Annotated in this window: 55 protein-coding genes, 1 tRNA gene and 1 pseudogene (1 of these 57 running past the window's edge); 29 read left to right on the plus strand and 28 right to left on the minus strand. The window is 67.8% G+C overall.

Features of this window, described 5'->3' with window-relative positions; all coding sequences use genetic code 11:
* Positions 1 to 171 (minus strand): annotated as a pseudogene (locus tag F1193_RS17385) (IS256 family transposase); the annotation flags it as partial.
* Between the two features lie 111 nt (positions 172 to 282).
* Between F1193_RS17385 and F1193_RS02995 the strand changes: the two are divergent.
* Entirely contained in the window at positions 283 to 1464 is a 1182-nt protein-coding gene (locus F1193_RS02995; protein ID WP_150096197.1) for a site-specific integrase, read from the plus strand.
* Between the two features lie 93 nt (positions 1465 to 1557).
* Positions 1558 to 2718: a protein NO VEIN domain-containing protein gene (locus F1193_RS03000; RefSeq protein WP_150096198.1), complete on the plus strand. Its 1161-nt coding sequence runs from the start codon at positions 1558 to 1560 to the stop codon at positions 2716 to 2718.
* Between the two features lie 2 nt (positions 2719 to 2720).
* Here the strand turns inward: F1193_RS03000 and F1193_RS03005 are convergent, their stop codons facing one another.
* The 3 genes from F1193_RS03005 to F1193_RS03015 all read right to left on the minus strand — a co-directional run bounded on the left by F1193_RS03005 (position 2721) and on the right by F1193_RS03015 (position 5122).
* Entirely contained in the window at positions 2721 to 4205 is a 1485-nt protein-coding gene (locus F1193_RS03005) for a DNA cytosine methyltransferase (RefSeq protein WP_150096199.1), read from the minus strand.
* A 29-nt stretch (positions 4206 to 4234) separates the two neighbouring features.
* Positions 4235 to 4699: a very short patch repair endonuclease gene (locus F1193_RS03010; RefSeq protein WP_342781785.1), complete on the minus strand. Its 465-nt coding sequence runs from the start codon at positions 4697 to 4699 to the stop codon at positions 4235 to 4237.
* Between the two features lie 168 nt (positions 4700 to 4867).
* Complete coding sequence (locus tag F1193_RS03015; protein ID WP_150096201.1) at positions 4868 to 5122, minus strand: hypothetical protein; 255 nt, start codon at positions 5120 to 5122, stop codon at positions 4868 to 4870.
* A 574-nt stretch (positions 5123 to 5696) separates the two neighbouring features.
* On the opposite strand from F1193_RS03015, the gene F1193_RS03020 reads away from it, so the two are divergent.
* The 5 genes from F1193_RS03020 (at position 5697) to F1193_RS03040 (ending at position 10886) form a co-directional block, all read left to right on the plus strand.
* Positions 5697 to 6410, plus strand: coding sequence for a BRO-N domain-containing protein (locus F1193_RS03020; RefSeq protein ID WP_150096202.1), 714 nt, complete (start codon positions 5697 to 5699; stop codon positions 6408 to 6410).
* 728 nt (positions 6411 to 7138) lie between these two features.
* Entirely contained in the window at positions 7139 to 7654 is a 516-nt protein-coding gene (gene rnhA, locus F1193_RS03025; protein ID WP_150096203.1) for a ribonuclease HI, read from the plus strand.
* Positions 7651 to 9474 (plus strand): hypothetical protein, encoded by a 1824-nt coding sequence (locus tag F1193_RS03030; protein ID WP_150096204.1) that lies wholly within the window; start codon positions 7651 to 7653, stop codon positions 9472 to 9474. Before rnhA ends, F1193_RS03030 begins: the two co-directional genes overlap by 4 nt.
* Before the next feature lie 429 nt (positions 9475 to 9903).
* Positions 9904 to 10161, plus strand: a complete 258-nt coding sequence (locus F1193_RS03035) for a hypothetical protein (RefSeq protein WP_150096205.1) — start codon at positions 9904 to 9906, stop codon at positions 10159 to 10161.
* A 119-nt stretch (positions 10162 to 10280) separates the two neighbouring features.
* Positions 10281 to 10886: a recombinase family protein gene (locus F1193_RS03040; RefSeq protein ID WP_150096206.1), complete on the plus strand. Its 606-nt coding sequence runs from the start codon at positions 10281 to 10283 to the stop codon at positions 10884 to 10886.
* Between the two features lie 340 nt (positions 10887 to 11226).
* On the opposite strand, the gene F1193_RS03045 is transcribed toward F1193_RS03040, so the two are convergent.
* The 5 genes from F1193_RS03045 to F1193_RS03065 all read right to left on the minus strand — a co-directional run bounded on the left by F1193_RS03045 (position 11227) and on the right by F1193_RS03065 (position 14882).
* Positions 11227 to 11691: a hypothetical protein gene (locus F1193_RS03045; protein WP_170263299.1), complete on the minus strand. Its 465-nt coding sequence runs from the start codon at positions 11689 to 11691 to the stop codon at positions 11227 to 11229.
* 255 nt (positions 11692 to 11946) lie between these two features.
* Positions 11947 to 12360: a site-specific integrase gene (locus F1193_RS03050; RefSeq protein ID WP_150096208.1), complete on the minus strand. Its 414-nt coding sequence runs from the start codon at positions 12358 to 12360 to the stop codon at positions 11947 to 11949.
* 226 nt (positions 12361 to 12586) lie between these two features.
* A complete protein-coding gene (locus F1193_RS03055) occupies positions 12587 to 12979 on the minus strand; it encodes a NifB/NifX family molybdenum-iron cluster-binding protein (RefSeq protein WP_150096209.1) in 393 nt (130 codons plus the stop codon).
* A 269-nt stretch (positions 12980 to 13248) separates the two neighbouring features.
* A complete protein-coding gene (locus F1193_RS03060; RefSeq protein ID WP_150096210.1) occupies positions 13249 to 14496 on the minus strand; it encodes an EAL domain-containing response regulator in 1248 nt (415 codons plus the stop codon).
* Positions 14497 to 14660: 164 nt separating this feature from the next.
* Complete coding sequence (locus F1193_RS03065; protein ID WP_150096211.1) at positions 14661 to 14882, minus strand: alkylphosphonate utilization protein; 222 nt, start codon at positions 14880 to 14882, stop codon at positions 14661 to 14663.
* Positions 14883 to 15301: 419 nt separating this feature from the next.
* Between F1193_RS03065 and F1193_RS17235 the strand changes: the two genes are divergently transcribed.
* Complete coding sequence (locus tag F1193_RS17235; RefSeq protein ID WP_210247285.1) at positions 15302 to 18217, plus strand: endo alpha-1,4 polygalactosaminidase; 2916 nt, start codon at positions 15302 to 15304, stop codon at positions 18215 to 18217.
* A gap of 145 nt (positions 18218 to 18362) precedes the next feature.
* Here F1193_RS17235 and F1193_RS03100 read toward each other — a convergent pair.
* A tRNA-Val gene (locus F1193_RS03100) sits at positions 18363 to 18437 on the minus strand.
* Positions 18438 to 18516: 79 nt separating this feature from the next.
* Positions 18517 to 18879, minus strand: a complete 363-nt coding sequence (gene cpdR, locus F1193_RS03105; RefSeq protein WP_126401220.1) for a cell cycle two-component system response regulator CpdR — start codon at positions 18877 to 18879, stop codon at positions 18517 to 18519.
* A gap of 310 nt (positions 18880 to 19189) precedes the next feature.
* On the opposite strand from cpdR, the gene F1193_RS03110 reads away from it, so the two are divergent.
* Complete coding sequence (locus F1193_RS03110; protein WP_150096212.1) at positions 19190 to 20077, plus strand: N-formylglutamate amidohydrolase; 888 nt, start codon at positions 19190 to 19192, stop codon at positions 20075 to 20077.
* Between the two features lie 969 nt (positions 20078 to 21046).
* On the opposite strand, the gene F1193_RS03115 is transcribed toward F1193_RS03110, so the two are convergent.
* Both F1193_RS03115 and F1193_RS03120 read right to left on the minus strand, forming a co-directional pair.
* Positions 21047 to 21895 (minus strand): hypothetical protein, encoded by an 849-nt coding sequence (locus tag F1193_RS03115; RefSeq protein WP_150096213.1) that lies wholly within the window; start codon positions 21893 to 21895, stop codon positions 21047 to 21049.
* A complete protein-coding gene (locus tag F1193_RS03120; RefSeq protein ID WP_150096214.1) occupies positions 21892 to 22107 on the minus strand; it encodes a hypothetical protein in 216 nt (71 codons plus the stop codon). Before F1193_RS03120 ends, F1193_RS03115 begins: the two co-directional genes overlap by 4 nt.
* Before the next feature lie 175 nt (positions 22108 to 22282).
* Here F1193_RS03120 and F1193_RS03125 point away from each other — a divergent pair, with 175 nt between their 5' ends.
* The gene (locus F1193_RS03125; protein ID WP_150096215.1) at positions 22283 to 23353 is read left to right on the plus strand and encodes a DUF2336 domain-containing protein; all 1071 of its coding nucleotides are present in this window, start codon (positions 22283 to 22285) and stop codon (positions 23351 to 23353) included.
* 16 nt (positions 23354 to 23369) lie between these two features.
* Here F1193_RS03125 and F1193_RS03130 read toward each other — a convergent pair whose 3' ends face one another.
* The 3 genes from F1193_RS03130 to F1193_RS03140 are packed head-to-tail and all read right to left on the minus strand — an operon-like array spanning position 23370 to position 26375.
* Positions 23370 to 23720 carry a DUF1491 family protein gene (locus F1193_RS03130; protein WP_150096216.1) on the minus strand — a complete coding sequence of 117 codons (351 nt, stop codon included), beginning with the start codon at positions 23718 to 23720 and terminating at the stop codon, positions 23370 to 23372.
* Positions 23717 to 24550 (minus strand): peptidoglycan-binding domain-containing protein, encoded by an 834-nt coding sequence (locus F1193_RS17390; RefSeq protein ID WP_246164090.1) that lies wholly within the window; start codon positions 24548 to 24550, stop codon positions 23717 to 23719. Before F1193_RS17390 ends, F1193_RS03130 begins: the two co-directional genes overlap by 4 nt.
* The gene (locus F1193_RS03140; protein WP_150096218.1) at positions 24543 to 26375 is read right to left on the minus strand and encodes a PAS domain-containing sensor histidine kinase; all 1833 of its coding nucleotides are present in this window, start codon (positions 26373 to 26375) and stop codon (positions 24543 to 24545) included. Before F1193_RS03140 ends, F1193_RS17390 begins: the two co-directional genes overlap by 8 nt.
* Positions 26376 to 26762: 387 nt before the next feature.
* Between F1193_RS03140 and F1193_RS03145 the strand changes: the two genes are divergently transcribed.
* Positions 26763 to 27176: a DUF5330 domain-containing protein gene (locus F1193_RS03145; protein WP_150096219.1), complete on the plus strand. Its 414-nt coding sequence runs from the start codon at positions 26763 to 26765 to the stop codon at positions 27174 to 27176.
* A gap of 118 nt (positions 27177 to 27294) precedes the next feature.
* A complete protein-coding gene (locus F1193_RS03150) occupies positions 27295 to 27714 on the plus strand; it encodes a SufE family protein (RefSeq protein ID WP_150096355.1) in 420 nt (139 codons plus the stop codon).
* A gap of 245 nt (positions 27715 to 27959) precedes the next feature.
* Here the strand turns inward: F1193_RS03150 and F1193_RS03155 are convergent, their stop codons facing one another.
* From F1193_RS03155 to F1193_RS03165, 3 genes are all read right to left on the minus strand, one after another.
* Positions 27960 to 28736 carry an APH(3') family aminoglycoside O-phosphotransferase gene (locus F1193_RS03155; protein ID WP_150096220.1) on the minus strand — a complete coding sequence of 259 codons (777 nt, stop codon included), beginning with the start codon at positions 28734 to 28736 and terminating at the stop codon, positions 27960 to 27962.
* A 178-nt stretch (positions 28737 to 28914) separates the two neighbouring features.
* Positions 28915 to 29550: a DUF6456 domain-containing protein gene (locus F1193_RS03160; RefSeq protein ID WP_246164092.1), complete on the minus strand. Its 636-nt coding sequence runs from the start codon at positions 29548 to 29550 to the stop codon at positions 28915 to 28917.
* Positions 29547 to 29960: a hypothetical protein gene (locus F1193_RS03165; RefSeq protein ID WP_170263301.1), complete on the minus strand. Its 414-nt coding sequence runs from the start codon at positions 29958 to 29960 to the stop codon at positions 29547 to 29549. The genes F1193_RS03160 and F1193_RS03165 overlap by 4 nt, the downstream gene beginning before the upstream one ends.
* A 431-nt stretch (positions 29961 to 30391) precedes the next feature.
* Here F1193_RS03165 and F1193_RS03170 point away from each other — a divergent pair, with 431 nt between their 5' ends.
* On the plus strand, positions 30392 to 31756 hold the full coding sequence (locus tag F1193_RS03170) for an esterase-like activity of phytase family protein (RefSeq protein WP_150096222.1): 1365 nt from the start codon (positions 30392 to 30394) through the stop codon (positions 31754 to 31756).
* A 367-nt stretch (positions 31757 to 32123) separates the two neighbouring features.
* On the opposite strand, the gene F1193_RS03175 is transcribed toward F1193_RS03170, so the two are convergent.
* Complete coding sequence (locus F1193_RS03175) at positions 32124 to 32735, minus strand: hypothetical protein (RefSeq protein WP_150096223.1); 612 nt, start codon at positions 32733 to 32735, stop codon at positions 32124 to 32126.
* 637 nt (positions 32736 to 33372) lie between these two features.
* Here F1193_RS03175 and F1193_RS03180 point away from each other — a divergent pair.
* The 12 genes from F1193_RS03180 (at position 33373) to F1193_RS03235 (ending at position 42997) form a co-directional block, all read left to right on the plus strand.
* On the plus strand, positions 33373 to 33630 hold the full coding sequence (locus tag F1193_RS03180; protein ID WP_126401232.1) for a DUF4212 domain-containing protein: 258 nt from the start codon (positions 33373 to 33375) through the stop codon (positions 33628 to 33630).
* Positions 33631 to 33646: 16 nt separating this feature from the next.
* Positions 33647 to 35626, plus strand: a complete 1980-nt coding sequence (locus F1193_RS03185; RefSeq protein WP_150096224.1) for a sodium:solute symporter family protein — start codon at positions 33647 to 33649, stop codon at positions 35624 to 35626.
* Positions 35627 to 36024: 398 nt separating this feature from the next.
* Positions 36025 to 36339, plus strand: coding sequence for a YggT family protein (locus F1193_RS03190; RefSeq protein WP_150096225.1), 315 nt, complete (start codon positions 36025 to 36027; stop codon positions 36337 to 36339).
* Positions 36340 to 36349: 10 nt separating this feature from the next.
* Complete coding sequence (locus F1193_RS03195; protein ID WP_150096226.1) at positions 36350 to 36673, plus strand: hypothetical protein; 324 nt, start codon at positions 36350 to 36352, stop codon at positions 36671 to 36673.
* Positions 36674 to 36977: 304 nt separating this feature from the next.
* The gene (locus F1193_RS03200) at positions 36978 to 37349 is read left to right on the plus strand and encodes a hypothetical protein (RefSeq protein WP_150096227.1); all 372 of its coding nucleotides are present in this window, start codon (positions 36978 to 36980) and stop codon (positions 37347 to 37349) included.
* 249 nt (positions 37350 to 37598) lie between these two features.
* Complete coding sequence (locus F1193_RS03205) at positions 37599 to 37985, plus strand: hypothetical protein (protein WP_150096228.1); 387 nt, start codon at positions 37599 to 37601, stop codon at positions 37983 to 37985.
* Entirely contained in the window at positions 37972 to 38217 is a 246-nt protein-coding gene (locus tag F1193_RS03210; RefSeq protein WP_150096229.1) for a hypothetical protein, read from the plus strand. The genes F1193_RS03205 and F1193_RS03210 overlap by 14 nt, the downstream gene beginning before the upstream one ends.
* The gene (locus F1193_RS03215) at positions 38217 to 38606 is read left to right on the plus strand and encodes a magnetosome protein MamC family protein (protein WP_150096230.1); all 390 of its coding nucleotides are present in this window, start codon (positions 38217 to 38219) and stop codon (positions 38604 to 38606) included. The genes F1193_RS03210 and F1193_RS03215 overlap by 1 nt, the downstream gene beginning before the upstream one ends.
* 14 nt (positions 38607 to 38620) lie before the next feature.
* Positions 38621 to 39253: a hypothetical protein gene (locus F1193_RS03220; protein ID WP_150096231.1), complete on the plus strand. Its 633-nt coding sequence runs from the start codon at positions 38621 to 38623 to the stop codon at positions 39251 to 39253.
* Between the two features lie 30 nt (positions 39254 to 39283).
* The gene (locus tag F1193_RS03225; protein WP_150096232.1) at positions 39284 to 41365 is read left to right on the plus strand and encodes a heavy metal translocating P-type ATPase; all 2082 of its coding nucleotides are present in this window, start codon (positions 39284 to 39286) and stop codon (positions 41363 to 41365) included.
* Complete coding sequence (locus tag F1193_RS03230; protein WP_150096233.1) at positions 41362 to 41733, plus strand: hypothetical protein; 372 nt, start codon at positions 41362 to 41364, stop codon at positions 41731 to 41733. The genes F1193_RS03225 and F1193_RS03230 overlap by 4 nt, the downstream gene beginning before the upstream one ends.
* An 82-nt stretch (positions 41734 to 41815) precedes the next feature.
* Positions 41816 to 42997: an adenosylcobinamide amidohydrolase gene (locus F1193_RS03235; protein ID WP_170263304.1), complete on the plus strand. Its 1182-nt coding sequence runs from the start codon at positions 41816 to 41818 to the stop codon at positions 42995 to 42997.
* A 278-nt stretch (positions 42998 to 43275) separates the two neighbouring features.
* Here F1193_RS03235 and F1193_RS03240 read toward each other — a convergent pair whose 3' ends face one another.
* The 5 genes from F1193_RS03240 to F1193_RS03260 all read right to left on the minus strand — a co-directional run bounded on the left by F1193_RS03240 (position 43276) and on the right by F1193_RS03260 (position 49594).
* Entirely contained in the window at positions 43276 to 44022 is a 747-nt protein-coding gene (locus F1193_RS03240; RefSeq protein WP_150096235.1) for a calcium-binding protein, read from the minus strand.
* Between the two features lie 80 nt (positions 44023 to 44102).
* On the minus strand, positions 44103 to 46766 hold the full coding sequence (locus F1193_RS03245; protein WP_170263306.1) for a TonB-dependent receptor: 2664 nt from the start codon (positions 46764 to 46766) through the stop codon (positions 44103 to 44105).
* A 259-nt stretch (positions 46767 to 47025) separates the two neighbouring features.
* Positions 47026 to 47964 carry a FecR family protein gene (locus F1193_RS03250; protein ID WP_150096237.1) on the minus strand — a complete coding sequence of 313 codons (939 nt, stop codon included), beginning with the start codon at positions 47962 to 47964 and terminating at the stop codon, positions 47026 to 47028.
* Positions 47965 to 48080: 116 nt separating this feature from the next.
* Positions 48081 to 48617, minus strand: a complete 537-nt coding sequence (locus F1193_RS03255) for an RNA polymerase sigma factor (protein WP_150096238.1) — start codon at positions 48615 to 48617, stop codon at positions 48081 to 48083.
* A gap of 311 nt (positions 48618 to 48928) precedes the next feature.
* Positions 48929 to 49594, minus strand: coding sequence for a haloacid dehalogenase type II (locus F1193_RS03260; protein ID WP_150096239.1), 666 nt, complete (start codon positions 49592 to 49594; stop codon positions 48929 to 48931).
* A gap of 313 nt (positions 49595 to 49907) precedes the next feature.
* Here F1193_RS03260 and F1193_RS03265 point away from each other — a divergent pair, with 313 nt between their 5' ends.
* Positions 49908 to 50132, plus strand: a complete 225-nt coding sequence (locus tag F1193_RS03265) for a hypothetical protein (protein WP_150096240.1) — start codon at positions 49908 to 49910, stop codon at positions 50130 to 50132.
* 63 nt (positions 50133 to 50195) lie between these two features.
* Here the strand turns inward: F1193_RS03265 and F1193_RS03270 are convergent, their stop codons facing one another.
* On the minus strand, positions 50196 to 50615 hold the full coding sequence (locus tag F1193_RS03270) for a Ros/MucR family transcriptional regulator (RefSeq protein WP_150096241.1): 420 nt from the start codon (positions 50613 to 50615) through the stop codon (positions 50196 to 50198).
* Positions 50616 to 51026: 411 nt separating this feature from the next.
* On the opposite strand from F1193_RS03270, the gene msrB reads away from it, so the two are divergent.
* The gene (gene msrB, locus F1193_RS03275) at positions 51027 to 51458 is read left to right on the plus strand and encodes a peptide-methionine (R)-S-oxide reductase MsrB (protein ID WP_150096357.1); all 432 of its coding nucleotides are present in this window, start codon (positions 51027 to 51029) and stop codon (positions 51456 to 51458) included.
* Positions 51448 to 53577, plus strand: coding sequence for a S9 family peptidase (locus F1193_RS03280; RefSeq protein WP_150096242.1), 2130 nt, complete (start codon positions 51448 to 51450; stop codon positions 53575 to 53577). Before msrB ends, F1193_RS03280 begins: the two co-directional genes overlap by 11 nt.
* On the opposite strand, the gene F1193_RS03285 is transcribed toward F1193_RS03280, so the two are convergent.
* Together F1193_RS03285 and F1193_RS17015 are read right to left on the minus strand one after the other, a co-directional pair.
* The gene (locus tag F1193_RS03285; RefSeq protein WP_150096243.1) at positions 53565 to 55145 is read right to left on the minus strand and encodes a hypothetical protein; all 1581 of its coding nucleotides are present in this window, start codon (positions 55143 to 55145) and stop codon (positions 53565 to 53567) included. The two genes, F1193_RS03280 and F1193_RS03285, sit on opposite strands and share 13 nt — an antisense overlap.
* Positions 55146 to 55261: 116 nt before the next feature.
* Positions 55262 to 55405: a hypothetical protein gene (locus F1193_RS17015; protein WP_170263309.1), complete on the minus strand. Its 144-nt coding sequence runs from the start codon at positions 55403 to 55405 to the stop codon at positions 55262 to 55264.
* On the opposite strand from F1193_RS17015, the gene F1193_RS03290 reads away from it, so the two are divergent.
* Positions 55404 to 55979, plus strand: partial view of a superoxide dismutase gene (locus tag F1193_RS03290; RefSeq protein ID WP_150096244.1) — the 5' portion only. The gene runs 27 nt beyond the window's last position; 576 of the gene's 603 nt are visible here — the first part of the coding sequence; it begins with the start codon at positions 55404 to 55406; its stop codon lies off the right edge, out of view. The two genes, F1193_RS17015 and F1193_RS03290, sit on opposite strands and share 2 nt — an antisense overlap.

The raw sequence follows: 55979 nt of genomic DNA on the forward strand, positions 1-55979 counted from the left end.
GTCGCGGCCGTCGGGCAGCTTCTCGTCCTTCACCCCGGCCAGGAAGGCCGCGACCTCGGCCTCGATCGCCTGGGCCAAAAGCTGCCGCGCACCGGCGCGCAGCACCTCGGTCAGGGGATCGTCGATCTCGCCGGGCTGACGCAGCCGAACGACAGTGGTCGTCTCGCTCATGGCGTATCGCTCTCCTCTGGAGGGATTGGGCAGGCTGGTTCCCCGCCCCGATACGCCGCCTCTCTCACCCCGTCATCACCCAGATTCCCTTATAGCTCCTTCGGCAGGATGGTGGATGCCTTTCTCACAAAGCAGGGCGTCATCACCGACAAGGAAAGCCGATGGCGCCTGATCGAGGCCCTTTCCCGCGACCTCACCGAAGCCGCTGAAAAGCTCGCCCGGAACGCCGGTGGCGACTACTCGCCCGACAAGTACGCCGAGCGCTTCCCGCCGTGGGAAGGGCCTGATGTAAAGCCCACCACCGACCACACCATCAGCGGATTGGCGCAGGCATGGTTCGACGCGGCGATTGCGCGGGGGGTGCGGCAGAGGGGCGCAAAACGGTTTCGATCGGTCGTGCTCCAGTTCAAGGACGACATCGGGCATGACGATCTTCGACGGGTTACCCCGGCTGTTGTGCAGCGCTGGGGCAACGATCGAAGCGCCGCCGGGAAAGACTCGAAGACGATCAACGACACCGACTTTGCTGCGCTCCGCGCGGTGTTCGCTTGGGGCAAGCGGGCCGGATGGCTCGACACCAATCCCGCCGAGGGCGCCCGGATTGAGGGGCGAGGAAAGACGCGCGTTCGGGAAAGGCATTTCTCCGACGCTGAAGCTGCGGCCCTGTTGCGGTCCGCCCTCGCCACGACCGGAACGCGCCGGGAAGACCCGAAGACCACGGCCGCAAAGCGTTGGGTGCCATGGCTGTGCGCCTACTCCGGGGCTCGGGTCATGGAGATGATCCAAGTTCGGAAGCAGGATGTTCGGGAAGATGCCGGTGGGTGGGTGATCCGGCTCACGCCAGAAGCCGGCGGGATCAAGACAGACGAGTTCCGTGACGTGCCGGTGCATCAGCACCTGATCGAGCTTGGCTTCCTCGACTTCGTGAAGGGGTCGCAGCCTGGGCACCTGTTCTGCAGCGTCGGCAAGGATGGCACGGTCGTGGGGTCATCCGAGGGCATCTACAGCCGCATTCGCAAAGCTGTCCGCGAGGTCGTGACCGACCCGAACGTTCAGCCGAACCACGCATGGCGTTACACGTTCAAGACCAGGGGCGTTGAAGCCGGCATCGAGGAAATCAAGCTTGACGCCATCTGTGGCCACGCGGCTCTCACCCAAGGCCGCAGGTATTCAGGTGTGACACTCAAGGCTCGCATGGAGGCGATGGCGAAGTTCCCCCGATATGAGGTGGACCCGAGCGGGACCTCAACACAAAGCGAAATCGTATCGTCGTCGAGTTCCACAATCTATTGAGGCCGCCCTTGCTGCCGTCTGGCACATCGTGTTCCTACGTGCAAATGCTTCACCTCAGTTGTAGGGTCACGAGCAAGCGAGTCGCAGCGGAGGTTGCTCCGCTTCTCGCATGAGTTCCTGGCCGATCTAATGAAACTCGCAGTCAAGATTCTCACACGCTCCGATCTGACCTTCTTCGAGCCGCTTTACCGGCGGCTCAACGCTGGAAATCAGAAGGCCATCAACCTCAATGCTGATGTGTTCATCAACCGGCTTTATCCTGGAATTCCCGAGGCTGCGCAGCAGACCAATAACGAAATTCTGGTGAAACTCACGATCTTCGGTCCCGGTGGTGCCGGGGCATATACTCTGTCCAGGGCGATCGTGAAGGGGGCGACATACAAGAACTGGCGGCTCAACGGTGAGTTCGTTCGCGATCCGGAGGGGCAGCCTGGGCGTTTCGATGCGCTTGCCGAAGGAGATGTCGCGGTTCTCGGCTTCGAGGGAGAGCCCGTTCCCAGTGCGCTGAAGATCGTGTTTGTCGCTTCCAGTCTGCCCTCCGATCGCGTCCTGCACAATCTGTTGACTGATTACCTGGGCGGGCGGCGGATGGCCGAGATTGACCCGCCCCGGCTCTCACGGATCGCGGACCAAGCGGATGCCGATCATCAGCTGTGGCAGCTCGCGCCCCAGGAGGAGATCGTCGAAGCACTGGAAGATGCTGCGCAAGGTGGGGCCAAGGGATACGAGCGGTTGCTTCGCCACTCCGAGCGAACGATCTCGATGGCCGAACTCGCAAAGGCACGACGCAGAGCCGAGGCAGTGGGGCAGGAAGGCGAAGCCATTGTTCATGCCGTTCTCTGCAACGAGATGGTCACAGGCACCTTGACGGGCGTGGAATGGACAGCGTCGAAGAACGCAGTGAGTCCATTCGATTTTCATGTCGTGACGGCGACGGGCGAGACATCGCGGATCGATGCGAAGTCAACCACCGGGACCTTCACCGCTCCGATCCACATGTCCCTGGCCGAGGTTCGGGAGGCTGCGCAGGACGCCGGCCCCTACCTCATCTACCGTGTCTACGGGATCACTGACGAGGTGGCGAAGCTTCGGCGCTCGGAGGACCTGCGGTCGTTCGCGAAGGAATTGCTGGCGACGTTGGCCCATCTGCCGAACGGCGTGACGCCCGACGCCTTCAGCATCGACGTCAACCAACTCTCGTGGGGAGCCGAGGAGTCGTTCGACCGCAGAGCCGGATCGCCGGACGAGGAATGATCCTACTCGGCGGCAACCTTCATCTGCTCGGCCACGTTCCGCCTGATCGCAGCCTTCAGCGTGCGCAATATCACCGAAGCAAGCCGGTTCGCCATCAGGGGCGGTACGGCGTTTCCGATCTGCCGGAATGCGGGATTCATGGTTCCGCAGAAGACGAACCCGTCAGGGAAGCTTTGAAGCCGGGCAGCTTCCCGAACACTGATCGTTCGGCCCTGATCGCTGTCGTAGTGGATGTGCGAGTAGGTGTCCTTTCCGATGTGGGCCATCAGCGTACGGCTGGGCTGGTCGGGACGAAGCTTCCACCACCTGTTCGGAAACGTGCCCACAGGATACGGCGGGACCATGCGGCGTTTCAGTTCGTCGAGACCACGGGCCGAGAGCAGTTCGCCACGTCGTCTTCGTCGTTCAACCTCTGCCTCGAACAGGCGGACCGCGGTTGCATGGGCAGCGGGATACTCGTCACCGTGTTTCATCGCTCTGAAGATCATGGTGTCGCGAGGCAGGCACCGAATGACGTGGTCGTAGACGCCCTCGATACTCTCGAACCCCGGCCATGAGCGCATGGAGCGAGCATAGGGCGAGAGGTCTGAAGCGTCAGAGTAAGGCTGCAGCTCCGTGAAGCGGCGTGCTCCCCGGCGCAGCTTGCCTTCCAGGTGAAGTGTGATCGGCGGAAGATCACCGATCGCCTCTGAAGCAGAGACTGCCTGAGGCAGATCGGGCGTGCCGACATCCTCCGGCACGAATGCGTCGGCCGAGAACATGTCGATCAGCTTGAAGGCGACGGCCCGAGTACCGGCGTACCCTGACGGGAGATCGGCCCAGTGTGTCGGCTTGGGGAACCTCACGCGCTGACCAAGTCGGCGATGATAGGCGAGAAGGAAGACGCGGTCGCGAAACTGAGGAACGCCGTGGAACGCCGAGTTGATGAGCGTATATCTTGCCTCATACCCAAGGCCGCTCAACGTTTCTGCGATTTCCTGGACAACGTTGTGACCTCCGAAATTGAGGATGTCCGGCACATTCTCCATGAGGATGGCGAGCGGCTTGGTGCGGCGAACATAGTCGATGTAGCGGAGATAGAGGTTGGCCCGCGGATCCACCTTGAAGGCTTCAGGATGCTCGGCAACCTCCCGCAGCTTCGCGCGGCCTACCCGCGCATACGCCTGACAGGGTGGGCCGCCGACCAGCACATCGAATGCGGTATCGCAGGGCCCAAGGCCCAACTCATCGGTCAGCTCATCGGGTTCAGTGACCGTGATGTCCCGAGCACGGGCCGCTCGAACAAATGCTTCAGGCTCGATATCGCGATGAAAGTTCTGTGCGTGGGATGCCGCGGCGAGGGGATCAAGCTCGACAGCTGCCCCGATCACAAAGCCGGCTCGATGGAACCCCAAGGATAGACCGCCGCAGCCCGCAAAGAGATCAAGAACCCTCGGCCTTTCTCCTTGAGTGAGGCGATCCAGCTTCCTGCTGATGACATCGGGCATTAGTCGGGAAGCTCCGCTCTTCTCGCTTGTCACTCCACCAGAAACCGGCGCAGCGACTCCTTCAGGGCTGCACCTTCTCTGGTTTCGCATTCCCAGACAACCATCACCTTCCATCCCGCCTCATTCAGGCGGTGGATTACCTCCCGGTCTCGCTCTCGATTTCGCTCCAGTTTCGCCGACCAGAATTCGTGTCTTGTCTTCGGCATGTATGCAAATCGGCACCCTTCATGGCGGTGCCAGAAGCATCCGTGAACGAATATCACCTTACGCCGCCCAGAGAAGACCAAGTCAGGCCGTCCCGGAAGTTTGTCGACGTGAAGGCGGTACCGGAAGCCCAATGCATGAACGGCTCGCCTGACCACCATTTCGGGCGAGGTGTCTTTGCACCGAATCCGACTCATCAGCCGTGACCTTTCGTCAGGCGTCATTCGGTCCATTCCGTGCCTCCGACCCGAAGGTCCGCTTGCAGCAGGCAAGTCCGCCACATTCCCCATTTCGTCCAGCACTTCGTCTCGCGCCACATGCAAAACGCCGGCTTGCTCGTACCCAGGCGAGAACGGCCGCGAACAATTCGGTCAAGGAGCCTCCTCGAGTCTGGACGGAACCGGCCAATGGCCTGCTGCATTGCGGGACCAAGCCAAGGCCGGTTCTGTCGCTCGGCATCAGGTGCCGGTGAACTCGGCGAGGTCCGCCGGCACGTCGCCGACCTTCGCGAGATTTTCCGCGTCGTCGAACTCGCCGATGGCCGGGTCACCTGTCCGGCTGAACGCGACCGCGCCGCCGTGGGTCCGGGCGATCAACGAGGCTCTCGCTCGTGCGGCCGTGGCGCTCGGGACCTCGACACCGTCCAAGGCGATCAGGTTGCCGTCGTCGTTCCGGGTGAAGGGCAGGACGGCGAAATATGTGATCCGGGACACGGACTCTCTCCCGCTCAAGCCGGGTCATTCTGCCACGGTTCAGCAGGAAAGAACATAAGAGGAACAATTGCTGGGCCGGATGGCGATGAGGCCGCCGCGCCACGACGATCAAGGACGCGTCAAATTGGCGCTGATGATCGTCCACCGGGTCAGCGGCATAGGCACTACTACTTACTTTGGTGACAAATTTGTCACACGACCCGCGCCAATCCTTTGCAGGAACAAGGCGCGGAGTGGAATGCAAATCCAGTAACCCATTGATCGCGCTAGCGTCTGCGTTGACGGCTACGCCGGAGGCGCCCATATTGCGCCTACCGCACGTCCTAACCCTGGGGCACGGCGAGCGCCCACCAATAGCTCGCCCCCAAGACCATCAGGTCCAAGCCGGCAGTTCTGTTCGGACTGCCAACGACGTGTCGCGTGGAATCGCGATTGTCATCGGCTGCAATCCGGCAAGCCCCTGACGGTAATTGGGTCCGGTCCGGCCAGTTGGCTCGGACCATCCAGACTTCCCGCGAACAGCGGGCGGCTATCTTCACGTCATCGCCATTCCGGTGGCCACCAAGGAAACTGCATGTCGAACTACGACTTCAATCAACTCATTCGGGACGTCGAGCCTTCTTCTTCTATCGAAGTTATCGTCCATGAGGGACGGGCTTTATTTTCAGTCGACGACTGCTTGAATAATCTATCAATTTTTACGAACGAAGAAGCAGCGCAGTGGCTTCGTCGATTGTCAGATCGCGAGAAGATCGACGTTCCCTTTACCGAGGATGGCGAGATATTCTCTGGCCTTACAGAAGCCGGCGCCTACCGCCTCATGGTTCAGTCGGATCACCCGGGTTCCGGTCCATTTCGTGAATGGTTGCTTCGTGAAGTCATGCCAGCGATCAACCTGTACCCAGAGCCGGATACTGTAAGCTGGCTGGTCGACATGCTCGCTGAGCACCTTGAGATCCGGCCGGGCGCCCCATTCGACGAACGAGACAAAAAGTTTGACATCGCCTTTTCACTGTCGACGTTCTACCGCGTAGTTCTTAGGTCTACCGAAACAACTGCCCAGCCCATTCAGGATTGGGTGTTCGGCGAGATCGTACCTGCAATTCGTCGCGAAGGAAGATACCAAATCCCCGCGTGGCAAAAAGGACTTCTACAGTCAGCGTTTAGCCGAGCGCTCCGGGACCATTCTGATGAGCTCAAGAAGTTCGTGGATTGCTTGACGCCGAGTGAAATTGCGGATGCTCCAGTTTCTATTCGGGTCGTCAGTTTGGATGACATTATGGATTGACGGCGGGCGGTTCTTCGGTCGCTCACACGACCCTCAGAACATGATTCTGTCGCCGTATTCGTGATTGGCCTGACTTCCGGCACGTGGCCACGGGCACCGGCAACGCTTTCGAGCGACGGCGGGCCCGTGGTCGCCCATCGACGTAGCCTGTACCGCAGCGTGACATGGCACGCTTGCCGGTGTTCGGCCTCGTGACCCGCGAGACATCGCCGACACCACCCACATCCGCCAAGCCTACCGCGAGGCCACCAAGCCGAGCCCGGCGCCCGCGTCCGTGCCCTTCACCCAAGACGACGCCGACTGACGTGATGAAGCTCCACCGGCTCGCTGAGCGCCGGACCACCGATCCTGCAGCCGGCAAGATCTAGCGGCCAAGCCATCGAAGTGATTGGTTGCGTAACAGCACACCCCACCGTGATCCGTCGTCTCTGACGCGTTCAGCATGACGTTTTGCGGCGACGCTCTGGATGGCCCCCAGCGAGGCCAGGGCGGGCGGAAACCGGACCCTTAGAGGTGGAAAGGCGACCGAGAATAGCCGCCAGAGAGCCCTCCCGGGGCCGCGCAGAAGCCGTCGAAATAGGTGCCACAACAGCACAAGACGAACCGTCCGCGGAGCGACCGAACGTGACGCGTTCACGGTTCCCTATCACCGCCATCGAAGAACGACACGGAGACCGCCCCCCACCGGCCCGCCGCTGCCGTTCGCCATCATCATCACAAAAAGGACCATGACGACCGCGAAAACCACTCACACCACCGCCTACGCCGATGGCTCCTGCCTCGGCAATCCCGGCCCCGGAGGATGGGCCGTTCTCATCATCACCGCCGATGGCGCCTCCCGCACCTTGAGCGGCGGCGAGCCGAACACCACCAACAACAGGATGGAGCTGACGGCCGCGATCACGGCGCTCAACGCGCTGCCGGCCGACGCTCCCGCCTTGCTGTTCCTGGACTCCGAATACGTGGTCCTCGGAGTCAATGAGTGGCGCCCCCGATGGGAAAGCCAAGGCTGGCGTAACGCGAACGGAAAGCCCGTCGCCAACGCCGACCTGTGGCGTCAGCTTTTCGCCGTCGTTGATGCGCGGCCCTTGGTCGAGTTGCGATGGGTCCGAGGCCATGCCGGCCACCGTGGCAACGAGATCGTCGATCGCCTTGCCCGCGCGGAAGCCGAGAAGGTTCGGCTGGCAACGACAGGAAGCCGCTGCCTGACAACGAACGCCGCTGCTGAGGGGCTTGCACAATGAACATGATGCTGACCCCGGCATCGATCAGCGACGCGGTCGCGCTCCCCGCCTTCGCTGCCATCGGCACCACCACCGCAACCAACCTCGCATCGCGCACGATTGCCTCGCTGCGGCAGAACTTCGCCGAGATCGGCCACGCACCGACACCTGAGATGTGGACCGCCTTGCAGGACGTGGCGAACACGTTGGAGCGCATGGCGGAAGGCACGGCCGATCCGGTCGTCTACCTCTCCAGCCTCGACCCCGGCGTCGGCAAGACCTCGACGGTGATCCACTTCATCCGAGCCCTGCTTGCTTCCTCGGCGCACACCGACGTTGCCGTTCTCGTGTGCGTCGGCCGGCGTGAGCAGATCGAGGCCATCGTCCAGGAGGCCGCTCTGGAGCCGGCAGACTTCGCGGTGCTCACCAGCGACGAACGCCTCAACGCCCTCGGCTGCGGCGACGCGAACCACGCCCGTGTGCTGTTCACGACGCACAGCATGATCGAACATCGATGCGAGGGGCGTTGGTTCCCGGAGGTGTCGGCCTTCCACTATCGAGGGCACGTCCGCGCCGTGCGCATCTGGGACGAGGCGATCCTGCCGGGGCAGGCGTTGACCATCGGCCGCGATGATCTCGCCTTCCTGTTCAAGCCGCTGCGGGGAACGCATCCCGAGTTGGCTGGCGACGTGGAGACGCTCTTCACCAAGCTGGGCGAGATGGAAGACGGCACGATCCTCCAGGTCCCCGATCTGGCCGAGCATCATGGCGTGTCGCTGAACGATGCGCTGCATCTCGTTGATGGCGGCTCGGCCGATCAGATCGCGGCGGTGGAGGCGCTGTGGTTCCTGTTCGGCAAGATGGCGACCGTGCGTCGCGATGGCGCCTACGGCAACACGATGCTGGATTACCGGGAGACCCTGCCCGAAGGCATCCAGCCGCTGCTTGCGCTCGACGCTTCGGCGCGTGTGCGGACGGCCTATGACCTGTGGCACGACAACCGTGGTGGGCTCGTGAAGCTCGCCACAGCAACGAAGAGCTACGACCGGCACACCATCCACATCTGGTGCCGATCCGGCGGGAAGTCTGCCTTCCGCAAGTCGGGGCCGGAGCTGATCGAGGGCATCGTCGAGACGATCCGCACCCGACCGGATGAGGAGTGGCTCGTCATCCACCACAAGAACGCGGGCGCAGACCTGGAGGCAGCGGTGACACGCCTCCTGCCCGGCGTTCGTGTCCACTTCGTGAACTGGGGACGACACGACGCCACGAACGCCTTCGCCAACGTGCCGAACGTGATCCTGGCCGGAACGCTGTTCTACCGGACATCGCACTACGAGGCCGTAGGACGGATGGCGTCGGGGCGACCGTCCTCGACAGGGCCGTTCCCGTCATCCGAGATGAAGACGGTCATGGCCGGCGAGAACAGCCACCTGATCCTTCAGGCGCTATGTCGTGGTGCCGTTCGTCGCTGTGTCGATGGTGGGTGTCCCGAGACGCGGACCTACATCATCGCCAGCACCCGAAGCGGCATTCCGGCAGCACTGCCTCGCATCTTCCCCGGTGTGCGGGTTCTCCCGTGGCGACCGATCCAGCGACCGCTCTCGGGCAAGATCGGTGAAGCGGTGGCGTTCATCAAGGAACGGCTTGAGGCCGATCCGACCGCCACCGTCACCTTCGCCGACGTGAGGAAGCACATCGGTGGCATGGATGCGTCGAACTTCATAAAGACGGTCCGGCAGCACCCGATGTTCATCGAAACGCTCGCCGAGGAGGGCATCGTGGAGTGTGGGACGGGTCGTCGTCTGACCGGGTTCAAACGCCTGTTCGAGCCGATCTGATCTAACGACAAGGAGAGCCGGGATCGGTGACCCCGGCCCTCGCCGGTTGATGTGGTACTCGGACGTATAAAGACCCTTTATACAAAAAAGTACCACATCGACACTTGTCAAAGCCCAGCGCTGTCGGGCTGGCGTGTCGCCGGTTCTGCTCTGATCGCAGTTTCGGAGCCGGCGGGGAGCCAGAGGGGGCCGACCGAAACGCCATCGGCGTCATTCGGCGCTTGGCTGTGAGCGTAGGACTGCGCCGGGGGAACCGTGGATGGGACCCGGTGGAAAATGACCCCACCCCCTCACGATGTTTTGGCAGAAATTTTCGAGACGCCCCCTCGAACTTCGTCGCTGCGGAAAATCCCCCGTGGGTGGGGTCGTCGCTGACTTGCCTCGGCGTGGGTTGATGCCGACCACCACCGCCGCGCCATCCCGCCGGCCATGGTCAGCCGCATCGTGTCGCCACCCATCCTCCAGCCCGGCGAAACGCTGGACGGTGCCCCTGCCCTGCTGCTGACGGTCGGCCCTGACCGCTGGCCGGTGTTGATCGCCCCCGACGATTTCGACCACGTGACCACCGCCACCGGCTTCAAGCTGTGGGGTGTCCAGGGACGAAATGTCGTCGTCGGGGATGACGATCCACGGGCCGGACGGCCTCGGGTCGTCGGAGAGCACCAGCCGACTGCGGATGTCCGCTAGACCACGGCCTATTGGGACGTCCGGTTCCGCGTTCGGTCGCGTCCAATAGCACCATTCTTGACATTCTGGACGCCAACGACTCCAATGCCTAGACCCATTCGGACACTTGGAGCCGCGTCATGCTCATCGGATACGCCCGGACATCGACTACTGAACAGGAGGCCGGGCTGGAGGCCCAGCTTCGTGACCTCACCGCCGCCGGATGCGAGCGGGTGTTCTCAGAGCGGGTGTCGTCGGTGGCACCACGGGCCGAGTTGGAGGCGGCATTGGCGTTCGTGCGCGATGGCGACACGCTGGTGGTGACGAAGCTCGACCGCCTCGCCCGAACCGTCACCAAGGCCTGGGAGGTCGTCGAGCGGTTGGAGGCCAAGGGCGTCGGCCTCCGCATCCTCAGCCTTGGCGGTGACATCGTGGACACCCGCAGCGCCACCGGGAAGCTGATCCTCACGATCTTCGCCGGCTTCGCCCAGTTCGAACGCGAGATGATGCTGGAGCGGCAGCGGGAGGGGATCGCCAAGGCCAAGACCGAAGGCCGCTATAAAGGCCGCAAGCCCACCGCTCGGGCCAAGGCCGAGGAGGCCCGCCGGCTCCACGCCGAGGGCAAGACGGTCACAGAGGTTGCCAAGGCCCTTGGGATTGGGAGGGCGAGCGTCTATAGGGCGATCGGGCCCCAACTCATAACCAAGCCCATGCAGTTGATCTGGCCCCAGCAATCGCCGAATTGAAGGTGGTGGTCTCCACGTCGCTGGAGGCGCCAGCGGTCACCGAATACAGGTTCGTCAGCTCATACGCCGGCTCCGAATGCAGCCGCGCTGCTGGGGTTTTTCCGCGGATGCGTGAGCCCATCTGTCTTTTTGATCTATCAGCCGGCAAGGAGGTCACGAGCGAATTGCCGAGCACCCTCAAGCTCTTGATTTTTCACCTGATCGCGTTCCAAGGCCTTACTGTCTGTTCGGAAACTCGATTGGAGCAGTTACCCCTCATGGGATCTGGGGTGTGCGGCAGGATACCAAGCGGCGCCCTTTCTTCCGGCGTGGGTGCCCGTTCCACGCCAAGTGGTTAGTTCTAAGAAGCCGGTTTTCCCATTATTTCTAGAAGGCTTATGAGGGCATACGTTCCGGTGGAGAATGCGATGATCCCGGCCATAGTGAGGTAGAATGATATCATTCTAATCCACTTCAAATACTTGGTGGTGGTTTCGTCCTGTTCGTATTCAGACCGGATATATGCAGCCCATAGGCAGCCAAAATAGGCGACGCCAGAGGCCATTATACCGCCCCAGAAATACTTGGCTTGGGTTGCAGCAAGGCTAGAAACTGCAAGGAGCAAAGAAAGCTCATTGATACCGCTTACGGAGGCGGCAACAGTCGCAAGCGCCACCCCGTTCGCAACAAGCGCGTATCCCGCAATGGACTGAACCAGCCCTTCAATTCGTGTCTCGAACATATCCCAAATGCCTACCAGTTCCCGTAATGTTCGCCAATGCCGCCCTCGCTGCATCCACAGGCAGCGAATTACACGCTGACTCATGAATGGCGCGTTCCTGATGATCTCGGCACCATCCCGAGCGCGACATCCAGACAGCGACAAACCAACGAATGCAACCGGAATTAGGGCATGGATGGTCCTTGCCGGCCGGGAACTGGACTGGCCCACGCCCTGATCAGAAGCGGTCAGAAAACTCCTAATCTTTCAACGCCTCGCGGGTTGGGTTTTTCAATCTATTTCTGGGCACCAAGCGCTAACCGCGGCGCAATCCCAGCCCCTCGATGGCACTCGGCGGCTTCAGGCCGGTGACGTTTTCCGTCGGGACCTGGAGCGGAACGCCCGAGCCGTAACGTCGTCCGTCGCCTCGCCGACGCCTTCGAGGCTGTGGCCAGTGAGAGCGTCGTGAACCACCTCCTCGATGCGGGCGGCACGGCACATGTCCTTGAAGGTGTGCCGGGGCGAGTGGAAATCCTTGCGCCGATCGTCACCGACGATCCCCAGATGGACGCGGCGCCACCGGCTGAACCACTTCGACCACGCCGCCTCCCACCGGGTGGCTTTCTTGCCACGCGGCTCCAGGCCGGGGAACAACAGCGCAGTGTTGCTTGTCGCATCGCTTCGGCGCATCGCGACAAAGTCCAAGAAACCCACATCGCGCATGATGGGGTGAATGGGCACCCGACGCCGCGACGACCTCGCCTTCAGCTTCACGCTACAGAGGGCTTTCCATCCGCCCCCCCGAGCTGATACACCAAGCGCATCCGGCGGAGCGAAAAGCCCTTTGATATCAGCGCAATAGGCAACTGTCCCGACAGTTCAATCCTGTCCGGCAGCACCAGCCCGCTTCCCGAAAAACCGGCAGAAACGCCCTCGCGATCTGGGGCTTGCGGGATTTGTGGCTTGCACGATCTGGGGCTTGCCGGAGGCGTCCCTGCCCTCAGTGCCGCGAGAACAGATCGCGCAGCTTGCACAAGGTGGTGGTGATGTCGAAGCGCGGGTCGGGCAGCGCCTCGCCTGCGAGGATGCGCGTCAGCGCCTTTTGCGGGTCGGTCTCGCCGGTCAGCAGCACGTCGGCGCCGCGCGTCTTCATGTGGCGCAGGAAGCCGTCGCCGGCACTGCCCGCGACGATGATCTCGACGCCGTCCAGCGGGTGCGGCCCCTCATTGTTGAAATAGTGGAACACCTGGTCCCCGGTCAGCTCGACGCGGGCGGGCTCGGGCAGCGGCGCGCCGTCGCGATGGCCCGACAGGTCGTAGAGCAGCCAGCAGGCCGCCTTCCCGGCATGGCCGCTGACCGTGGCCCAATCCCTGGTGGCGACGGCGATCTTCATGACTCGGCATCCATCCCGCGAGGCGTGCGCGCCGCCCGCCATCACCGCCGGTTTTGGCACCGGCGAAGCCGCACGGTCAACCGCGCCCTCCCCCTCCCGCTTTCGCAGGCTCGTACCAAAATGCGTCGCAGAAGAACTCGGCTTCGCAGCCGAAGTTGAGCAGTCTCCGCAACCGTGAATACCGGTTTGCAGAAGAGACTGCGACACCTCAAAAAGCCTGGAGCGCCCGATCTGATGCGGCAGATCGGCTCTTGCACCAGCGGCGCGCGTCAGCGGCAGCGGGCGTGCTGATCCTCGACCCAGGCGGCGAGCGCCGCGGCATCGAGCGGGCGCGAGAACATGCGTCCCTGCACCAGCGCGCAGCCGGCCTCGGCCAGCCGATCGAGCGTCATCGCGTCGTCGACGCCGTCGGCAACCAGCATGATGCGGAAATGCCGGGCCAGCAGGATAGCGGCCTTGGCCACCTGCCAGGAGCAGTCCTGGCTGGCGCAGTCCTCGCACGAGCTCTTCTCGCAGCCCTCCTGCCCGCAGCCCACCTCCTCGCCGGAGGCCGGCTCGGTGATGCCGGCGCCGGGCCGGCCGGCGGCGAGCAGGCTGCGGTCGAGCTTGACCTGGTCGAGCGACAGGCGGGCCAGCGCGCGCAGCGACAGCAGGCCACAGCCGAACTGCGTCAGGCCGATGCGCACGCCGCGGCGGCGCAGCCCGGCCAGGATGGGGCCGATGCGCTCGGCCTGCGCCATCGCCACGCCCGCGGGAATCTCCAGCACCAGGGTGGAGGCCGGCACGCCGGCGGCCGCCACGGCGGCGCCGATCTGGTCGGCGAGATCGGCCTCCGCCAGCCAGGCCGGCGGGACCGGCAGCGCGACGCGGAAGCCGCCATGGCGCCGCACCAGGCCGGCGCAGGCGGCAAGGGCGCTGCCCAGCAGCGCCCCGATGCCGCGGTCGGCCTCGCCCAGCAGCACCTCGCACCCGACCGGCGCGCCGGTGACCACGTCGATGCGCGGCTGGAACAGAATCCGGGGCTCGGCCAGTGCCCGCGGCGGATCGCCGGCGGCACCCGCAGGCGCCGTCTCCGGCGCCTGTCCGGTCGGGATCGCCTGCACCAGCGCCTGGCGCAGCACGGCAATGCTGAGCGGCTTGGGGATCGGGCCGCGCACGTCCAGGCCGAGCTTGCGGCCGACGCGGACCGCCGGCGGCGGCATGATCTCGCCGCTGCCGCTGATCACCACCACCGGCGTGTCCTTGAGCGCGCTGGCCATCGCCTTCAGCGCCTGGATGCCGTGGCGCTCGGCCAGCGAGAGATCGAACACCACGCAGGCCGGAGGGCCTTCATCAAGGCAGTGCAGCGCCTCCTCCGGCGTCGCCGCCCCGGTCGACGCATAGCCGAGCTGGGCGCCGATGCGGCAGATGATGGTGCGCTGGACGAGATCGTCGTCGATCACCAGGAGGCGCGGCGCCGGCCGCACGGCGGAGGATGGGCAGGCGCCCAAGGCGAAGCGGGGCTGGGTGTGCGGCATGGTGCGCGCTCCGGGCCGGCAGCGGCCTGTCTCGGAGAACCACGGCCGGAACCCGCCGACACTAGACCCGTACCTCCTAATGATTTCGCAACAAGATGATTTCGCAACCAGTCGGACGGCGTCCGGGCGATCCCGCAAGAACGCGCGGCGGCGGCCGCCGCCGCTCAGGCCTTCCGGAGGAACTCGGTCTTCAGCACGAGACCCTTGACCTGCTTGGTGTTGCACTCGATCTCGCCGGGATTGCCGGTCAGCCGGATGCCCTTCACCAGCGTGCCGCGCTTGATGGTCTCCGACGTGCCCTTGACCTTCAGATCCTTGATGACGGTGACGGAATCGCCATCCGCAAGCTGGTTGCCGTTGCTGTCCCGGACGATCTCGTCGCTCATGTCTTTTTCTCCCAACTGCCGGTCCCTGCAGGTTCCGGTCCCTTCAGGTTCCGGTCCTGGCGAACCCGGCCTGACGATGCCGCGTGTGGTACGCCAGGAAACATTGGGCGGAAAAGGATTTTTCAACGACGGGCCGGCGGGGCGCCGCCTCTCCAGGCCGGATCTCGCGTGAAGCCCTGCCGGGCACCCGCGAGCGGAGGGGCGCCCTCGACCCCGCGCATCAAGGCGCGGGAAGCACGACAGTCGGATGCCGTGACCGGATGCAAAGCATGCGGCCTTCCGCATTGCTTCGCCTGCACCGTCTGCAAGAAATCGGCATATTTCTAAGCAAATGCGACGCTCGCCGGTCATCGCAAGAAAATATTTTTGATCTACAGACGTAGGATTGAAATTCCGCGCTCATTTTGAGGGTTAACTCAATGGCATTGACCGGCATATATGTTCTTCAAGAAGTTTCTCCGACTGAGATCGCCGCTGCGCCCGTCGACGTCAAGATTGTCGAAACCTGCGATGACAACGGGACGGCCTTCGCGGCCGAGCAGGTTTCGACAATGACATCCGGCAGCGGACTCGTGCTGGGCTATTTCAGCCTGGGTGAGGCGGAAGACTATCGCAGCTATTTTTCGTCGATTCCGGAAACCATACTGGGTCCGGCCGATCCGCAATGGCCGGGCTGCTACGAGGTCGCCTACTGGACGGCGGAATGGCTGAAGGTCGCCAAGACCGAAGTCACCAAACTCATCGAGGCTGGCTATGACGGCGCCTATTTCGACGTCGTCGACACCTTTCAGACCGACTGGGCGCAGGCCAACGCCCCCGGCGGCGACGCAGCCGGGGCGATGAAGACGCTGGTCGAGGCGCTGTCAGCCTACGCCAAGTCCCTGGATGCAGACTTCAAGATCTGGGTCAATGGCGCCGAGGAGCTGCTGACCGACGAAACCTATCTCGACGCCATCGACGGCATGCTCAAGGAGAACTTGTTCTACAATTCCGACGGCAGCGCGCAGATTTCCGCCGAAGATACGGCGTTCATGCTCGATCATCTTCATCTCGCCACCGCCGCGGGCAAGCCGGTGATCGATATCGAATATGTCGCCGGGAACGCCGGCAAGGTCGCCGACGTCTACGCCAAGGCCGCCGCGGCCGGGCTGGGAATCTATGTCGCCGAACTCGACCTGGCCGGGATCGACTATGCCGACAACCCGTTCATCTCGTCGAGCGACGACATCCTCGACGGCCGCAAGGGCGTCTTCACGCTGGCCGGCGGGCTCGGCGACGACACCTACATCACGGACGGCGACGACACCATCACCGAGGACGCCGACGCCGGCACCGACACGGTGACGGCATCCGCGAGCTTCGTGCTCGGGGCCAATCTCGAGAACCTGACGCTCATCGGCAAGGCGGCGATCAACGGCACCGGCAACGGCCTCGACAATGTGATTATCGGCAATGCCGCGGCCAACCTGATCGAGGGCGGCGCAGGCAACGACACGCTGACCGGTGGCAAGGGGATCGACACGGCCTCCTACGCCGATGCCGAAGGCCCCGTGACGGTGAGCCTTGCCATCACCGCCGCGCAGGATACCGGCGGCGCCGGCACCGACACGCTGAGCGGCTTCGAAAACATTCTCGGCTCGGCCTTCGCGGACACGCTGACCGGCGACGCCAAGGCGAACCGCATCGACGGCGGCGCGGGCGCCGACGTCATGGCCGGCGGCGCCGGCAACGACATCTATATCGTGGATGACACCGGCGACACCGTCACCGAGCTTGCGAAGCAGGGCACCGATTTGGTGCTGGCGTCGGCGAGCTTCACGCTCGGCGGCAATGTCGAGACGCTGGTGCTGACCGGCTCGGGCAACATCAACGGCACCGGCAACGCCCTGGCCAACAGGATCACCGGCAATGGCGGCAACAACCGGCTCGATGGCGGGGCGGGCGCCGACATCCTGGCCGGCGGCCTGGGCGACGACACCTACGTGGTCGACAGCGCCAAGGACGTGGTGAAGGAGCTGGCGGGCCAGGGCACCGACACGGTGGAGGCCAGCATCAACTACATGCTGGGGGCGACGCTGGAGAAGCTCGTCCTCACCGGCGCCGCCATCAAGGGCACGGGCAACACGCTCGACAACACCATCACCGGCAATGACGCCGCCAATTTGCTCAGCGGCGGCGCGGGCGCCGACACGCTGATCGGCGGTGGCGGCGACGACACCCTTCTCGGCGGCGCCGGTGCCGACACCAATATCGGCGGCGCCGGCAGCGATACGGTCAGCTATGCCGCCTCCAAGCTGGGCGTCAAAGTCGACCTGACCGAGCATGTGAGCTCGGGCGGCGACGCCGAGGGCGACACCTTCGACGGCATCGAGAACCTGACCGGTTCGGCAAAGTCCGACGACCTCAATGGCGACGACGCCGCCAACCGATTCGATGGCGGGGCCGGCAACGACGATCTCGGCGGCGCGGCCGGCAACGACGTCCTGAACGGCGGCGCCGGCAACGACTGCATCAATGGCGGCGCCGGGGCGGACATCCTTTGCGGCGGGGCCGGCGCCGACACGTTGGACTATTCCACCGACACATCCGGCGTGAGCGTGACATTGATCTACGGTGCGGCAGCCTGGGTCTCCGGCGGCGAGGCCGAAGGGGATATCGCCACGCTGTTCGAGAATGTCGTCGGCGGGACGGGAAACGACGTCCTGACCGGCGACAGCCGTGCCAACCATCTCGTCGGCAATGACGGCGACGACATCCTGATCGGCGGCGCCGGCAGCGACACGCTGATCGACTGGTCCGGCAACAACACCTTCATCGGCGGGGCCGGCGCCGACATCATGTCCGGCTCGGCCGAGGGAATCGACACGGTCAGCTACGCCGACTCGCCGATCTCGTCCAAGGGCGCCGGCGTCACCGTGAGACTGGGGAGCGGCGGCAGCGTGACGGTGGCGGCCGGCGCCAGGACCGACGCGGCCGGCGACAGGATCGCCTATATCGACAACATCATCGGCAGCAGGGGTCGCGACACGCTGACCGGCAACGAGCTCGCCAACCGCCTTGAGGGGGGCGCCGGTGCCGACACCCTGGCCGGCGGCGGCGGGGCGGACACGTTCGTGTTCGAGGCCGGGTTCGGAAACGACAGGATCACGGATTTCGGCGTTGCCGACGACGTGATCCAGTTCGATTCGGACCTGTTCGCCGACTATGCCGCCGTGCTGGCCGCCGCAAGCCAGGTCGGCGCCGACACCGTCATCGCCTTCGATGCGGAAAATACGCTGACGCTGGCGAATGTGGAGAAGTCGTCGCTCCTCCTCGCCAATTTCGACCTTGCCTGAGAGCCGGGGCCGGGGGGCGAGGGGGCGGCGCGTCGAAGGACGCAAGGGCAGCCGCACGGCCTGCCGGGCTCGGCCTGCCGGGCCATCTCGCAATCTTGGGCCGGGGTATTTGGCCGAGACCTTCGGCCGGGGTTCGGGCAGGGAATGGTGGGCGCGACAGGGATCGAACCTGTGACCCCTACGATGTCAACGTAGTGCTCTCCCGCTGAGCTACGCGCCCGAACCGGACGGCCGATCACTCGGCCGCGGGAGCAGGACCTATAATGACACTGGAGCGCCGCTGCAAGCGGGTCTGTGCATTACGCGGCCTGCAACATGCGCTGGACCTCGTTGACGAGGTCGCGCAGGTGGAACGGCTTCGACAGCACCTTGGCGTCGCGCGGCGCCCGCGAATCGGGGTTCAGCGCCACCGCGGCGAACCCGGTGATGAACATCACCTTGATGTCGGGATCGAGCTCGGTGGCGCGGCGCGCCAGCTCGATGCCGTCCATCTCCGGCATCACGATGTCGGTCAGAAGCAGTTCGAACGGCTCCTCGCGCAACCGTTGATAGGCCGAAAGGCCATTGTCGAACGAAACCACCTCGTAGCCGGCATTCATCAGCGCCTTCACCAGAAAGCGCCGCATGTCGTTGTCGTCTTCGGCGAGCAAGATCTTGGACATCGCGCCCCGTCCTGGCATTGCGTTCCCTACATAAACGAACGTCTGGGTAAAAGGGAGGTTAGGGCCGCGCCGGAATCTCGCACAATTGTGCGGCGATTGCGGCATGGCGGACCTGCCGAGAACGGACCTGCCGAGAACGGACCTGCCGAGAACGGACCTGCCGAGAACAGAGCTGCCGAGAACAGAGCTGCCGAGAACAGAGCTGCCGAAAGGGGAGCTGCCCGAAGCGGACCCTCGCCAGCGCGCGGAAAGCCCTTGAGCGGGGGGGACAGCCGGTCAACAATGATCGTTCCCCCAGGGGTCGAGCACCTTGACCGCGATCATCGCCGACATCGACCCGCCTTTCGACCTGATCGAGCCGGCCGCGCCCGCAGCGCCGCTGCTGTTCAGCTCGCCCCATAGCGGGCGGGTCTACCCGCCCGACTTTCTCGCCAGCGTCCGGCTGTCGCTCGCCACGCTGCGCCGCTCCGAGGACAGTTTCGTCGACGACCTGTTCGCGGGGGCGCGGGCGCTGTCCGTGCCGTTCCTGCGGGCGCACTTCCCGCGCTCGTTCGTCGACCTCAACCGCGAGCCCTACGAACTCGACCCGGCGATGTTCGAGGGCCGGCTGCCGCCCTATGCCAATACGCGCTCGCTGCGGGTGGTCGGCGGGCTCGGCACCATCGCCCGGGTGGTCGGCGATGCCGTCGAGATCTACGACCGCCGCCTGCCGGTCGAGGCGGCGCTCGCGCGCATCGACGCCTTCTACATGCCCTATCACCACACGCTGCGCCGGCTGCTCAGCCGCCTGCACCGCCGGTTCGGCACCGCCGTGCTGATCGACTGCCACTCGATGCCCTCCAGCGTCGTCAGCCGCGAGGAGCGGCCGAAGGCCGACGTGGTGATCGGCGACCGCTACGGCACAAGCTGCTCGCCGCTGGTCGTCGACCTGGTGGAGGGGACGCTGCGCGAGCTCGGCTATACGGTCCACCGCAACAAGCCCTATGCCGGCGGCTTCATCACCGAGCATTACGGCACCCCGGCCGCGGGCCTGCATGCCATCCAGATCGAGATCAACCGGGCGCTCTATCTCGACGAGGCCGAGTTCCGTCCCTCCGAACGCTTCGCGCGCATGCGCGCCGATATCGACGTGCTGGTGGAACGGCTTGCCGGGATGTCCTTCCGCGACCTCCTGGCCTTTCCGGCCGCGGCGGAGTGACCTCGGGCTGATCGACCTTGGGCGGCGTCATGCCCTCTCCGGCCGATCGGGTCTTCGCGCCGCATCCCGATCGCCGAAGAATCCCTTTCGGGCCAAGGATTTCCTGGCGAGACCGTTTCCGATCTCCCGAAGGGACCAGCCGGAAACCGTGTGGCGCGCGGCGGGCTCGCGCACCGGGCCGATCCGTGCCGCTCGCACTGCACCCGCGCGTCCGGCCATAAATCGCTGAATGCGTGCGACATCAGGCTTGCGGTTTTCGCATACGGCGCTATCAGTTTCGTACGAGAGCGGTTCCGCCGGTGCAGGCCGAAGGGGGGGGATCCTGTCTGGGATCGTCCCGTTGGCGACGAATGGCGGCCGGACACCCGCTCCAACGAGAGCGTACGCACAAAACAGGCGCGCAAGGCGCAGCAGCGTCCGCCAAAAGAAAGAGGCCGCCCCGTGAACGGAGCGGCCCAAGTCTAGGGAGGAAACGCCCAAGGAGGGCAGCGGTATTGCGACGCGACCGCAATACCGCGCTGCAACAATATGGCTGTGCGCCGCAAAAAAGGCAATCCCCCTGACGCATTTTTCTATAAGTGTCTGTAATGTAATGCTTTTTATCGCTTTCTGAAGCGCCGGCGGGGCTTGCGGCCGCGCCGGAAGCGGTAATTAAGGACCGTCCAGGGATGAGTCGCCGGCCGTTCCGGGCGGCTCCAGCCGGGTGAAAGCCGCTCCAGCCGGACGAAGGCCGCTTGGCGTTGCCTTGGGAAGTGGCGTTGCCTTGGGAAGCGGCGGTGCCTTGGGAAGCGGCGTTGCACTGGGAAGCAGCTTGGCGGTGTCTCGGGCGGCGTGTCTTGGTCCCTCGCGGCGCCCTCTTGGCGGCCTCGCGGCGTCCATCTCCGGCGCCCCCGTTCTGCAAGAGCCTCTCGACAACGGGATTTTCGGCGATCAGGCGACGGCTCGAAGGCGGGGCGGCCGGACGCCCTGTCAATCCTTCCGCACCCTGGCCTTGTCCGAGCCGGGGAAATAGCCCTTGTTCTCGGGTGGCGGAATCGCCGGCAGCGGCTGGGCGGCGAGCGCGAGAACCGGATCGGCGGCCCGCTCCTGGAGCGACTTCAGCGCGCGCTCGGCCTCCATCGCCACCGGCGCGGGCTGGGCGACCAGCAGGTTCTCCATGGCGTCGCGGTAGATCGCGATGCGCTGGGCCAGCGCCGAGCGCACCGCGTCGATCAGCATCTTGTTCTCCTCGACGCGGGCCATCACCTGCTCGCGCTGCATGTCGCTCACCGCCTGGACGAAGCGGAAGCTCTCGGTGCGGACGCGGTCCATCTCGGCGACGTGGGCGGCGACCCGCACGAAGGCGCCGATGCGGTCGCGGTCGGAGCGGATGTCGTCGATCAGCCGCTGCCAGCGGGCGGTGGTCGAGCGGTACTGGTAGGCGAGCAGCGCCTGGGTGTAGAGGCCGGGCGCCGGCTCCAGCGGGCCGTTATTGGGCAGGATGCGCGGGGCGCGCAGCTCGGCGACCGGCAGGCTCAGGAACTTGAAGCCCTCGGGCGGCGCCAGATAGGCGTAGGCGCGGTCGCGCAGCTGGCGCTCGTCGTCGGTCATGGCGACCAGCGACACCGGCTCGCCGCGCACGGAGGCGAAGGCGCCGCCCGCCACCGGCAGCACGTCGTCGCGGATGACATTGGGACGCGGCCGGGCGAAGTCGCCTTCGAGCTGGGCGCAGCTGCCGGCCAGCGCGGCGATCAGGCCGGCGGCGGCGGCCCGGCGGCAGCGAAACCGGGTCTTTGGCGCGCGGGTCTTTGGCACGTGGGTCATGGGCGTGCGGATCATGGGCGCGTCTGCCCTCGGCCGCCCGCCTGGGTGGATGGCCGGCAATCCGTTTGCGACGCGCAGGCGCCCGCCTCACCGATGCGCTCGACGCGCACCGCCGGCAGGATCACCACCTCGGCGCCGGTGGCGCCGTCGGACGTGTCGCAGGCGCGTGCGCACTTCGGTGCCGGCGGCGACAGCCGCTCCACCGGAAACCTGAGCACCGTGCCCATTCTCCTCTCCCCCATGGCCGTGTCGGCGTCCGCCGTCGCGACCGGCCGGCTTCGATCGGCGGCGATTAAGGGGCCGGTAAGGTTAACAGCCTGTTAAATGCTCGGCCGATAGGGTCGCCTCGCCAACGCCTCACCCCCGAGTCGCGCCGCCAACACGATCAGCAAGACCCGCTGCATGACGACCAGAACGCCCAATATCCGCGGTCTCATCACCCTCGCCCGGCAGGAGGGCGTCGACATCCGTCCGACGCTGGTGCGGGTCATCACCGACCTCTATGTCGGCGAGCCGGTGCACAGCGCCGCCGAGGTGGAGCGCTACACCGAGCTGGCGCGCCACATGCTCGAAGCGGTCGACGAGGGCTCGCGAATCGCCGTGGCCATGAAGCTCGCGCGCTATCCGCAGGCGCCGCGCGAGATCCTGATGATGCTCGCCGTCGACACCATCGCGGTGGCCGAGCAGGTGCTGGCGCGGGCGCATTTCGCGGAAGCCGATCTTCTTCAGCTCGCCGGCATGCTCGACGACCAGCGCCGCCGGATCATCGCCAAGCGGGCGGACCTGCCGGCCTCAGTGGCCGAGCACCTCGTCGCACTGGAGTATGGCCGCCCGCAGGGCGCCGCGCGCGACCCGCTCCGCCCCGCACCGAGGCTCGACGCGGCCCCCGACCTGCAGCCCGATCTCATCGGGCCCGATTCGGCCCAGTCCGCGGAGACCGCGGCGCCGCTGCCCTGGCTGCCGAGCCCGCCTGCCGCGGCACCCGCGCCGGCTTCGGCCGGGCGGCTCGCGCCGCTGCCGCTGCCCAACCCCGCCGACTACGCCTTCGCCGCGGCCGAGCTGGAACAGGCCGCCTTGCAGAACCGCACCGCCGACTTCATCGACCAGCTTGCGCGCGTGTTCGACCTCGACCGCGCCAAGGCCGAGGAGATCGTCGCCGACCCCACCGGCCAGCCGGTGGCCATCGCCTGCCGGGCGCTCGGCATGTCGAGCGACGCCTTCTCGCGGATCATGCTGTTTCTCGATCCCACCATCGGCCGCTCGGTGGCGCTGGTGTTCCAGCTCGCCGAATATTACGGCCGCCTGTCGGTGGCCGAGGCGCGCGAGGTGACGGCGCTGTGGCGCGAATCGCGCCGGCCGGGCGGGCGCCACGTGCCGGCGACATCGCCGGACGGCACCGGGCGCCACAGTTTCGAGTCGCGCCGCAGTTCGACCTCCCTGCCCGCCGAGACCCGCACCACGCTGCGGCGGTAAGCCGGCTCGGGGTGGCTCAGCGCGGCACCAGCGGCTCCAGGAAGTGGCGGCCGGCGCGGTCCTCCACCGTCACGATCCACAGGTCGGAATCGAAGCGCATCTCGCGCGCCAGGATCGCGTCCGCCTCGGCGGCGGTGATGGTCTCGCCCGCATGCAGCGGCGTGAAGGCGCGGTCGGGCGCGGCCTCGCTGAACGCGCTCTGCGGCGCCGGGCCAAAGAGCGCCACGCGGCCGTCGAGCCGGTCGACCTCGACGAACACGGTGCCCGCCTCCTCCGCGCCGCGCCGGCGCACCACGGCATAGGCGCCCTCGACCTGACAGCGCCGCAGATAGGCCGAAACCCAGATCGCGCTCTTGAGGCGGCTCATTCGATCGGCATGCCGCTCACCGACGCCAGCTCGCGCACCAGCCGGTCGCTGATCTCGCCGGTGACCGGCAGGTTGCGGTCGCGCTCGAAGCGCTGGACAGCGGCGCGGGTCTCGCCGCCAGGGCGCCCGTCCGGCCGCACCGGCCCGTAGCCGAGGCGGGCCAGCGCCCGCTGGACGGCGACGGTGCGGGTGTCGACCACCGGCAGCGGCGGCCGGGGCGGCGGCGGCTTGGTGTCGGCGCGCTTCAGCGCCGCCAGCAGCGCCTCGGTCGGCTCGCCGGATTCGCGCCAGCCCAGCGCCAGCTCGATGTCGCGGATCGCCGCCTCGGTCTTGGGGCCGAGCACGCCGTCGGGCGTGCCGTCATAGAGGCCGTGGCGCTGCAGCTCGCGCTGCAGGTCGGCGATGATCTGCTGGCGCGGGCGGGCGGCGGGCGTCGCCGCCTGCGGCGCCACCGCCGCGGTGGCATTCAGCGCCGCCGGCCGGGCCACCGGCAGCGGCGCCAGGGCGCCGGTCGCCTCGCCCACGGCCGCCTTGTGCACCAGCGCCTTGGGGTCGAGCAGCTTCGACTCCAGACCCTTCGATTCGGCGCCTGCCGCGCCCTTCGACGCCTCCGCCTTGGGCACGGCGGCGACGATCGGCGCCGGATGCGGCCCGCTCTGCATCATCAGGGCGTTGACGGCGACCGCGCCGGAGGCGACGGCGATCACCATGAGCCCCACGGCATCGGCCGGGCGCAGCCCGAGCGCCTCGCTCACCCGGCGCAGCACGCCGCGCTGCGTGCGCTCCTCGTCCGGAGCGCCCCAGCCTTCCTCGACCATTTCGCTACGCACGCTTGCGAATCTCCCTGGTCTCGTCGCCGGCCACGGCATCATCCTGGTGCGCGCGGCGCGGCAGCGCGGTGACCACGGCCGCCGCCCGGGCCGGGTGGCCCGCCGACTCGCCGTCGCGCGGCAGCCGGACGGTGACCAGCGTACCCTCGCCCAGCCGGCTGGCGATTTCGAGGCGGCCGCCATGAAGTTCGACGAGACCCTTGACCACCGACAGGCCGAGCCCGCTGCCCTCGAAGGGCCGGTCATAGGCCGAGCCGCACTGGAAGAACGGCGCGCCGAGGCGCGGCAGGTCGGCGGCGTCGATGCCGATGCCGGTGTCGGCGACCGCCAGGCACACGTCGCCGCCCTCGATGGCCGCGCGCACCGTCACCGTGCCGCCGGGCTTGGTGAACTTCACCGCATTGGAGATGAGATTGATCAGGATCTGCTTGAGCGCGCGGCGGTCGGCGACGATCTCGGGCAGGCGGTCATCGACGTCGGCCACCAGCGACAGCCCGGCGGCCTGCGCCTTCAGCGCCATCATCTCGCAGCAGCCATCGACCACCGGCTTGAGCGCGAACGGCTCGGCCAGCACGTCGAAATTGCCCGATTCGATGCGCGAAACGTCGAGGATGCCGTTGACCACGCCGAGCAGGTGGTGCCCCGATTCGTGGATCAGCCGGGCATAGTCGCCGCGCTTTTGCGCGTCGAGCGGCATGCGGCGCTCATTGATCAGGATCTCGGCGAAGCCGATGATGGCGTTGAGCGGCGTGCGCAGCTCGTGGGTCATGGTGGCGAGGAAGCGCGTCTTGGCGCGGTTGGCACGCTCGGCCTCGCAGCGGGCGAGATCGAGCGTCTTCTCCTGCCGCTTGCGCTCGGAGATGTCGCGGGTCACCGCCACCACCTGCCGGCGGGTGCCGTGCGGCACGCCGTCCTCGAGCGGCCGGCAGCGCATCTCCACCCACACATGGCCGGCCTCGGCGCCGTCCCGGGCGCTGCCGCGCCGCAGGCGGAACTCGACCGCGCCCGGCTCGCCCTCGGCGGTGGCGCGGCTCAGCGCGGAGAGATAGGCCGGCCGGTCGGCGACGTGGACGCGGGCGAACAGGCCGTCGGCGGCAAGCTCGGACGGCGCGACGCCGAGCAGCGATTCGGCGGCCGGCGACACGAAGGTGACGGCGCCGTTCGGCGCGTGGCGGGTGACGAGGTCGGTCATGTGCTCGGCGAGCAGGCGGTAGCGGGCATCCTGGAGGAGCTGCAGCCGCTCCACCGAGGCCAGCAGCGCGCCGGAGCCGAGCGCCAGCATGGTGCCGTAGACGACCGCCGCCAGCACCACGGCCAGCATGATCGCGCCCGGCGGCAGCGCAGCCGCAGCGGGCGGCACGAGACCAAAGGCGTCGGCCGCGAACATGCCGAGCAGCGCGGCAAGCGCGATCGCGCCGGCACCGATCATCACCCGCCGCCGCCCCGACAGCGACGCCTGCAGCGGGATCACCACCAGCCACGCCATCGCCGGCGAGGCGGGGCCGCCGGTGACGGCAGCGAGCGTGAGGGCGAGGCCGGCATGGGCCACGGCCGAGGCGAGGTGGGCGGTGGCGAACCGGCCGCTCGCCGACAGGAACCAGGCCAGCGCCAGCGGGCTCGCCAGCCACGCCAGCGCCACCACCGCCGCCGCATCGGGCGCGCCGCGCACCGCGAGATAGACCGGAAGCAGCGCCAGCGCCGCGACGCCGGCGGCCAGATGGGTGCCGATGAACGCGCGATGGCGCGCGGTCACCAAGGCATCGGCGCGGACACTCGGGTGCACGAGCCCGTCAATGTAGGTCCGGATCGGCTCGAACACCGGCACGCACGCAACTCCCCGCGCAGAAGCGCTTTCACGCGTTGCATCGTGCCATCCGCCCCTTAAATGAAGCCTAAGCGGACGGCCCGGAAAGACTCTGGAAGCCCTAACGATGCGTTGAGGCTGGCGCTTTCGCGTTCATGGTGAATAACGGGTGAAGACTCGGCCCCGCGGCGCCGCCCGCGGCCGGGTGGCCTCGCGGCATTTGCTGGGCAGCGGCCGGCGCAGGCGGCGCAAATGCGATTCAAGTTCGCAGAAAACGCTCCGTTGATTTGAACGAATTGCGCGGCGCGAAGAAGAGCAAATGGAAACCAATCCCTGCTAGATTTGCCTCTGGACCGGCGTGCGGCCCGGCGGCGAGGCGCGACGCGGACGGACAATCGGGGTTCCTGAATGGGGTTCCTGCTCAGAGCGGCATTGTTGCTGGTGGTGGTGCTGGCGCTGATCCCGACCGGCAGCGGCACGGACTCGCGCACCGGGGCGATCGGGGCGGGCGATGCGATGTCGGCCGCCCAGGCCGCCATCGAGGACGCGCGGGGATTCTGCACCCGCCAGCCGGACGCCTGCGCGTTCGCCGGACGCTTCGCCTCGGCATTGACCGACAAGGCGGAGGCGGCCGCCAAGATGCTCTATGAGTTCCTGCGCGACCAGAGCAACAGCCACGCCAACCCGGCCACCACCGGCAGCGCGAGCGAAGCCGCCGACGCCCAAGCCGCCGACACCCAAGCCGCCACCCACACGCTGGCCCCGAGCGAGCGCGGCGTGCCCTGGCGCGCCCCGGATGCGCCGCCGCGCCGGCACGAATGATCGCCCACGCGGCGCAAGTGATTGCGCACGCGGCACAAGCGCACCCTCGCGCCGGCACTGGCGCCGACACAACGGCAGATCGGTTCCCGCGGCATCCGCGACGCTCTATATGTCGATCATGACCCTTGATGAGATCACTGAAAATTTCGCGCTGCTCGACGATTGGGAGGACCGCTACCGGTATCTCATCGAGCTCGGACGGCTGATGCCGCCCTTCCCCGCCGAGGCCCGCACCGACGCCAACAAGGTGCAGGGCTGCGCCAGCCAGGTGTGGCTGTCGACGCACATCGAGCCGGGGCCGGAGCCGATCCTCACCTTCACCGGCGACAGCGACGCCCATATCGTCAAGGGGCTGATCGCCGTGCTGGTGGCGCTCTATTCCGGCCGGCCGGCGCGGGCGATCCTCGACACCGACGCCATCGAGCTGTTCGACCGCTTCGGCCTGCGCGAGCACCTGACGCCGCAGCGCTCCAACGGCCTGCGCTCGATGGTCGAGCGCGTCCGCGCCGACGCCCGCGCCGCGCTGGCAACCGCCTGAACGGCGGATCGCCGCCGGCTTCGTCTCAGGATGAGTTTCGATGGCCCCGGGCGTCCGCGCCCGGGGCGTTCGCGATTCATACGGTTTCCGGATGATCCCTCCGGGATCCACCTACGGCTCTCCGGCCTGATCGGCCGGAAGCCGTATCAGAGCATTTTCAGCAAAGGTGGGAACCGGTTTTGCGGCAGAAAATGCGACGACTCTGAAGCCTGCAGCGTCCGCCCTGATGCAGTCAGGCGGACGATCTAGAACAGCTCGTCGAGCTGCTCGAAGAAGGTGCGCCTTGCGCCATCGTCGGCTTGGCCGATCGCCGCTAAAAACTCGCCCGCCGCGTCGTCGGAAATGTCGTCGCGGAGATTGCGCAGGACCAGGGTGATGTCCGCCCAGCGGTCGGCGCGGCCGCCGCGGCCAAGGTCGATGAAATAAAGATTGTCGCGGTCATCGACGAAGACGTTGTTGTCGCAAAGGTCGCCGTGGCTGAACACCACGTCCTCCCGCGGCCGGCTGGCCTCAAGGTGCGCCAGCAGGTCCCGCGGCCCGGCGAAGCCCGGCCATTGATCGAGGTCGCAATCGTCGGCGGTGAGGCCGTGGTCCAGGAGATAGGCCAGCTCGCGGAGGCGAACCTCGACCCGCGAATCGAACGGGCAATCGTCCACCTGCACCGCCTGCAGGCGGTGCAGGGCGTCCCGGAACAGCTCGACCACCGGCCGTCCTGCGCTGATCCGCGCGGCCAGCGATTCGCCCGGCACGGCGCGGGTGATCATGAATTCGCCATCGCCATTGGACGCGGCGAGCACGACCTCCGGCACCGCCAACCGGCCGCTCAGCCAGTCGAGCACGCGTGCTTCGCGCCGCACGCTGTAGGTGGTCGGCGCGTAGATGGCCGCAGACACCTTGAGAAAGAAGCGGTCGTTGCCGCGGGTGAAATGGTGGACATGGCTGGGCGATTCGCCGATCTCGTCGGCGATCAGGGCGGCGTCTCCGATGAATTGCGCGACGGCTTTCGGTAGATCGAACGACATTTCATTTCCGTGAAAACCGCGCCCCCCAGGAGAGCCCGGCTACCGGGACCATAGCAGCCGCCCGTGAGCCTTTGAGCGTGTGGCCGGTTTCCGGCCCTGCCTGATCGCCGGGTCTCTGTCTCATTGATAAGGTTTCCGGCCAATCGGGCCGGAGAGCCGTAGGTGGATCCCGACGGGATCATCCGGAAACCGTATCATTGGCCTCCGCGCTCCAGCTCCGCATGCGGCCGCGTGCCGGGCCGCGGGCCTCGCTGCTGAGGCCGTAGTGGCGGGCGAGGCGGTCGAGCGCCAGCCCCAGTACCACCTTGGCGGTGCGGGCGGGCCAGCCGCGCTCGCGCTCCACCGTCTCCAGCCCCTTGAGGAAGCAGCACACGTCGAGCAGCAGCCCGGCGACCTCGGGGCCGGCGGCCTCCAGCGCCCGCTCCAGCCGCGCCTTGGCCGCCACCACCGCCTCGGCGAACAGCGCCGGGTCGCGGCTCTCGCCGCGGCGGCTCGCGCCCACCGAGGCGTCCCAGCTGGCGGTGACGCGCGGCGTCATCCGGGCGCGGGTGAAGTCCGCCCGCAACCGTTCGCCGGCCAGGAACTGGTGCGGGGCGATCAACGCCCGGCCGGCCTTGTCCTTGCGGCGGGCGAGCCAGGCCAGCGGGCTTTCCTCGGCATCGCGCAGCACCTCGGCGGTGAGGCCGTCGACCTCCACCCGGTCCGCCACCAGCGCGCGGTGCTGCGCCAGGGATGGGGCCTTCGCCGCGGGCCGCGCTTCGGCGGCGGCCTTGCGAACACGATTGCGGGTGGCGGCGTTGCGGGGCGCGCTCATCGCCGCACCTCCAGGCCGAGCGAGGCCGCCAGCGCCAAGGCCCGGCGCTCCAGCGCGTCGAAGCCGCGATCGGTGGCGGCGTCCTCGCGCAGATCCTCGATGTGGGCGCAGGCGCGCTCGACGGTGCGTCGGTCGCGATGGAACAGCGCCGCCGTGGCGGCGCGGTCGAAGCCGAACACCACATGCACCAGATAGATCGCGCACTGGCGGGCGAGCACGATGTCGCGTTCGCCGCGCGGGCGCTCCAGGGCGGCGGGCGAGATGCGGTGCAGCGAGGCGGCAAGCCAGGTGGCGATGAGATAGGCCGCCTGGCGATCGCGGACGGCGGACGTTGCGGAGGCCTCGGTGCGGCGCGCGGCGAAGGCGGTGCCCGCGCGCGGCGGATCGGCAGGGGTCGGGGCGACGGACACGGCGGGCTCCTCTTCTAGGACTATAGACCCAGACTATGCCCGACCGCAGGCGCAGGCACAACCTTTCGTGGCGCCGCCCGCCGACGCCGCGCATAAGCGCTTGACACAACGCCACCTTCAGGCTGGAGCGCCGATTTCCTGACAGGAAACTATGCCCAAAAATTTGCCGCACCCCGTGCGGCGCGGCGCGCCGTCATCGAAATGTCGCCGAACCGTCAGCGGCACGACATCCCGCGGGGCCAAATCCCGCGGAGCCAAGTCTCGCGGGGCCAAATCCCGCGGAGCCAAGTCTCGCGCCTCCGATCGCCAGAGCGTTATCCGATCTGACTGCATCAGATCGGACGCTCTAAGTTTTTGGTTTGTCGCATTTTCTTTCGCAAAACCGGTATCTGCTTCTGCGGAAAATGCTCCAGGATAGGAAAGGACTCGTCATGCGTCTGACGGCCTGCATCGTGGCGGCCTGCGCGCTTGCCACGCCCGCCGCTGCCCAGCAGCAGTTCCCGGCCACCCTCGCCGGCCACGCCCTCATTCCGGCAGCGGCCAGCTTCGCGCCGCCGTCCGACGCGCCGGCCGATCTCGCGGTCTCCGGCAAGTTCGTCTCGCCCGACCGCCGCCGCGTCGACGCGGTCGGCGCGATCGAGGGCACCTCGTTCCTGTCCGCCACCGCCGCGCCGCGCAAGACCGGCTTCACCGTGCCGATCAAGGGCCAGCCGGTGCAGGGCTTCTCCGGCATCAAGAGCCTGGGCGACGGCACCTTCCTGGTGCTGACCGACAACGGCTTCGGCGCCAAGCGCGACTCGGCCGACGCCCTGCTGGTCGCCCATCGCGTGCGCCCGGACTGGAAGAGCGGCAAGGTGGAGATCGCCGAGACGATCTTCCTGCGCGATCCCGACCGCAAGGTGCCGTTCCAGATCACGCTCGAAGGCACGCCCACGCGCTATCTCACCGGCGCCGATTTCGACATCGAATCGATCCAGCCGATCGGCGACGCGCTGTGGTTCGGCGACGAGTTCGGCCCCTACCTGATCCGCACCGACAAGACCGGCAAGGTGGAAGCGGTGTTCGACACGATGGTGGACGGCAAGGTCGCCCGCTCGCCCGACCATTTCCAGGTGCTCACCCCGGCGGTGCCGGGCGGCAAGGTCGAGTTCGGCGTGCGCCGCTCGCGCGGCTATGAGGGCATGGCCGCCTCAATAGACGGCAAGTTCCTCTATCCGCTGCTCGAAGGCCCGCTGTGGGACTCCGCTGCCGGCGCCTGGGAGAGCGTCGAGGGCAAGAGCGTGCTGCGCATCCTCGAATTCTCGACCGCCGAGAACAAGTGGACCGGCCGCTTCTGGTACTACCCGCTGGAGCTTGCCGGCAACAATATCGGCGACTTCAACATGATCGATCCCGCCATGGGCCTGATCATCGAGCGCGACAATGGCGAGGGCGCCGAGGCCGAAGCCTGCCCGGAGAGCGCGCCGCGGCCGGACTGCTTCAACGTGCCGGCGCGCTTCAAGCGCGTCTACAAGATCGAGCTGTCGGACGCCACCGTCGGCAAGCCGGTGCGCAAGGTCGGCTACATCGACCTGATGGCGATCCAGGATCCCAAGGGGCTCGCCCGCCAGGGCGGCCACGCGGGCACGCTCAGCTTTCCGTTCGTGACGATCGAGGATGTCGATCGCGTCGATGCCACCCACATCGTCGTCGCCAACGACAACAACTTCCCCTACTCGGCCGGGCGCAAGCCGCAGGTGCAGGACGACAACGAATTCGTGCTGCTGGACGTCGGCGCGTTCCTTGCCGCCAAGTGACGTCGCCAAGTGACGTCGCCAAGCGACGCCGCCAAGTGACGTCGCCAAGTGATGCCGCCAAGCGATACGGGTTCCGGCTGACCGGGTCAGCCGGACCCGCTCTCACCCCCGCGCACTTCATACCAACGGCCCCAAACGCTGACGCGTGGGGCCGTTGACTCTCGCGGATTTTCTCATCCGAAATCAAAGATTTCGCGAAAATCCGCGACCGGAACCAACGGTCCGCGTTCGCGGCCGTTGGGATCATACTGTTTCCGGTTGATCCCTTCGGGATACCGGAAACGATCTGGCCGTAAAACCCTTGATCGGATGAGGATTTTTCGGCGAACGGCATACGGCTCGAAGGCTTGATCAGCCGGAAACCGTATCAAGCCCCGTCCGGCGCCAGCTCGGCCGCCAGCGCCGCGCGGTCGAAGTCCCTCGCGAACTCGACGTGCAGCGTCAAGAGGCTGGTGCGCAGATGATTGCGTACGATCAGCGAATCCTGCTGCTTGATGTCCGGGTGCATCGGCATCAGGTCGAAGATGCGCTGCCCCACCGGCACCGCGATGTCCTTGACCGGCTTGGGCGGATGCAGGCCCACCGCGACGAGCTTGTCGTGCAGCTCGCCGCGCATCGCGGCCCAGGCGTCCGCGCCGATGGCCGCAAACACCGGGTGGCGGTCGAACGCCGCCAGCGCGCACGCCGCCACCGCCTCCGGCAGCGCCACGGGTACGGGCGCAAACGGGCGCAGCGCCCCCTCCACCATCTCGCCGACCAACTGCAGCCCGATCGGGAACGAGCGCCAGCGCGCCACATCCAGCGCCTCGATGAACATCGGCTCCTGGTAGATCATCTGCCAAGCGGTGCCGGCGCGGGCACGCGAATATTCGTGGATGCCCTTCTGGATGAGGTGGGCGGCGCGGCTGTCGAGCCACGCCACCAGCGCCGCCCGGTCGGCGGCGGGCGGAGTCTTGCGGAACAGATCGAACAGCGCCATCGGATCTCCCGTCATACGGTTTCCGGTTGATCCCTGCGGGATGCCGGAAACACACTCGCCGAAAATCCTCGCCCCGAAAGAGGATTTTCGGCGATTTGAATACGGTTTTCCGGCTCGATCGCCCGGAAACCTTATCGCGCCGCGAGCGGCGGCCACGCCGGCCGCATAATGCCAGCCCAGCATTGCCACACCAAGAGGGCGGTCCGGGCTCATATGTCCGCGGCCCGCCCGTCGCGGCTGGGCCGCACGCGGCAATCGGACACGGCGGCGGGGGCAGCACAGCAGGCCACGCCGGTTGCGATGCGAATTCCGCGCGCGGGCGCGGGGCCCGCCCTCCGCGCCGCAGGCAGTATTGACGGGCATTTGCGCCTGCCCCGGCCTGCGCGCGGGCATGCTGCAGCGCAATAAATGCCAGCGATTTCAGCGGGTTCGGATGAAGTCTCAGCAAATAGTAGCATAGGGAGGGGGTCATAAGCCTGATAGGCTGCCAACAAGTCCCCTTTGCAACAAACTCAAGCGGGACGCTTCGGGAAGCGCCACGGTCGGCTGGAAACGCTCGGGTTCCGGCGGTCTTCCCGTTTGACTTTTTGTTGGCCGCACCGTTGCGGCTCGCAGTCATCGAGGAGGAGCCACGCCAATGTCCAACCCCAAAGAGGCCACCCACTGGCCGCGCACGGTCCGCCTGATGTGGATCATGCTGGCGCTGTGGGCGTTCTTTTCGTTCTTCATCCACTTCTTCGTCACGGCCCTGAACAAGATCGTGATCTTCGGCTTTCCGCTCGGCTTCTACATGGCCGCGCAGGGCTCGCTGATCGCCTTCGTGGTCATGCTGTTCTGGTTCGCCTACGCCCAGGACAAGATCGACCGCGACTGCGGCGTCGCCGAAGACGAGTGAGGGAGAGAACCGCACCATGGCGACCCAGACCCAAGGCACTTCGGACTTCACGGCCAATCTCGGCAAGATCTACGCCTTCTACACCGGCGGCTTCCTCGGCTTCGTGGTGGTGCTGGCGATCCTCGAACAGGTGGGCGTTCCCAACAACGTCATCGGCTACCTGTTCGTGGCGCTGACCATCGGCGTCTATGCCTTCATCGGCATCATGTCGCGCACCATGCAGGTGTCGGAATATTACGTCGCCGGGCGGCGGGTGCCGGCCTTCTACAACGGCATGGCGACCGGCGCCGACTGGATGAGCGCGGCCTCCTTCATCGGCATGGCCGGCACGCTCTATCTGCTCGGCTATGACGGCCTCGGCTTCGTGCTGGGCTGGACCGGCGGCTACGTGCTGGTGGCGATCCTGGTCGGACCGTACTTGCGCAAGTTCGGCTGCTACACCGTGCCGGACTTCTTCGCCTTCCGCTACAGCGGCAATTTCGCCCGCTTCCTCGCCATCATCGTGCTGCTGTCGTGCTCGTTCACCTACGTGGTGGCGCAGATCGTCGGCACCGGCCTGATCGGCGCGCGCCTGCTCAACATGGACTTCACCGTCGCGGTCTATGTCGGTCTCGCCGGCATCCTGGTGTGCTCGATGCTCGGCGGCATGCGCGCGGTGACCTGGACCCAGGTCGCCCAGTACATCGTGCTGATCATCGCCTACATGATCCCGGTGGTGATCCTGTCGGCGCAGAAGTTCGGCCTGCCGCTGCCGCAGTTCACCTATGGCGAAGTGCTGCAGGCGATCACCGCCCGCGAGCAGGAGATGGTGCAGCAGGGGCTCGCCGCGGCCGGCCAGATCAAGTCGCACATCCAGCCCTTCACCACCTACGATCCGCTCAACTTCTTCGGCCTGATCCTGTGCCTGATGATCGGCACCGCCTCGCTGCCGCACGTGCTGATGCGCTACTTCACCACGCCGTCGGTGCGCGAGGCGCGGCTGTCGGTGGCGTGGTCGCTGCTGTTCATCTTCATGCTGTACTTCACGGCGCCGGCCTATGCCGCCTTCGCCAAGCTGGAGGTCTATCAGGAGGTCATCGGCCGGTCGATCACCGAGCTGCCGCAGTGGATCTACTCCTACGGCAAGGTCGGCCTGATCAATGTCTGCGGCGTGCAGGCCGCCGATCCGGCCGCGGTGCTGGCGGCGTGCCAGAAGATCGCGGGCCACGCCGGCATCCTGCGGTTCGGCGACTTCGCCATCCAGGCCGACGCCATCGTCATCTCGACGCCGGAAATCGCCGGCCTGCCCTACGTCGTCTCCGGCCTGGTCGCGGCCGGCGGTCTCGCCGCGGCGCTGTCGACCGCCGACGGCCTGCTGCTCGCCATCGCCAACGCGCTGAGCCACGACGTCTACTACAAGATGATCGACAAGAACGCACCGACCGCCCGCCGGCTGCTCATCGCCCGCACGCTGCTGATCATCGTCGCGCTGCTCGCCGCCTACACCGCCTCGTTCCGCCCGGCCGACATCGTGGCCATGGTGGCCTGGGCGTTCTCGCTCGCCGCCGCCGGCATCTTCCCGGCGCTGGTGATGGGCATCTGGTGGAAGCGGACCTCCACGGCCGGCGCGCTCCTCGGCATGATCGTCGGCTTCGGCCTGTGCCTCTATTATCTCGTCGGCACGCGCTACTTCGCCGGCTCGTTCTACGAGATGTGGAGCTTCCTGTCGTCGGCCACCCCGGCGCAGGCGGCGAAGTATGCCGAGCTCAAGGCGGCCTGGCTCGCGGCGCCCGACAACGCCGCGGCGTGGAAGGCCTACGACACCCTGGCTCAATCCATCGCCAACTGGTGGGGTGTGAAGAACATCTCGGCCGCGCTGTTCAGCCTGCCGCTCGGCTTCCTGATCATCTGGGCGGTGTCGCTGATGACGCCCGGTCCGACGGCCGAGATGCGCTCGTTCATCGACGAGATCCGCAAGCCGCGCGGCAAGGCGCTCTTCCAGGAGAAGACGACCTGAGTCGAAGACGACCTGAGCCGAGGACGACTTGAACCAAAGACGACCTGAGCCGCGGCTCCGGCGACCGAATAAAAAGCACCCGATTAACACCCGAGTGCAAAGATGTTGCAGAAGACTGGCGGGGTTCCTCGGAACCCCGCTCTTTTTTTGAGGGCGCGGTGCCGGATGCTCCGGGCGTGGCGTCATGCCAACGGCGGCGATCGCCGACCGCTGGTTCCGGTCGCGGCTTTTCTTGAAATCCTTGATTTCCGAAAAGAAGATCCGCGAGTGTCGGCGGCCCCACGCATCAGCGTTCGGGGCCGTTGGCGTCATACGAATCTCCGGCTTGATCCGGAGGGGTCCATCGAAAAAACTCGCAGGGCCGCGCCAGTCCGGGACGGCGCCGCAGGGAGGCGACTTTGGCAACCGGGACGATCTTCGCCCACTGGTACTTTCATCTGCCGAACTTCCTCCTGGCGGCGCTGTTCTACACGCTGCTCGGACGGGTTCTGCTCGGCCTCGTGGTGGATGCCGACTCGAGAAACTACATCTGGCGCTTCTTCTGCCGCGTCACCGGCCCGGTGGTGACGCTGGTGGGGATGGTGACGCCGCGCGCGGCCCCGCCGATCCTGGTGTGGCTGTTCGCGCTGGTGTGGCTGTTTCTCGCCCGCGTCGCGCTCTATTTCGCGCTCGCCACCTCCGGCCTGCTGCCGGCCCCGACACCGGCCGCCTGAGGAGGGCTCGATGCCGCGCAACGCCTATTTCGTCGCCATCGCCTTCTTCGGCACCATCAACGGCCTGTTCAACACCGGCGTCCTGTCCTTCGTGTTCTTCCACGTGCTGCTGCTGTCGCCGGCCATCCTGTTCGGCTCGGGCCCGCTCACCTTCATGTTCGCCTCGCTGATCACCGCCACCGCCACCATCATCGCCGCCGGCATCCCGGCCGCGATCTACGAGCGGGTGCGGGGGCAGGCCGACTCCGACGAGGTGTCGCTCTTGATCTGGATGGCCGGCACGGCGCTGCTGACGCTGCCGGCGATGGGACGGTTCCTGACCATCGGGCTGTGAGGCGAAAGAGCGCCTTCGGGGATCGCGTCGTCCCGGGCAAGCAGCGAAGCTGCGCAACCCGGGACCCTTCTCCGTTTCTCGTCGTCCCGGACGGCGCGCAGCGCCGAGCCGGGACCGTCCGCAGGAAGGGTGCCTTTTCGGATGACGATCCCGGGTCTCACGGCTTCGCCGCTCGCCCGGGACGACGCGGCACGTGCAAGGACAGGCCGCAGATCACGATTGCGCGCGCCGCTGGATCGCGCCTTGCGTGCGCCGCGCAATCGATTCACGCTCACGCAACGGTTCGGCCCGAGCGAGGTTCCCCATGGACGAACTGCGCAAGCTTGCCTTCTTCACCGTGGCCAAGGGAGCCGCATTCGGCCTGCTGGCGATCTTCTGCGTGATGGTCGGGTTCAGCTACCTGCCGCGTCTGGCGCTGCAGGCCGGCGGCGCGATGTCGCTGGCGATGAGCATGATCCTGCTCGCCAAGGCCTGGAACATTTCCAGCGCCAATTACCGCAAGACCGAGATGTGGCTGCTGCTGCCCCAGGAGCGCCGTCCGCCCGAACCCCACGCCCGCTGGGCGGTGACAACCGTGCTGCGCGACGCCTACACCGTGTTCGCCATGCGCGCGGCGGGGCTGGCCTCGTGCCTGCTGGCCGGGGCGCTGGTGCTGCGGCTCGGCGGGTTCGACTGATCCGGCTTCCGGGATCCCGACGGGATCGTCCGGAAACCGGATGGGAACTCTTGAGCTTGTGCGTTTGATCTGAATCAATGTGACGGAACGCGGACGGTCCCATCCTTCGCGTCGCGTGCAGGCAGCTATGCGCTTCGGCGCTCCGCCACCCGGTCCACGCAACCATCCGACAATCCGATCCGGTCCTCCGGTTCCGCCGCCCTTTGTGCCGGCGGGCGTCCGGCGTCGGCTTCGGCGAAGGGACCGGGCATGGGTTGCGCGCAAGGCTCCGAGGGGGCCGCTCTTGACGGCTTTGCCGCGCTTGCCGCGTCGCTGAAGCCGCTGCGCCGGCATCTCGATATCGCCCACCATGTGCGCGGGCGCATCCGCCTGCGGCTTTCGCCCTCGGGGCTCGACCTGCTCGCGCCCGGCCTCGCCCGGCGGCTGGCCGACCACGCCGCCGCCACCCCGGCCATCCGCGGCGTGCGGGTCAATCCGGCGGCGCTGTCGGTGGTGATCGACTACGCCCCCGGCCTGATCGCCCCCGATCTGTGGGGCCGGCTGATCGCCGCCGGCGACGCCGAGTTCGACCAACTGGCCGGGATCGAGCGGCCCGCGGCCGGCACAGCTTCGGGAGCCCGCCATGTCGCAGGATGATCTGTTCGAAGGCCTCGCCCGCGGCGTCCGTCGCGCCGGCCACATCGTCGACGAGCTGATGGACGACCACGCCCCCCGGCGCTTCCGGGGCGGGGCGGCCGGCCTGCTCGACCGCCGGACGCTGGCGAGCCGCAAGTTCTGGACCGGCGCGGCGCTCGGCGCCGCCGCCGTGCTCACCCTCGCCGCCATCGCCGGCCGGCGCGGCGCGCCCGGCAAACAAGGAGAGCCCTGATGTCCCGCTTCAAGCATCTTCCCGGCGAGGTGATCGACGCCGCGCTGCGCTTCGGGGCGGTCGGCGCCGCGGTCAGCGGCGGCATCGTCGCCGGCCAGCAGGTATCCGCCGTGCGCCGGGGCGAGGCGTCCTCGCAGCAGGCGGTCGCCCGCACGCTCGACGCCGCCGCAACCGGCGGCCTCGCCTCGGCGGTGGGCGGCGCGGCCGCCGCCGCCATCGGCGGCCATGGCGTCGCCCGTCTTGCCGTCTTCCTGGCCGGCGCCGCCGTCGCCACCTGGGCGATGAGCCCGAAGGCGACGCCGGGCACGCCGAAACCTGCCGATGCCGGTGCCGATGCCGGCGCGCTCGCCGCACCGGCCGAGGATGCGCCGGCCGCCCCCGCCCTTTGACCGGACGTTGACCCATGAGTGACAAGACCGATGACAAGACCCCGCAGCAGCCGGCGTGGGGCGGCGCACCCTATGGTCCCGGCCCTTACGGGCCCGGACCCTACGGACCCGGCGCCTACGGACCTCATGCTTATGGGCCCGGCCCCTTCGGGCCCAGTGCTTATGGGCCCTATGGACCGGCCGGCTTCGCCCCGGGCGAGCCCTCCGGCCCGCACGACGACGCGGCCGAAGCCCGCCGTGCCGGCTATTGGCCAGGCTGCCCGCCGGGTTGGGGGCCAGGATCGGGACCAGGATGGGGACCGGGCTGGGGATACCATCACGGCCACGCCCCGTGGGCGCCGGGCGGTCCGGCGCCGGGCTGGTGGGGTCCGGCCTGGGGGGCGCCGCCGCCCCGTGCGGCCGACAAGGACGACGAGTCCTCGCTCTTCACCTCCGGCCTCGGCGTCCACAACGACGCGCTGATCAAGGGCCTGCTGATCGGCGCCGGCCTGACCTTCCTGCTCACCAATGACAGCGTGCAGAAGAACCTGATCGGCGCGGCGGTGAAGGTGTGGTCGACGCTGCAGGGCGGCGTCGAGGAGATGAAGGAGCGCTTCCGCGACGCCGAGGCCGAGCTCGCCGCCGGCGAGGACGACCCCGCCAAATGAGCGCCGGGCCGTGCGCCCGGCCATGAGCCGATGACCGTCATAGCTCACGAAACCAGGAGCCGGACCGGCGGCCGGCTGCGCCTGCGGCTCGACCGCAGCTCAGCCGAGCTCTGGGCCCGCAGCGCCGCACGCATCGGCGTGGTGCGCGGCGTCAGCGAGGTGCGGCTGAATGCGGCCTGCGCCTCGCTGGTCGTCGCCTTCGACGGCACGCCCGACACGCGGCGCGCCGTCCTCAAGGCGCTCGACGAGCCGATCGCCGCCGACGCCGTGCCGCCGGCGGACGGCGACGGCCCCGACCTCGCGCAGGTGGTGATGTCCGGCGCCGTGCTGGCCCTGACCGCCGTGCTGCCGGCGCCGCTCCGGAGCGCGCTCACCGTGCTCAATGTCGCGGGCGTGGTGCTGCGCGGCATCAAGGCGGCGGCGCGGGACGGGCTGACGGTCGAGGTGCTGGACGCCGCCGCCATCACGCTGCCGACGCTGCGCCGCGAATACCTCACCGCCAACTTCACCCGCTTCCTGCTCGATCTCGGCGGCTATATCGAGGCCTCCACCGCCCGCCGCTCCGACCATCTGCTGCGCGACCTGCTGCAGGCGCGGCCCAACACCGTGACCATCGAGACCCCCTCCGGCGAGGTGATCGAACTCGCTTACGACGAGGTGGTGGAGGGCGCCCGCGTGGTGGTGGGCACCGGCGGACGGGTGCCGGTCGACGGCGTGGTCGCGGCGGGCGCGGCCTGGGTCAACGCCTCGGCGGTGACCGGCGAGAGCCTGCCGGTGCCGCGCGAGGCCGGCGATTCCGTGCTGTCGGGCTCGGTGGTCGAGGAGGGCCGCCTCGTCATCGCCGCCGAGCGGGTGGGCGAGGCCACCACCACCGCCCGCATCTCGCGCTACATCCAGCAAGGGCTGGCCGATCCCTCCGGCATCCAGTCGGAGAGCCAGAAGATGGCCAACCGCCGGGTGCTGATCACGCTGGCCTCGGGCGCCGGGGTGTTCGCGCTCACCCGCGACTGGCGGCGGCTCGAATCGGTGTTCCTGGTCGACTATTCCTGCGCGGTGAAGTTCGGCACGCCGATCGCCATCAAGGCGGCGATGTTCCGCGCCGCCAAGGAAGGCTGCCTGATCAAGAGCGGCCGGTCGCTGGAGGCGGTGGCCGGCGTCGACACCGTAGTGTTCGACAAGACCGGCACGCTGACCCACAACACGCTGGAGGTGACCGACATCCACCGCCCGGCCGGGGCCACGCTCGACGAGGTGGAGCTCCTGGCGCTGGTGGCCTCGCTCGCCGAGCACACCTCCCATCCGGTCGCCGGCGCGGTGGTCGATCTCGCCAAGCGGCGCCACCTCGCCCACATCGGCCACGAGGAGGTGAGCTTCCTGGTCGGCCACGGCATCGGCTCCACCGTGTGCGGCCGCTCCATCCGCATCGGCTCGCGCCACTATCTCGAAGAGCACGAGGGCATCGGCTTCGAGGGCGTCGAGGCGCTGATCGACCGCCTCGCGCACGAGGGCAAGTCGCTGCTGTTCGTCTCCGCCGACGGCGCGCTGATCGGGGTGATCGGCTTGCGCGACCGGCTGCGCGCCGAGACGCCCGCGGTGCTGCGGCGGCTGCGGGCGCTGGGCGTGACAACCGTGGCGATGATCACCGGCGACCACGAGGCCAAGGCGCGCCAGATCGGCGACGCACTCGGGCTCGACCTCGTGTTCCACGACCAGAAGCCGGAGGACAAGGCCAAGGTGGTCGAGGCGCTGAAGGCACAGGGGCGCACCGTCGCCTTCGTCGGCGACGGCGTCAATGACGGGCCGGCGCTGATGGCCGCCCATGTCGGCATCGCCATGCCGCGCGCCGCCGACATTGCCCGCGCCACCGCCGATATCGTGCTCTTGGAGGATTCGCTCGACGCCATCCCGATGCTGCGCGGCCTCGCTACCGAGACCATGGCGTTGATCCGCTCCAACTTCGCCGCCTCGGTGGCGATCAATTCGGCGATCATGGCGGGGGCGGCGCTGGGGCGGCTGTCGCCGGTCGCCACCGCCACGCTGCACAACGGCACCACCATCGCCATCCTGCTCCGGGCGCTGGCCTCGACCGGCGCCGGGCGGGCACGGCGATGACCTATCTCGTCCACCGCCTGCCCGGACGCTGCCGCTTCAAGGTGCCGGCGCTGCGCACCGACCCCGCCGTCGCCGCGCAGTTCCGCGCCGCCGTCGCCGCCGTGCCGACGGCGCAGGTGGAAATCCGGCTGCGCGCGCAGAGCATCATCGTCACTTACGACCCCAAGGCGGTGTCCGGCGCGGCGGTGCTCGCCGCCATCGCCGATGCCGGGCTGATCGCCGCCGAGCCGGGCGTGGCGGTGGCGCCGCCGGCCGGGATCGTCACCGCGCTGGGCTCGGCGATCGGCCATGCGGTGGTCGGCGCGGTGGTCAAGAGCGGGGTGGAGACATCGGTCGGCGGCGTCATCCGCCGCCTGCGCGGGCGCTGACCGGCCGGCCGGCGCGGGCGCCGAGGCCCTTGTCCTTGTCCTGGCCCTTGTCCTGGCCGGCGCGGCGGCCGAATGTGACGCCATGCTGATCGCCAGATTCTTCGGGGCGGCGGAGCTGCACCGCGACGACAAGCTCGCCAGCGTGCGCTTCCTCAAGCCGTTTTGCGTGCTCTCCACCTGCCACGCCAATGGCGGCTTCGCCGACCATCTCGACATGGTGTTCAACCACCAGAGCTGCGAGCCGGTGGGCCACATCATCCCGGCGCTGCACGAGGCCTACCGCCAGCCGCAGCGCTACGTCGCCGGGCTCGTCGCCGGCCACGGCCTGGAGGGGGCGGCCGCCGGCCTCGCCACCGCCGCCAACATCAACACGCTGGCGGTGGCCGAGGAGACCTATCGCGATCTGGCGGTGGTGGCGCTCGCCACCGCCGGCGTCGAGGGCGGGGCGGCGCGGGCCGGCGATCCGGCCTCCTATTACGAATATGACGGGCGCTTCGAATTGCGCGGCGACATCGGGCCCGCCACCCCCGGCACCATCAATCTCATCGTGCTCGTCAACACGCCGATGACCGCGGGCGCGCTGGTGCGGGCGGTGATGACCGCGACCGAGGCCAAGGCCGCGGTGCTGCAGGAGCTGTCGGTGCCCTCGCGCCAGTCGCCGTCGATCGCCACCGGCACCGGCACCGACCAGATCGCGGTGGCCGCACCCGCCGAGGGCACGAAGCCGCTGACCGGCGCCGGCCATCATTGCGCGCTGGGCGAACTGATCGGCAAAGCGGCGATGGCGGCGATCCGCGAGGCGGTGGCGCGGCAGAACCTGCTGGTACCGGCGCGCCAATGCGCGGTGAGCCGGCTCATCGAGCGCTACGGCTTCGATGTCGAGCGGCTCGCCGAGGCGGTGGCCGCGCATCTGCCGGCCGATGTCGCGGCCATGCTGCGCGACAATCGCGACGTGATCGACCGCGACCCGCGCACCGTGGCGCTGGCGGCAGCATTGATCCATGTCCACGACCAGGTGCGCTGGGGCGTGCTGCCCGCCGCCTGCTGGCGCGAGAGCGCGGCCGAGCTCGGCGCGGCGCTGGCCGTGGCGGTGGCGGGCGTGCCGGCGCGGCGCGAGGCCTATCGCGCGGCGCTGGCCGAACGGCTGGCCGGCGCGGCCGGCGACGGCCCGGCCGAGGTGGTGGTGCAGGCGCTGGCGCTGGGCCTGCCCGACAAATGGACGCGCACCGCCGACATGCTGGCGGCGGTGGTGGCGCGCGAGTGAGGACGGGGCGGATCGCCCGCAAGAGCGTGATCCGATCTGACTGCATCAGATCGGACGCTCTACGTTTCTGGTTTGTCGCATTTTCTTTCGCACAACCGGTATCCACTTGCGCGGAAAATGCTCTAGCCGGCCCAGAACCTGGAATCGACGGACACGGTCGCCGTGCGGCCGGGCGCAGGCCCGGGCCGCTTTCGCCGGCATCGGCCGGGCCGCTCCAACACCGCCGCAGCGACAGGCTGCGGCGGTGTCCGGGATTTGCCCTTCGCCGGCACCGTCGCTCACGCCAGCAACTGACCGTTCGACTGGAGTTCCAGGATGTCGGAGCCGACGTAGCCGGCCAGCGTCAGCGTGTTGGTGCCGTCGCTGATGGTGAGAACCCCGGTCGTATCGTAATAGTTGCTGTAAGTGTAGACGAGGTCGTCGACATCGGTGATGAACGACACAGCGGAGAAGTCGAGCACATCCATGTCGCCGCTGGTGTCGCCGAAATCGGTGATCGCGTCATCGCCCCAGCCGTCGTCGAACACGAAGGTATCGTTGCCGGCATCGCCGGTGAAGGTGTCGTTGCCGGCGAAGCTGTACTGCTTGTCGTTCCCCGACGTGCCGTACTGCTCGGTGCCGGTGGAGGCGAAGTAGCTGTAGAGATAGCTCAGATTGACGGTGCCGCCGGTTCCCATCAGGCCGTAGATGGCGTAGTTGAGCGCCGCCGCCGAGGAACCGCCGAGATCGATCTCGAGCTGCTCGGTGCCGATCGAGAATCCGCTCGATGGATCGCCGGACAGGTCGACCCCGAAGGTCAGCGTTTGGGCCGTGCCTGAGAAGCCGGCCGGCTGCTGATAGGTGAAAGCGCCCTCGAGCAGCACCGAATAATCCCCCGCCACTTCGCCGCCACCGGCCCATTGTTCGTAGGGGGACGTCGCCGGGCTGAAGGTGCCGTGATCGGACAGGGGATCATCCTCTGCCCAGTCGTTCAGGTAGCCCAGCAGGTCGGCACTTGCGCTGGTCTGGTAGATCTTCGCGACCATGTCTTCACCTCATCGTGTGGTTGGTTTCTGCATTCGTCCGTCCTGCGACGGACCCCGGACCCGCACAGCGCGGGAAACCTTTAGAACCTCAAGTTCAGCGACACGGTCGCCGTGCGGCCCGGCGCCGGCAGCGACGAGACGCCGAGCGCCGGCACATAGGCGAGGTCGGTCAGATTGTTGACGGCAAAGCGGAGCCTGGCGTCGTCGGTGACCGCGAGCGAGCCGTAGAGGTCGTAGACCGTATAGCTCTCGGTCTGATAGGTGCCGACGAGGCTGTCCAAATAGCCCCAATTGCCGTCGGCGACGCCGACATAGGTCATGCGGCCGCCGAACGTGAGTCGCCGGTCGAACAGCCGGATGCCGGCGTCGAGGGTGTATTTGGTCTCCGGCGGCACGAAGATGACGTACTGCTCGGTGTTGTAGGTCTCGCCGTTGTAGGTGTAGGTCTTGGCCCAGTCGGTCAGCAGCCGCGTGTACGACGCGCCGACATAGAAAGGGCCGAGGTCGTAATTCGCCTCGAGCTCGAAGCCCTTCATTTTCGTCGTGCCGTCGAGATTGACGTAGGCGGCGTATTCGATCGTGTCGTTGCCGGCGACGAGATCGATGTTGCCGAGCGCGATGTAGTTCTCGACATCGCGGCGGAAGGCGACCGCCTTGGCCCGGAACGTGTCGGTGGCGGTGAAGATCCCGTCCTTCGCGATATTGAGGCCGACCTCGTAGGTCTTGGCCTCCTCGGGCTCGAGCGCCGGGTTGGGGGCGAAGCCCGGCCCATAGGCGCCGGAGTGCGAACCGCCGAGCATCGCCTCCATGATGGTCGGCGGGCGGAACCCGTCCGAGTATTTCGCGAAGACCTGGAGGCCCTTCCACGGTTCGACCGCGACGGTGGCGGTCGGCGTCCAGGCTTGGCCGGAGAGGTCGACATCGACCTGTTCGGTCGGGAAGCGGGTGACCTCTTCCGTCTCCGTGTGGATGTGCGGCGACGAGCAGAAAGTGTCGTCCGGATAAAATGTGTATCCGTTGGAAATCGCGTTGTTGTACCAGTTCTGGTAGGCTGTCGGGTTTGTCGTCCGCAGCGCCACGATGCCGGCCGGAATCGCGCGGCAGATCCGCACCTCGGTTTCGGTGACGACCGTCTCGGTGTAGGGGTTCAGAAAGACCGTCGAGGTGCCCGCCAGCCTGTAGTGCTGGTAGCGCATCCCGCCCGACACGGTCAGCCAGTCGTGCTCGAACGTGGCGTTGCCGAAGCCGCTCCAGACGTCGCGCGTGCCGCTCGGGTTCGCGCCCGTGAACCACAGCGCCATGTTGGGGTCGTCGTCGATGCCCTGCCCTTCGGCCGTGGTGCTGCCGACGTCGCGAAACCCTTCGAGCCCGTAATTGAGCGAGAGCGCGCCGGCCGGCAGCGCGAAGGTGCTGGTGTTGTCGAGGCTGCCGCCGAAGCTCGTCAGCTGATAGCCGGTGGAAACATCGGGGATCTGCGCGTTGCGCGCGGGCCGGAACTCGTCATTGGTGGTGTCGTTGAACCAGAACCGCGCCTTCGCATCGATCAGCGCGCTCGCCGGGTTCCAGCCGAGCGTCGCCGTCGCCGTCTGATTGCGGATCCATTCGTCATTGCGCAGCGCCGCATCGCCCTGGGAGAACTCGGTCCTGTAGCCGAGCCAGCTCAGATCGAGCGACATGTCGTCGGTGGGCTTCATCTCGGCCTTGAACAGCGCGGAGGCGGCGCTCGAGCCCATGAACATCGGCCGGTCGACGCCCAGCAAATCCCAGCCCGCGGAATGCCAGCCGAGGTCGCCGTTCTGGCCGATGGCATACGCGCCGATCTTCTTCTGGCTGAAGCCGGCGAGGACGGAGACGTTGTCCGAGACGCGCACCGCGGCCGACGCCATGCCGGCGAAGTCGAACTCGTTGGTGCCGGTGGTGGCGTCGATCTCGACGCCCCACTGCTGGCCGGGCTTGATGATGTCGTCGGCGATGATGGTGCGGAAATTGACCGAGCCGGCGAGATTCGCCGCGCCGCCCACGCCCGCATTGACGCTCTTGTCGACGTCGATCTCACGCAGCAGCGCGCTGTCGACAAAGGTGTAGCCGGTGGAGCCGTGGCCGCTGCGCTGGAAATTCTGGCGCGCCCCGTCGATCATGGTGACCACCCGGCCCTGGTCCTGCAGGCCGCGGATGTTCACATTGATGCCGGTGTTCTGGTTGTTGTCGCCGGACGTGAACACGCCGGGCACGCTCGCGAACAGATCGCGGGCCGAGCGGGCCGGATGGGTCTGGATCGCCTCGCGCGAGATCACGCTGACGGATTCCGGCACCTCGTAGACCCAGTCCGGCGTGCCCTGGAAGCCCGAGCCGGATGCGGCGTTCCAGCCGCCGGTGACGTCGATCACGTCGAGCACCGTCGCCCCGTCGGCGTCCCCGGTGGTCGCAAGCGAACGCGAACCCGGCCCGGTGATGGTCACCGTCGTCGCATTGGTGAACCGGTAGCTCAGGCCACTGTTGGCGAGCAGCCGGCTGAGCGCCTCGGTTCGGCTGAACGTGCCCTGCGCGCCGGGCGACTGGAGGCCGCGCACCAGATCGGCATTGAAAAACAACTGCACGCCGGTGCTGCGCGAAAACTGCATCAGCGCCTGCGACAGCGGCTGCGGCGGAATGCTGAGCGACACAGCGCCGCCGGCCGCGGCCGGTTGGCTCTGGGCCAGCGCGCCGGCCGGCAGCGCCACCAGCGTGCCCAGCGCCGTCGTCATCATCAGCGCCAGCAGCAGCCTGCGTGTATGCCCGCGTGCCCGCCCACATGATTGCAAACGCCACGCATTCGCATCGCTAGATCCCAGAATGCCGCCGGTCCGATCGCCTGCCATCGCAACGCCCCACCCTCTCCCGCAAGCGGCGGGATCGCCGGAGGGCGTCGTCAAGCCCCCCTTAAGGGCTGACACCCGGCAGAGCGGGCCGCATGATCGCGCCCGCGAAATTTCGCCGATTCCAAGCTGCCATCCGCAGACCGCGTCACCACGCCGGATAGACCAGGGCGATCCGCTCGGTTGCCCGCAGCACGCGCACCGGCAGGGTGTCGGCGATCGTCTGCAGGGCGTCGTCCGGCTGGCGCGTGTCGAACACCGCCGTCACCGGAATGGCGCCGATCGCCCCGCTCAGCAGCAGGATGCGGCCGCGACGGTAGCGCTCGATTTCGACCAGCACCCGGCGCAGCGGCACGTCCTGGAACACCATGCGGTCTTGGCGCCAAGCTTCCACCGCCTCCAGATCCGCGCGCACGAGGCCGCCCAGCCCGTCGCGGCCATAGCTGACCTGCCAGCCCTGCCCGACCCGGATGGCGGCCGGCGCATCGGCCGCGCGCACCGCCACCGCGTGCTCGGCCACCGCCACCGTGACGAGACCGTCGACATGCTTCACGTCGAAGCGGGTGCCGAGCGCCTGGATGGAGCCGCCGGCCGCATGCACGCGGAACGGCCGGCCGGCATCGGCCGCGACATCGAAATACCCCTCGCCGCGAAACAGGCGGAGGTCGCGTCCGCGATCCGTGACATCGACCGACAGCGCCGAATGGCTGCCGAGTTCGACCGAGCTGCCGTCGGCCAGCACCAGCGTACGCCGCTCGCCGACATCGGTGACGACATCGGCCATCAGGTCGCCGCGGCCGAGGGCGTAGATGCCGCCGGCGCCGATCAGCGCCGCGCCGCCCACGGCGAGCGCGCGGCGCCGGCTCATGGCGGCCTGCGACCGGCGCAGACGCGCGATCTCCGGCTCGACGACGTCGAACCGCCTCCACAGCCCTTCGGCCTTTGTCCACGCCGCCGCATGGGCGGCGTCCTGGGCGAGCCAGCGCTGGAACGCCCGGCGATCGGCGTCGCTGGCCTTGTCGTCGCGCAGCCGCACCAGCCATTCCAGCGCCGTCACGAGGGTCGGGTCGGGAGCGTCCTTCGCCATGGTCTCACTGCGGCCTTGGTCCGGCCGGACGGCGCGGAACGGGAGCCTCTATCCCTAATGACACCCGGATGACGGCAAAGAAGGATGGCTGCGGGCAACAAATCACGGCCGGCCGGTCAGGTCCGCTCCGGTCCGGTCTGCTCCGGTCCTGTCTCCTCCAGGCGGCGGTGGAGGTCGGTCAGGGCGGCAACGATCTGCGAAATCACCGTGTTGCGCGACACGCCCTGCCGGGCGGCGATCTCGTCATAGCTCAGCCCCTCGAACTTGTTGAGAACGAACGCCTCCCGCCGCCGCGGCGGCAGCGCGGCCACCGCCTTGAGCACGCGCCGCAGCTCGCAGCGGACAACCGCCGCCGTCTCCGGCGACGGGCCGGGATCGGCGATGGCCTTGAGGTCTTCGTCCGGCAGACCGATCTCCGACCGGCGCGCCGTATCGCGCAGATGATTGAGGGCGAGATTGCGGGCCGCGCAGGTGAGATAGGCCGGGCAGTTGGCGAGATCGCCGCAATCGGGGCCGACCAGCAGCTTGAGGAACGCCTGGTGGACGAGATCCTCGGCGGTGGCGCGGCTGCCGACCAGGCGCCGGACGAGCTTCTTCAGCCGCCCCTGTTCCGAGGCGTACACGCGCGCCAGATCGATCGTGCGGGCCACCATGCCTCGAGTGTCCAGAACCGGCGTCGAGAGCGCCATCCGATCCGACTGGATCAGATCGGGCGATCTAACTCTTTGAATTGGCGCATTCTCTTTCGCAAGACCGGCTCCCACTCTTGCGGAGAATGCTCTGTTGTCCAGAACCGCTGCCCAGGCGCTTGACGGATCGGTCGAAGACCGCTGCCATCCGCCCAGGGTCACCCGCGGATTCTCATACAGGATGAAAAATACACCTGCAAATACAATGATTTGGATCGCCTCTAAGCTGACCCGGCAAGTTGGCGCGAACGGCGGCACCGCCGGTGCCCCGCGTGTCAGCCCAGCAGCAGGTCCGGCAGGGCGTCGAGGCCGGACAACGTGGCGACCGGGTCGAGCCCGTCATATTCGGCCGGCGCGCCGGAGCGGTTGACCCACACCGGGCGGAAGCCGAACGCCGCCGCCCCGGCAATGTCCCAGCGGTTGGAGGAGACGAAGGCGATCTCCTCGCCGGCAGCGCCGAGCGCCGCGGTGGCCAGCGCATAGACCTCCGGGCGCGGCTTGTAGAGCCGCACCGCATCGACCGACAGCACGTGGTCGAACCGATCGGCGAGCCCGGAGGCCGCCAGCGCGTCCGCCAGCATGTCCGGCGTGCCGTTCGACAGGATGGCGGTGGCAAGCCCGCCCGCCCGCAGCCGCGCCAGCATGCCGGCAACCTCCGGATAGGCGTCGAGGGTGCGGTAGGCCGCGAGCAGCCGGGGCTTGAGCGCGCGATCGACCCCGGTGAGGCCGAGGGCGGTGTCGAGCGCCTGTTCGGCCAGCTCCCAGAACGGCTGGTAGCGGCCCATCAGCGTCAGCGTCCAGGAATATTCCAGATGGCGCTGGCGCCACAGCGCCGACAGCTCCGCAGCGCGCGGGCCGACCGCAGCATCGTGCCGGCGCACCGCCGCAGTGACGTCGAACAGCGTGCCATAGGCATCGAACACCACCGCGCGCACCGGCATCCAGTCCTCCCCTGATGTCTGGCCATGGTGCCGCAACGGCGGCCATCGCGAAAGTGCCGGCGGGGAGGCGGTTCCCTGCCCGCTCTGCAAGACATGCGCCTGATGAAGAACAGACTTGCTGCCGCTGAAGAACAGACTTGCTGCCTTGCCGGCAAGGGCGCGTTCGCGGGCATGTCCGGCCGACGCGCGAGGCCGGCCGCTGGCGGCAAGGCCCGGCAGGCGCAGGGGAATCCGGCCCCGGCCCGATCCACGCTCAAGGAATTTATGCCCAGAGCCAGCCGTCCCCCGCACACTCGCCGCAAGGAGGAGCGGCATGCGGGAACAGAGTACACGGCGCGGCGCCATTCGCGCCTTCCGGACGGAGGATGTCGCGGCGCTGGCCGAGGCGCGGGCGGCCGCGTTCGATGGGTTCGGCGACCCGGCCGGGCGCGGGGCGCACGCGCTCCGTGCGGAACGGCGCAACAGGGGCGGGAAAGCTTACGATCTGCTGCGCCATCTCGGACTGGTGCGGCGCCGCAAGCGGCAGGCGCCGGCCTGACCCCGCAAACGGAACGGGCGGCCGCATGGCCGCCCGCAATGCGTGTAGTCGTACCGAGGAAGATCAGCGGCCCTTGCGGCGGCGCTGCTGGCCAAGGCCCATCTGCTTGGCCAACGCCGAGCGCGCGGCGGCATAGTTGGAGGCGACCATCGGATAGTCCGGCGGCAGGCCCCACTTCTCGCGATACTGCTCGGGCGTCAGGTTGTACTGCGTGCGCAGGTGGCGCTTGAGCGACTTGAACTTCTTGCCGTCTTCCAGGCAAATGATGAAATCGGCGGTGACCGACTTCTTGAGCGGCACGGCCGGCTTCAGCGGCTCGGCGGGCGCTTCGGTCTTGCCGCTGGAAACCTTCAGCAGAGCCGTGTACACGTCACTGATCAGGTTCGACAAATCCCCCGACGCCACCGAATTGTTGCTCACATAGGCGGAGACGATGTCGGCGGCGAGTTCGATAAAATTCGACGAGCTGGAACTGTCTGACATTTCCTCGGTGTCCTTCTAGTGCGAACCTCTGCAAGGACGCGGAGGTTCGCCCCATGATGGCAGCGCTTTCTCACCCCAACGCCCATTCTGCTGATGTGCGACGACAGGCGTCGAATCGAGCATCCTGTGTTCTGGTTCTCCTAAACTATATCTTCCGGCAACTTGCAAGGCGTTATTTCCGCCCAAGTACGATTGTGCTTTCGATATCCGCTGCCGCCAAGCTTTTTCCAATCGGCCAAGACCGGCGCAGGTGTAAAGCGTGGTAGTGGTGAACACTGAGTTCCGGCGTCAACCGGTTGCCGGCGGCACCGTCACGCTGGCGTGACCAAGGCCGCCTTGCGCCGCCGGCCGCGCCGCCCCAATTCCCGCAGGGGCTCGGACGCCAAAGAAAAGAAGAGGCAAACCATGACCATGACGAAGACGGCGCCTCCCCACCACCCCCGCGTGGTCAAGAGCGACGCCGAATGGCGGGCGATCCTCACCCCCGAGCAGTACGAGGTCACCCGCGGCCACGGCACCGAGCGGGCGTGCTCAAGCCCGCTGAACCACGAAAAGCGGGCCGGCAACTTCGCCTGCGTGTGCTGCGGCGCGCCGCTGTTTCGCGCGGGCACCAAGTTCGACTCGGGCACCGGCTGGCCGAGCTTCTTCGAGCCGGTGGACGGCGCGGTGACCGAGCACGACGACCGCGCGTGGTTCATGCACCGCACCGAGGTGCGTTGTGCCGCCTGCGACGCCCATCTCGGCCACGTCTTCCCGGACGGCCCGCCGCCGACCGGCCGCCGCTATTGCATGAACGGCGTGGCGCTGCGCTTCGAGCCCGAAGGCGGGTCCGATGCGGCGTGAGGGAATGGGAGGCGGCGCCGTGAGCGCGCCCACGGCGCCGATCGCGCCGCGCCGGCCATCGGTGCGCAATCTGCACGGCCATGTGCTTGAGGACGATTACGCCTGGATGCGCGCCGAGAACTGGCAGGAGGTGCTGCGCGACCCCAAGCGCCTCGACCCCGCCATCCGTGCCCATCTGGAGGCCGAGACCGCCTATGCCGAGGCGGTGCTGGCGGGCGAGGCCGATCTGCGGCAGACGCTCGCCGCCGAGATGCGCGCCCGCATCAAGGAGGACGACGCCGCGGTGCCGGCCCCCGACGGGCCGTTCGCCTACTACACCCGCCACCGCGCGGGCGGCCAGCACCCGCTGGTCTGCCGCACCGCGCGGGCGGGCGGACCGGAGGAGCTGCTGCTCGACGGCGACGCGCTGGCCGCCGGCAAGGCGTTCTTCCATCTCGGCGACTGGCAGCGCTCGCCGGACCACCGGCTGCTCGCCTATGCCGCCGACGAGACCGGCTCGGAGTTCCAGACGCTGCGGGTGCGCGACCTCGCCGCCGGAACCGATCTCGCTGATGCTGTGCCCGACATCGCCGACGACATGGCGTGGGCCGCCGCGGGCGACGCGCTCTATTACGTCCGCCGCGACGCCCACCACCGCCCCTCGCGCGTCTTCCGCCACCGGCTCGGCACCGATCCGGCCAGCGACGAGCTGGTGTTCGAGGAGGCCGATCCCGGCCTGTTCGTCGGCCTCGCCGAGACGCAGGCGCGACGGCTGGCGCTGATCACCGTCGGCGACCACGAGACCTCGGTCGCCTATGCGCTCGATCTCGCCGACCCGCAGGCGCGCCCGCGCCTGCTGGCGCCGCGGCGCCAGAGCGTGCGCTACTCGGCCGAGCACCATCCCGGACAGCGGCTGTTCTACATCCTCACCAATGCCGACGGCGCCGAGGACTTCAAGGTGGCGGTGGCGCCCGAGGACGATCCCGCGCCCGCCGCCTGGCGCGATCTGGTGGCGCACCGGCCGGGCACGCTGATCCTCGACATCGCTTTGTTCGCCAACCACCTCGTGCGGCTGGAGCGGGAGGACGGCCTGCCGCGCCTCGTCGTGCGCGCGCTCGACAGCGGCGCCGAGCACACCATCGCCTTCGGCGAGGAGGCCTATTCGCTGAGCCTCCACGCCGGCTACGAGTTCGACACCAGGACGGTGCGCTTCGTCTATTCGTCGATGACGACGCCGGCCGAGACCTACGACTACGACATGGCGCGCCGCACCCGCGTTCTGCGCAAGCGCCAGGAGGTGCCCTCGGGCCACGACCCCGCCGCCTATGTCACCCGCCGCCTGCACGCGCGGGCACCGGACGGCGAGAACGTGCCGGTGACCGTGCTCTATCGCGCCGGCACGCCGCTCGACGGCTCGGCGCCCTGCCTGCTCTACGGCTATGGCGCCTATGGCATCTCGATGCCGGCAGGGTTCCAGACCGCGCGGCTGTCGCTGGTCGATCGCGGCTTCATTTATGCCATCGCCCATGTGCGCGGCGGCACCGAGAAGGGCTGGCGCTGGTATCGCGAGGGCAAGCTCGACCGCAAGACCAACAGCTTCACCGACTTCATCGCCGCCGCCCGGCACCTGATCGCCGAGGGCTTCACGGCAAAGGGCCGCCTCGTTGCCCAGGGCGGCTCGGCCGGCGGGCTGCTGATGGGGGCGGTCGCCAACATGGCGCCGGAGCTGTTCGCCGGCATCATCGCCGAGGTGCCGTTCGTCGACGTGCTGACAACCATGCTCGACGACACGCTGCCGCTGACGCCGCCGGAATGGCCGGAATGGGGCAACCCGATCGAGGATGCCCGCGCCTTCGAGATCATCCGCGCCTATTCGCCGCTCGACAATGTGGCGGCGCGCCCCTACCCGGCGATGCTGATCCTGTCCGGCCTCGCCGACCCGCGGGTGACCTATTGGGAGCCGGCGAAATGGGCGGCGAAGCTGCGCGCCGCCACCACATCGGGCCGGCCGATCCTGCTGCGATTGAACATGGATGCCGGCCACGCCGGCGCCGCCGGCCGCTTCGACCGCCTCGACGAGATCGCCTGGGCCTACGCCTTCGCCCTCAAGGCCGTGTCGGGCCGGGATCAGCCGGCCTGATCCCGGCCCTTTTGTTCGGCGCGCTTGTGCTCGACGCGCTCGACATGGTCGCGCAACGCCTGGACCGAGGCGAAGCGCACCAGCCCCTCGGGCAGATCCGCCTCGATCGAGCCGTCGGCATAGAGCGTGTACGCCATGCCGCCGATCACCCCGGCCTTGAGGATGCGGCTCGATGCCGGATCCTCCGGCGTATCCGTCACGGCTTCCGGCTGTCTCGGCACCGGGGGTGTTGGCACCGGCTCTCTTGAAGCCGGCTGCATCGGCACCGGCGGCCGTGTGGCCGCGGGCGGGGCCGGCACAGCCGCGCCGCCGGCCGGCGGAGTGGGCGCGGACTCAGGCTCGGGCGTGCCATCCGGCGTCAGGCCCTGGCCCCAGGCCTTCTGCCAGGCCGCCCGGAACGGATCGACCCGCTCCGGCTCCGCCTTCGGCTCGGGCTTCGGTTCCGGCTTGGGTTCCAGTCTGGCGAGTTCCGGCTTGGCCGGTTCCGGCTTCAGGAGCTCCGGTCTGGACTGGTCCGCCTTGGGCTGGAACCGCGAGTCCGGCCGGACGTCGGGTCTGGACGCGGGCCTGCCGGCGTCGGGCTTGCCCTCAGGCTTGCCGGACTCAGGCGTTCCGGCCTCAGGTTTGGGCTCGGGCCGGGGCACGGGCTTGAATCCGAATCTCGGCTCGCCGAGAGGCTTGGTCTCCGGCCTCAAGTCCGGCTCGCCCTTCGCCTCAGGCGCCGCCTCGGCTTTCGCGTCGGGTTTCGTTTGCGGCTTTGTCTGGGGATTGGCCTCGAATCCCGGCCCTGGCCGCGCCTCGGGCGCGGGTTCCCGTCGCGGCCGCAACCCGAAGCCCGGCTTCGCCTCGGAAATCGCCTCGAGCCGGGACTGCGGCCGCGCATCGTCGCGCGCCTGCGGCGGCTCGGCCGGCTGCGGCCGCGCGTGCGGCGCGTAGAGGGAGAGATCCACCTCGGGTTCCGGCTCGGGCACGCGCAGCGGCGGGATGCGCAGCGTCTCGGGCTGCAGGCGCGCCTGCTGGGACCGCTCGGCCAGGACGCGCGGCGGCGCCGGCGCCATCTCGTCCAGCATGCCGGCATCCTCCGGCGCGAGACCGGACACCGGCATCTGGCGCGCCAACTCGTGCGGCAGGGCGCGCGACGCCTCCTGCGGCCGCTCCAGATCGACGGGCGGAACCGGCGGCTTGATCGGCGCCTGAACCGGCGCCGGCATCGGCGGGTAGGGCTGGGCCGGGGCCGGCGGCGGCGCGTGCAGCGGAACCTGTGCCGGACCCTGCGCCGATCTCGGCGGGGCCGGCGGCCGGGCCATCGGCCGGGCAGCGGGCCGCCCAGCGGCCCCCGGCCCCGTGGTGGCCGGCCGCGCCAGGAGATCCATGCGCGAGCCGATCTCCTCCAGCGCCGCGAGGATGCTGCCGAGGCCAATGGCGAGAAGCCCCCCGGTCAGCCCCACCGTGCCGGCGAGAATGAGGGTGTTGTCGAAGCCGAACGCCAGAAACGGCATTCCGCCCACAATGGCCGCCAGTCCGCTGACGGCCAGGATCGTCCCGAGGACGATCAGAAAGATGGCCATGTCGTCACCTTGCCGCGCGCCTGCCGCGGCTTCGCAGAGTCATGATCCAAAATCAGCCGCGATTCCACAACCAGACCGTTCGGCGCCGCCGTTGTCTCGGCGCGCCGGCCCTCTATCTAGATGATGTCCCAGGTCCGCCTGGCCCGCGGCAGGGTCGCCCGACCCGGCGGAATCAACCCGTTCACGAAGGTCTTCGCGATGTCGTTCACGAACCAACTCATGAAGGTCTTCTCGAACCCGTTCAAGAAGGTCTTCGCCATGTCGTTCTCGCTCCCGGACCTGCCTTACGCCTACGATGCCCTCGCCCCCTATATGAGCCGCGAGACGCTCGAATATCACCATGACAAGCATCATCTCGCTTATGTCAACAATGGCAATAACTTGTTGAAAGGCACGGACTGGGAGGGCAAACCCCTTGAGGACGTGGTGGTCGGCTCGTTCGGCAAGAACACCGGCCTGTTCAACAATGCCGGCCAGCACTACAACCACCTGCACTTCTGGAAATGGATGAAGCCCAACGGCGGCGGCAAGATCCCCGGCCGGCTGGAAGCGAAAATCATCGCCGATTTCGGCTCTGTGGATAAGTTCAAGGAGTTCTTCATCCAGGCCGGCGTCACCCAGTTCGGCTCCGGCTGGTGCTGGCTCGCGGTCAAGGACGGCGCGCTCGTCGTCTCCAAGACCCCGAACGGTGAAAATCCGCTCGTTCACGGTGCCCAGCCGATCCTCGGCTGCGATGTCTGGGAGCATTCCTACTACATCGACTACCGCAATCGCCGGCCGGACTACCTGAAGGCGTTCATCGACAACCTCGTCAACTGGGAATATGTGGACGAA

Origin of the sequence: Blastochloris sulfoviridis, from assembly GCF_008630065.1 — a bacterium.
Lineage (GTDB): Bacteria > Pseudomonadota > Alphaproteobacteria > Rhizobiales > Xanthobacteraceae > Blastochloris > Blastochloris sulfoviridis.

Bases quoted from the DNA above. Each gene is read 5' to 3' on its own strand.
- F1193_RS03270 (WP_150096241.1), bottom strand. From the start codon at position 50,615: ATGTCAGACAGTTCCAGCTCGTCGAATTTTATCGAACTCGCCGCCGAC.
- cpdR (WP_126401220.1), bottom strand. From the start codon at position 18,879: ATGTCCAAGATCTTGCTCGCCGAAGACGACAACGACATGCGGCGCTTT.
- F1193_RS03240 (WP_150096235.1), bottom strand. From the start codon at position 44,022: ATGGTCGCGAAGATCTACCAGACCAGCGCAAGTGCCGACCTGCTGGGC.
- F1193_RS03035 (WP_150096205.1), top strand. From the start codon at position 9,904: ATGGTCAGCCGCATCGTGTCGCCACCCATCCTCCAGCCCGGCGAAACG.
- F1193_RS03280 (WP_150096242.1), top strand. From the start codon at position 51,448: ATGCGGCGTGAGGGAATGGGAGGCGGCGCCGTGAGCGCGCCCACGGCG.
- F1193_RS03215 (WP_150096230.1), top strand. From the start codon at position 38,217: ATGTCCCGCTTCAAGCATCTTCCCGGCGAGGTGATCGACGCCGCGCTG.
- F1193_RS03185 (WP_150096224.1), top strand. From the start codon at position 33,647: ATGGCGACCCAGACCCAAGGCACTTCGGACTTCACGGCCAATCTCGGC.
- F1193_RS03200 (WP_150096227.1), top strand. From the start codon at position 36,978: ATGGACGAACTGCGCAAGCTTGCCTTCTTCACCGTGGCCAAGGGAGCC.
- F1193_RS03115 (WP_150096213.1), bottom strand. From the start codon at position 21,895: ATGATCCGCACGCCCATGACCCACGTGCCAAAGACCCGCGCGCCAAAG.
- F1193_RS03160 (WP_246164092.1), bottom strand. From the start codon at position 29,550: ATGAGCGCGCCCCGCAACGCCGCCACCCGCAATCGTGTTCGCAAGGCC.
- F1193_RS03265 (WP_150096240.1), top strand. From the start codon at position 49,908: ATGCGGGAACAGAGTACACGGCGCGGCGCCATTCGCGCCTTCCGGACG.
- F1193_RS03230 (WP_150096233.1), top strand. From the start codon at position 41,362: ATGACCTATCTCGTCCACCGCCTGCCCGGACGCTGCCGCTTCAAGGTG.
- msrB (WP_150096357.1), top strand. From the start codon at position 51,027: ATGACGAAGACGGCGCCTCCCCACCACCCCCGCGTGGTCAAGAGCGAC.
- F1193_RS03010 (WP_342781785.1), bottom strand. From the start codon at position 4,699: ATGGGGAATGTGGCGGACTTGCCTGCTGCAAGCGGACCTTCGGGTCGG.
- F1193_RS03285 (WP_150096243.1), bottom strand. From the start codon at position 55,145: ATGGCCATCTTTCTGATCGTCCTCGGGACGATCCTGGCCGTCAGCGGA.
- F1193_RS03195 (WP_150096226.1), top strand. From the start codon at position 36,350: ATGCCGCGCAACGCCTATTTCGTCGCCATCGCCTTCTTCGGCACCATC.
- F1193_RS03120 (WP_150096214.1), bottom strand. From the start codon at position 22,107: ATGGGCACGGTGCTCAGGTTTCCGGTGGAGCGGCTGTCGCCGCCGGCA.
- F1193_RS17235 (WP_210247285.1), top strand. From the start codon at position 15,302: ATGGCATTGACCGGCATATATGTTCTTCAAGAAGTTTCTCCGACTGAG.
- F1193_RS03125 (WP_150096215.1), top strand. From the start codon at position 22,283: ATGACGACCAGAACGCCCAATATCCGCGGTCTCATCACCCTCGCCCGG.
- F1193_RS03220 (WP_150096231.1), top strand. From the start codon at position 38,621: ATGAGTGACAAGACCGATGACAAGACCCCGCAGCAGCCGGCGTGGGGC.
- F1193_RS03225 (WP_150096232.1), top strand. From the start codon at position 39,284: ATGACCGTCATAGCTCACGAAACCAGGAGCCGGACCGGCGGCCGGCTG.
- F1193_RS03180 (WP_126401232.1), top strand. From the start codon at position 33,373: ATGTCCAACCCCAAAGAGGCCACCCACTGGCCGCGCACGGTCCGCCTG.
- F1193_RS03055 (WP_150096209.1), bottom strand. From the start codon at position 12,979: ATGAAGATCGCCGTCGCCACCAGGGATTGGGCCACGGTCAGCGGCCAT.
- F1193_RS03045 (WP_170263299.1), bottom strand. From the start codon at position 11,691: ATGAGTCAGCGTGTAATTCGCTGCCTGTGGATGCAGCGAGGGCGGCAT.
- F1193_RS03205 (WP_150096228.1), top strand. From the start codon at position 37,599: ATGGGTTGCGCGCAAGGCTCCGAGGGGGCCGCTCTTGACGGCTTTGCC.
- F1193_RS03040 (WP_150096206.1), top strand. From the start codon at position 10,281: ATGCTCATCGGATACGCCCGGACATCGACTACTGAACAGGAGGCCGGG.
- F1193_RS03150 (WP_150096355.1), top strand. From the start codon at position 27,295: ATGACCCTTGATGAGATCACTGAAAATTTCGCGCTGCTCGACGATTGG.
- F1193_RS17015 (WP_170263309.1), bottom strand. From the start codon at position 55,405: ATGGCGAAGACCTTCTTGAACGGGTTCGAGAAGACCTTCATGAGTTGG.
- F1193_RS03250 (WP_150096237.1), bottom strand. From the start codon at position 47,964: ATGGCGAAGGACGCTCCCGACCCGACCCTCGTGACGGCGCTGGAATGG.
- F1193_RS03235 (WP_170263304.1), top strand. From the start codon at position 41,816: ATGCTGATCGCCAGATTCTTCGGGGCGGCGGAGCTGCACCGCGACGAC.
- rnhA (WP_150096203.1), top strand. From the start codon at position 7,139: ATGACGACCGCGAAAACCACTCACACCACCGCCTACGCCGATGGCTCC.
- F1193_RS03245 (WP_170263306.1), bottom strand. From the start codon at position 46,766: ATGACGACGGCGCTGGGCACGCTGGTGGCGCTGCCGGCCGGCGCGCTG.
- F1193_RS03020 (WP_150096202.1), top strand. From the start codon at position 5,697: ATGTCGAACTACGACTTCAATCAACTCATTCGGGACGTCGAGCCTTCT.
- F1193_RS03005 (WP_150096199.1), bottom strand. From the start codon at position 4,205: ATGCCCGATGTCATCAGCAGGAAGCTGGATCGCCTCACTCAAGGAGAA.
- F1193_RS03155 (WP_150096220.1), bottom strand. From the start codon at position 28,736: ATGTCGTTCGATCTACCGAAAGCCGTCGCGCAATTCATCGGAGACGCC.
- F1193_RS03175 (WP_150096223.1), bottom strand. From the start codon at position 32,735: ATGGCGCTGTTCGATCTGTTCCGCAAGACTCCGCCCGCCGCCGACCGG.
- F1193_RS03255 (WP_150096238.1), bottom strand. From the start codon at position 48,617: ATGGTGGCCCGCACGATCGATCTGGCGCGCGTGTACGCCTCGGAACAG.
- F1193_RS03145 (WP_150096219.1), top strand. From the start codon at position 26,763: ATGGGGTTCCTGCTCAGAGCGGCATTGTTGCTGGTGGTGGTGCTGGCG.
- F1193_RS03065 (WP_150096211.1), bottom strand. From the start codon at position 14,882: ATGAGCGACGAGATCGTCCGGGACAGCAACGGCAACCAGCTTGCGGAT.
- F1193_RS03060 (WP_150096210.1), bottom strand. From the start codon at position 14,496: ATGCCGCACACCCAGCCCCGCTTCGCCTTGGGCGCCTGCCCATCCTCC.
- F1193_RS03170 (WP_150096222.1), top strand. From the start codon at position 30,392: ATGCGTCTGACGGCCTGCATCGTGGCGGCCTGCGCGCTTGCCACGCCC.
- F1193_RS03260 (WP_150096239.1), bottom strand. From the start codon at position 49,594: ATGCCGGTGCGCGCGGTGGTGTTCGATGCCTATGGCACGCTGTTCGAC.
- F1193_RS03130 (WP_150096216.1), bottom strand. From the start codon at position 23,720: ATGAGCCGCCTCAAGAGCGCGATCTGGGTTTCGGCCTATCTGCGGCGC.
- F1193_RS03210 (WP_150096229.1), top strand. From the start codon at position 37,972: ATGTCGCAGGATGATCTGTTCGAAGGCCTCGCCCGCGGCGTCCGTCGC.
- F1193_RS03030 (WP_150096204.1), top strand. From the start codon at position 7,651: ATGAACATGATGCTGACCCCGGCATCGATCAGCGACGCGGTCGCGCTC.